The 57,671-nt window shown below is 63.5% G+C and carries 52 protein-coding genes (2 of these 52 only partly in view); 16 read left to right on the top strand and 36 right to left on the bottom strand.

Translation table 11 applies throughout. The features are described from left to right. The 14 genes from OXG30_14870 to OXG30_14935 form a co-directional block, all read right to left on the bottom strand. Window positions 1-576: the 5' portion of an LLM class flavin-dependent oxidoreductase gene (locus tag OXG30_14870; GenBank protein MCY4136171.1), read on the bottom strand. Its footprint begins 531 nt before the window's first position; only the first 576 of its 1,107 coding nucleotides appear in the window; it begins with the start codon at window positions 574-576; the stop codon falls past the left edge of the window. 52 nt (window positions 577-628) lie between these two features. Continuing rightward, entirely contained in the window at window positions 629-1,447 is an 819-nt protein-coding gene (locus tag OXG30_14875; protein ID MCY4136172.1) for a CoA-transferase subunit beta, read from the bottom strand. A gap of 52 nt (window positions 1,448-1,499) precedes the next feature. Continuing rightward, window positions 1,500-2,390, bottom strand: a complete 891-nt coding sequence (locus OXG30_14880) for a CoA transferase subunit A (protein ID MCY4136173.1) — start codon at window positions 2,388-2,390, stop codon at window positions 1,500-1,502. Then, a complete protein-coding gene (locus OXG30_14885; protein MCY4136174.1) occupies window positions 2,387-3,190 on the bottom strand; it encodes an SDR family oxidoreductase in 804 nt (267 codons plus the stop codon). The genes OXG30_14880 and OXG30_14885 overlap by 4 nt, the downstream gene beginning before the upstream one ends. Further along, on the bottom strand, window positions 3,190-4,350 hold the full coding sequence (locus tag OXG30_14890) for an acyl-CoA/acyl-ACP dehydrogenase (GenBank protein ID MCY4136175.1): 1,161 nt from the start codon (window positions 4,348-4,350) through the stop codon (window positions 3,190-3,192). Before OXG30_14890 ends, OXG30_14885 begins: the two co-directional genes overlap by 1 nt. Before the next feature lie 49 nt (window positions 4,351-4,399). Then, window positions 4,400-5,785 carry an FAD-dependent oxidoreductase gene (locus tag OXG30_14895; protein ID MCY4136176.1) on the bottom strand — a complete coding sequence of 462 codons (1,386 nt, stop codon included), beginning with the start codon at window positions 5,783-5,785 and terminating at the stop codon, window positions 4,400-4,402. 53 nt (window positions 5,786-5,838) lie between these two features. Next, entirely contained in the window at window positions 5,839-6,837 is a 999-nt protein-coding gene (locus OXG30_14900) for an LLM class flavin-dependent oxidoreductase (protein MCY4136177.1), read from the bottom strand. Window positions 6,838-6,861: 24 nt separating this feature from the next. Beyond that, window positions 6,862-7,395, bottom strand: coding sequence for a VOC family protein (locus tag OXG30_14905; protein ID MCY4136178.1), 534 nt, complete (start codon window positions 7,393-7,395; stop codon window positions 6,862-6,864). A gap of 44 nt (window positions 7,396-7,439) precedes the next feature. Next, window positions 7,440-8,594 (bottom strand): acetyl-CoA C-acetyltransferase, encoded by a 1,155-nt coding sequence (locus tag OXG30_14910; protein MCY4136179.1) that lies wholly within the window; start codon window positions 8,592-8,594, stop codon window positions 7,440-7,442. 38 nt (window positions 8,595-8,632) lie between these two features. Continuing rightward, window positions 8,633-9,490, bottom strand: a complete 858-nt coding sequence (locus OXG30_14915) for a bifunctional 5,10-methylenetetrahydrofolate dehydrogenase/5,10-methenyltetrahydrofolate cyclohydrolase (GenBank protein MCY4136180.1) — start codon at window positions 9,488-9,490, stop codon at window positions 8,633-8,635. A gap of 69 nt (window positions 9,491-9,559) precedes the next feature. Next, entirely contained in the window at window positions 9,560-10,399 is an 840-nt protein-coding gene (locus tag OXG30_14920) for a 2Fe-2S iron-sulfur cluster-binding protein (GenBank protein ID MCY4136181.1), read from the bottom strand. Further along, window positions 10,396-12,147, bottom strand: coding sequence for an NAD(P)H-dependent oxidoreductase subunit E (locus tag OXG30_14925; protein MCY4136182.1), 1,752 nt, complete (start codon window positions 12,145-12,147; stop codon window positions 10,396-10,398). Before OXG30_14925 ends, OXG30_14920 begins: the two co-directional genes overlap by 4 nt. Further along, a complete protein-coding gene (locus tag OXG30_14930; GenBank protein ID MCY4136183.1) occupies window positions 12,140-14,059 on the bottom strand; it encodes a molybdopterin-dependent oxidoreductase in 1,920 nt (639 codons plus the stop codon). Before OXG30_14930 ends, OXG30_14925 begins: the two co-directional genes overlap by 8 nt. A 2,560-nt stretch (window positions 14,060-16,619) precedes the next feature. Next, entirely contained in the window at window positions 16,620-18,317 is a 1,698-nt protein-coding gene (locus OXG30_14935; GenBank protein MCY4136184.1) for a formate--tetrahydrofolate ligase, read from the bottom strand. 136 nt (window positions 18,318-18,453) lie between these two features. Here OXG30_14935 and xylA point away from each other — a divergent pair, with 136 nt between their 5' ends. From xylA to OXG30_14955, 4 genes are all read left to right on the top strand, one after another. Then, window positions 18,454-19,791 carry a xylose isomerase gene (gene xylA, locus OXG30_14940; protein MCY4136185.1) on the top strand — a complete coding sequence of 446 codons (1,338 nt, stop codon included), beginning with the start codon at window positions 18,454-18,456 and terminating at the stop codon, window positions 19,789-19,791. A gap of 67 nt (window positions 19,792-19,858) precedes the next feature. Then, entirely contained in the window at window positions 19,859-21,337 is a 1,479-nt protein-coding gene (gene xylB / locus OXG30_14945) for a xylulokinase (GenBank protein ID MCY4136186.1), read from the top strand. Window positions 21,338-21,365: 28 nt separating this feature from the next. Then, window positions 21,366-21,821, top strand: coding sequence for a glycine/sarcosine/betaine reductase selenoprotein B family protein (locus tag OXG30_14950; GenBank protein ID MCY4136187.1), 456 nt, complete (start codon window positions 21,366-21,368; stop codon window positions 21,819-21,821). A gap of 24 nt (window positions 21,822-21,845) precedes the next feature. Further along, the gene (locus OXG30_14955) at window positions 21,846-22,523 is read left to right on the top strand and encodes a hypothetical protein (GenBank protein MCY4136188.1); all 678 of its coding nucleotides are present in this window, start codon (window positions 21,846-21,848) and stop codon (window positions 22,521-22,523) included. Between the two features lie 13 nt (window positions 22,524-22,536). On the opposite strand, the gene OXG30_14960 is transcribed toward OXG30_14955, so the two are convergent. The 5 genes from OXG30_14960 to OXG30_14980 all read right to left on the bottom strand — a co-directional run bounded on the left by OXG30_14960 (window position 22,537) and on the right by OXG30_14980 (window position 29,400). Beyond that, window positions 22,537-23,697 (bottom strand): amidohydrolase family protein, encoded by a 1,161-nt coding sequence (locus OXG30_14960; protein ID MCY4136189.1) that lies wholly within the window; start codon window positions 23,695-23,697, stop codon window positions 22,537-22,539. A gap of 35 nt (window positions 23,698-23,732) precedes the next feature. Beyond that, a complete protein-coding gene (locus tag OXG30_14965) occupies window positions 23,733-25,409 on the bottom strand; it encodes a hypothetical protein (protein MCY4136190.1) in 1,677 nt (558 codons plus the stop codon). A 171-nt stretch (window positions 25,410-25,580) separates the two neighbouring features. Beyond that, window positions 25,581-27,560 carry a hypothetical protein gene (locus OXG30_14970; protein MCY4136191.1) on the bottom strand — a complete coding sequence of 660 codons (1,980 nt, stop codon included), beginning with the start codon at window positions 27,558-27,560 and terminating at the stop codon, window positions 25,581-25,583. Beyond that, the gene (locus OXG30_14975; protein MCY4136192.1) at window positions 27,557-28,072 is read right to left on the bottom strand and encodes a SigE family RNA polymerase sigma factor; all 516 of its coding nucleotides are present in this window, start codon (window positions 28,070-28,072) and stop codon (window positions 27,557-27,559) included. Before OXG30_14975 ends, OXG30_14970 begins: the two co-directional genes overlap by 4 nt. Window positions 28,073-28,194: 122 nt before the next feature. Next, a complete protein-coding gene (locus OXG30_14980) occupies window positions 28,195-29,400 on the bottom strand; it encodes an amidohydrolase family protein (protein MCY4136193.1) in 1,206 nt (401 codons plus the stop codon). Between the two features lie 18 nt (window positions 29,401-29,418). Here OXG30_14980 and OXG30_14985 point away from each other — a divergent pair, with 18 nt between their 5' ends. Further along, window positions 29,419-29,781 (top strand): hypothetical protein, encoded by a 363-nt coding sequence (locus tag OXG30_14985; protein MCY4136194.1) that lies wholly within the window; start codon window positions 29,419-29,421, stop codon window positions 29,779-29,781. A gap of 33 nt (window positions 29,782-29,814) precedes the next feature. Here the strand turns inward: OXG30_14985 and OXG30_14990 are convergent, their stop codons facing one another. The 4 genes from OXG30_14990 to OXG30_15005 are packed head-to-tail and all read right to left on the bottom strand — an operon-like array spanning window position 29,815 to window position 32,228. Next, complete coding sequence (locus OXG30_14990) at window positions 29,815-30,078, bottom strand: type II toxin-antitoxin system RelE/ParE family toxin (GenBank protein MCY4136195.1); 264 nt, start codon at window positions 30,076-30,078, stop codon at window positions 29,815-29,817. After that, complete coding sequence (locus OXG30_14995) at window positions 30,071-30,340, bottom strand: type II toxin-antitoxin system Phd/YefM family antitoxin (protein ID MCY4136196.1); 270 nt, start codon at window positions 30,338-30,340, stop codon at window positions 30,071-30,073. Before OXG30_14995 ends, OXG30_14990 begins: the two co-directional genes overlap by 8 nt. A 26-nt stretch (window positions 30,341-30,366) precedes the next feature. Further along, complete coding sequence (locus OXG30_15000) at window positions 30,367-31,263, bottom strand: hypothetical protein (protein MCY4136197.1); 897 nt, start codon at window positions 31,261-31,263, stop codon at window positions 30,367-30,369. Continuing rightward, window positions 31,260-32,228: a PD-(D/E)XK nuclease family protein gene (locus tag OXG30_15005; GenBank protein MCY4136198.1), complete on the bottom strand. Its 969-nt coding sequence runs from the start codon at window positions 32,226-32,228 to the stop codon at window positions 31,260-31,262. Before OXG30_15005 ends, OXG30_15000 begins: the two co-directional genes overlap by 4 nt. Window positions 32,229-32,355: 127 nt before the next feature. Here OXG30_15005 and OXG30_15010 point away from each other — a divergent pair, with 127 nt between their 5' ends. Further along, a complete protein-coding gene (locus OXG30_15010) occupies window positions 32,356-33,468 on the top strand; it encodes an endonuclease NucS (protein ID MCY4136199.1) in 1,113 nt (370 codons plus the stop codon). Between the two features lie 69 nt (window positions 33,469-33,537). Here OXG30_15010 and OXG30_15015 read toward each other — a convergent pair whose 3' ends face one another. The 3 genes from OXG30_15015 to OXG30_15025 are packed head-to-tail and all read right to left on the bottom strand — an operon-like array spanning window position 33,538 to window position 36,109. Next, entirely contained in the window at window positions 33,538-34,371 is an 834-nt protein-coding gene (locus OXG30_15015; GenBank protein ID MCY4136200.1) for an ABC transporter permease, read from the bottom strand. After that, window positions 34,368-35,129: an ABC transporter permease gene (locus OXG30_15020; protein ID MCY4136201.1), complete on the bottom strand. Its 762-nt coding sequence runs from the start codon at window positions 35,127-35,129 to the stop codon at window positions 34,368-34,370. The genes OXG30_15015 and OXG30_15020 overlap by 4 nt, the downstream gene beginning before the upstream one ends. A gap of 32 nt (window positions 35,130-35,161) precedes the next feature. Beyond that, complete coding sequence (locus OXG30_15025) at window positions 35,162-36,109, bottom strand: ABC transporter ATP-binding protein (protein ID MCY4136202.1); 948 nt, start codon at window positions 36,107-36,109, stop codon at window positions 35,162-35,164. Between the two features lie 123 nt (window positions 36,110-36,232). Between OXG30_15025 and OXG30_15030 the strand changes: the two genes are divergently transcribed. Together OXG30_15030 and OXG30_15035 are read left to right on the top strand one after the other, a co-directional pair. Next, window positions 36,233-38,239 carry an FAD-dependent oxidoreductase gene (locus OXG30_15030; protein ID MCY4136203.1) on the top strand — a complete coding sequence of 669 codons (2,007 nt, stop codon included), beginning with the start codon at window positions 36,233-36,235 and terminating at the stop codon, window positions 38,237-38,239. Between the two features lie 16 nt (window positions 38,240-38,255). Beyond that, window positions 38,256-39,080: a fumarylacetoacetate hydrolase family protein gene (locus OXG30_15035; protein MCY4136204.1), complete on the top strand. Its 825-nt coding sequence runs from the start codon at window positions 38,256-38,258 to the stop codon at window positions 39,078-39,080. On the opposite strand, the gene OXG30_15040 is transcribed toward OXG30_15035, so the two are convergent. The 3 genes from OXG30_15040 to OXG30_15050 all read right to left on the bottom strand — a co-directional run bounded on the left by OXG30_15040 (window position 39,077) and on the right by OXG30_15050 (window position 43,395). Then, entirely contained in the window at window positions 39,077-39,361 is a 285-nt protein-coding gene (locus tag OXG30_15040; protein ID MCY4136205.1) for a 3-keto-5-aminohexanoate cleavage protein, read from the bottom strand. The genes OXG30_15035 and OXG30_15040 overlap by 4 nt on opposite strands. A 1,382-nt stretch (window positions 39,362-40,743) precedes the next feature. Next, window positions 40,744-41,973, bottom strand: a complete 1,230-nt coding sequence (locus OXG30_15045) for a hypothetical protein (protein ID MCY4136206.1) — start codon at window positions 41,971-41,973, stop codon at window positions 40,744-40,746. A 771-nt stretch (window positions 41,974-42,744) separates the two neighbouring features. Continuing rightward, on the bottom strand, window positions 42,745-43,395 hold the full coding sequence (locus tag OXG30_15050; GenBank protein ID MCY4136207.1) for a 3-keto-5-aminohexanoate cleavage protein: 651 nt from the start codon (window positions 43,393-43,395) through the stop codon (window positions 42,745-42,747). A gap of 46 nt (window positions 43,396-43,441) precedes the next feature. Between OXG30_15050 and OXG30_15055 the strand changes: the two genes are divergently transcribed. Genes OXG30_15055 through OXG30_15065 form a run of 3 tightly spaced genes read left to right on the top strand, consistent with a single transcriptional unit; the run spans window position 43,442 to window position 46,237 of the window. Beyond that, on the top strand, window positions 43,442-44,428 hold the full coding sequence (locus tag OXG30_15055) for an acyl dehydratase (GenBank protein ID MCY4136208.1): 987 nt from the start codon (window positions 43,442-43,444) through the stop codon (window positions 44,426-44,428). Next, window positions 44,425-45,186 (top strand): 3'(2'),5'-bisphosphate nucleotidase CysQ, encoded by a 762-nt coding sequence (locus OXG30_15060; GenBank protein ID MCY4136209.1) that lies wholly within the window; start codon window positions 44,425-44,427, stop codon window positions 45,184-45,186. Before OXG30_15055 ends, OXG30_15060 begins: the two co-directional genes overlap by 4 nt. A gap of 13 nt (window positions 45,187-45,199) precedes the next feature. Then, window positions 45,200-46,237: a Gfo/Idh/MocA family oxidoreductase gene (locus tag OXG30_15065; protein ID MCY4136210.1), complete on the top strand. Its 1,038-nt coding sequence runs from the start codon at window positions 45,200-45,202 to the stop codon at window positions 46,235-46,237. Here the strand turns inward: OXG30_15065 and OXG30_15070 are convergent. After that, window positions 46,234-47,058 (bottom strand): sugar phosphate isomerase/epimerase, encoded by an 825-nt coding sequence (locus OXG30_15070; GenBank protein MCY4136211.1) that lies wholly within the window; start codon window positions 47,056-47,058, stop codon window positions 46,234-46,236. The genes OXG30_15065 and OXG30_15070 overlap by 4 nt on opposite strands. Before the next feature lie 55 nt (window positions 47,059-47,113). Beyond that, window positions 47,114-47,989: a dienelactone hydrolase family protein gene (locus OXG30_15075; protein ID MCY4136212.1), complete on the bottom strand. Its 876-nt coding sequence runs from the start codon at window positions 47,987-47,989 to the stop codon at window positions 47,114-47,116. 337 nt (window positions 47,990-48,326) lie between these two features. Here OXG30_15075 and OXG30_15080 point away from each other — a divergent pair, with 337 nt between their 5' ends. Next, window positions 48,327-49,493, top strand: a complete 1,167-nt coding sequence (locus OXG30_15080; GenBank protein MCY4136213.1) for an amidohydrolase family protein — start codon at window positions 48,327-48,329, stop codon at window positions 49,491-49,493. 3 nt (window positions 49,494-49,496) lie between these two features. On the opposite strand, the gene OXG30_15085 is transcribed toward OXG30_15080, so the two are convergent. Genes OXG30_15085 through OXG30_15095 form a run of 3 tightly spaced genes read right to left on the bottom strand, consistent with a single transcriptional unit; the run spans window position 49,497 to window position 51,413 of the window. Next, on the bottom strand, window positions 49,497-50,621 hold the full coding sequence (locus OXG30_15085; protein MCY4136214.1) for an alcohol dehydrogenase catalytic domain-containing protein: 1,125 nt from the start codon (window positions 50,619-50,621) through the stop codon (window positions 49,497-49,499). A gap of 19 nt (window positions 50,622-50,640) precedes the next feature. Further along, the gene (locus OXG30_15090; GenBank protein MCY4136215.1) at window positions 50,641-51,060 is read right to left on the bottom strand and encodes a hypothetical protein; all 420 of its coding nucleotides are present in this window, start codon (window positions 51,058-51,060) and stop codon (window positions 50,641-50,643) included. A 47-nt stretch (window positions 51,061-51,107) separates the two neighbouring features. Then, window positions 51,108-51,413: a DUF2510 domain-containing protein gene (locus OXG30_15095; GenBank protein ID MCY4136216.1), complete on the bottom strand. Its 306-nt coding sequence runs from the start codon at window positions 51,411-51,413 to the stop codon at window positions 51,108-51,110. Window positions 51,414-51,509: 96 nt separating this feature from the next. Here OXG30_15095 and OXG30_15100 point away from each other — a divergent pair, with 96 nt between their 5' ends. The 4 genes from OXG30_15100 (at window position 51,510) to OXG30_15115 (ending at window position 54,709) form a co-directional block, all read left to right on the top strand. Further along, complete coding sequence (locus OXG30_15100; protein ID MCY4136217.1) at window positions 51,510-52,049, top strand: nuclear transport factor 2 family protein; 540 nt, start codon at window positions 51,510-51,512, stop codon at window positions 52,047-52,049. A gap of 71 nt (window positions 52,050-52,120) precedes the next feature. After that, complete coding sequence (locus OXG30_15105) at window positions 52,121-52,837, top strand: dienelactone hydrolase family protein (protein MCY4136218.1); 717 nt, start codon at window positions 52,121-52,123, stop codon at window positions 52,835-52,837. Then, a complete protein-coding gene (locus OXG30_15110; protein ID MCY4136219.1) occupies window positions 52,834-53,592 on the top strand; it encodes a 3-hydroxyacyl-CoA dehydrogenase family protein in 759 nt (252 codons plus the stop codon). The genes OXG30_15105 and OXG30_15110 overlap by 4 nt, the downstream gene beginning before the upstream one ends. 19 nt (window positions 53,593-53,611) lie before the next feature. Further along, window positions 53,612-54,709 (top strand): Zn-dependent alcohol dehydrogenase, encoded by a 1,098-nt coding sequence (locus OXG30_15115; GenBank protein ID MCY4136220.1) that lies wholly within the window; start codon window positions 53,612-53,614, stop codon window positions 54,707-54,709. 22 nt (window positions 54,710-54,731) lie between these two features. Here OXG30_15115 and OXG30_15120 read toward each other — a convergent pair whose 3' ends face one another. Next, entirely contained in the window at window positions 54,732-55,508 is a 777-nt protein-coding gene (locus tag OXG30_15120) for a DNA-processing protein DprA (GenBank protein MCY4136221.1), read from the bottom strand. 244 nt (window positions 55,509-55,752) lie between these two features. Further along, window positions 55,753-57,671, bottom strand: the 3' portion of a protein-coding gene (locus OXG30_15125) for a RecQ family ATP-dependent DNA helicase (GenBank protein MCY4136222.1). It continues 112 nt past the right edge of the window; 1,919 of the gene's 2,031 nt are visible here — the last part of the coding sequence; its start codon lies off the right edge, out of view; it ends in the stop codon at window positions 55,753-55,755.

Consider the following 57,671-nt stretch of genomic DNA (forward strand, 5'->3'; position numbering starts at 1 on the left):
CCGGGGACCGTGGGCCGCGGTCCAGATGGGTGGGGGAGTGTCCCCATAGGGCGACAGGCCCAGTACGGCGTCTTTCAGCTGATGGAACTTGCCCTCGTAGTTGATGGGACCATCGGCTCCCCACAGCGCCCGTATGATCTCGATGCCTTCCTCCAGGCGACCGACCGGGCGGTCGAAGTCCATGCCATAGGGGGTCACGTTCATTCGCTCGCCCGAGCCCAAACCCAAGATGGCCCGGCCCTGGGTCAGGTGGTCGAGGGTGAGGGCCATGTTGGCCACCATGGCCGGGTGGCGGCGGATCAGGTCGGTGACGACGGCCCCCACCTTGATGGTCTCGGTCTGGGCTCCTACTGCGCCCATCATCACCAGCGGATCGAAGTACACATGGCCACTGGGCTGTACGGCGGCCAGCGGACTCATGTCCGGGGTCCAGATCGAATCGGGGTGCCAGCCCATCAGATGGCACGGCCACCACAGAGCGTCGTATCCATCGGCCTCGGCCCGCTGGCCCAGTTCCACCGCCCGGTGGGCCGGGGGCATGATCTGGCCCGGAACGCCGATCTCGAGATCCTTCATCCGCTGTTCCTGTCGCTTGTTCGGACGGAGTGGCGCGATGCGGTGTGGTCTCTCATCCGCCGAATTCCCGGCGGCGCATGTTGTCGGGGTCGATGACATCGCGGATCAGGCGCACTTGCTCTGCGGTGGGCACCGCGGTGGTGGGTATCGGCCCCTCTGGTGCGGGCAGCTCGAAGCCAGTGGCTTCCTGTACCTGTTCGAAGGTCACTCCAGGGTGTAGCGATGCCACCTGCATGTGGCGGGTGTCGGGGTGGAAGTCCAGCACGCAGAGGTTGGTGATCACCAGCTCCGGTCCGCCCTCCAACCCAGCATCGGCCCGCTCGGAACCGCCCCCCAAGTACCCAGCACATGAGACGAAGTCCACATTCTCCACCAGCGAGCGGGGGTTGTGGTTGGGGTTCCAGTAGTAGAGCGCCTTGCCGATCGAGCCCATATCGCCCAAACCGGCGGTTCCCGGCAGGCGCACCCGAGGATTGTGGTAGTCAGCGCCGATCACCGAGTTATTGCCGTTGCCGTAGCGGTCGAGCTGAGCGGCCCCCACGCAGAACTTGGTGAGCCACCGGCCGTTGAGGGCGAAGTTCCAGAAGTCGCCGTACTGCTCCACGTACATGATGGAGTCACGCCACAATGGGGCTTCCAGGGTGGAGGCCGGGACCCGGTCGGGCCGGGGCTCAAGTCCCACCGCCCCAGCCAGCCACACCAGGTCGGGGGCATGGGTGAGTCGGGCCAGCCAGAAGGCGCTGACCGGCACGAACGAGGCCATGCCATTGCAGGCCTGGTCGCCGTCGGCGAAGCAGTCAGCCAGTCGAGCAATCATCAACTCGTCGATGGTCCAGTCCTCGGCCGGGGGGCTGTTGCGCCAGTCGCTCATCGTGTTCCTTCCGATGTCTTCCACCCGGACAATCTCCCGCCAACGAACACCCTCACGTCTGCTCCCAGTTCCCTAGGGCGGCTTGCCTCTCAGTTCCACCCACCGCCTCTAGGTAGGCAGCGTGATCGGCGGGACCGGTCACGTATTTCTCCATGAATCCGGCCACTGCCTCATCGTCGCGGGCTGCGCCGATCCATTCCAGGTGCATGGCGGTGTCGTAGCCATAGCGGGGAGAGAACGATGTGGGGTGGGCGCCGAAGGGCGCCTCGACCACCGCGTCCACCATGAAGCCTGGCAGCACGGTGCGGTCGGGATTGGCCCGCAGCACTTCGGAGTCCACGATCTCCTCGGCGGTGACGATCACCGTGGTGGCAGCCTTGGGCATGATCCCCAGATCGGGCCACAGCGCGGTGGGCTCGTAGCCGATGTTGCCGAATCGGTCGGCCTTGTGGGCATGCACCAGGGCCACATCGGGCACCAGCGCCTTGCAGGCCACCACCGATGGCCCGCCAAACGGGTCATCCAGCATCAGCAGGTTGTCGTTCAGGTCAATCAGGTCGGTGCCGATCAGTCCCCGGGTGGGCAAGAACGGCAGGTTGCGAGCCCCTGCCCCCAACCGGGCATTGAGCGCCGTTTCCGACAGCTCCTCCACTCGGATTGCGCCTGCCTCCACTGCTTTGCGGTAGCGCTGACACAGACCGAACTGCTCCATTGACACGGCCGCGCCGATGAGGCGGTTCATGGCTCCGGCGGCGGCCAGCCAGTCCACCGAGATGCCGCCCACCAAGCAGACCACCCCGAGATCCCGTCGGCCCTGGCGGATCAACTCTCGCACTAGTGCCATCGGCGCGGCCTGGGTGGCCATGTTCTGAATGGCCACGGTGTCTCCGTCGCGAACGAGGGCAGCCGCGTCCTCAAGAGTGGACAGCTTCTCGGCGCTCATAACAGCTCAACCATCTCTCGTCCTCCGTGGAGTTCGATCACCTGCCCAGTTGCATAGTCGGAGTCCGGTGATGCCAGCCAAGCGCAGGCCCCGGCCACGTCTTCGGGGGTGCCAGCGCGCCCGATGGGGATCTGGGCCTCGATGCGCTCGATGATCGCCTCGGGGATGCCCAGGCCGGTGTCATCGTCGCGAGCTCCGGTGAGCCGGGTGCCGGCTATGTAGCCGGGGGCTACCGCGTTGACGTTGATCCGGTGACGGGCCCACTCCCGAGCCAGAGACTTGGTGAGCGCGATCACCCCGCCCTTGGCTGCGGAGTAGTTGACGTTGCCGGCGATTCCGTAGATGCCGTTGATGGACGCCATGTTCACCACCTTGCGGTGATGGCCTGGCGGGTTGTCGCGACTGCCCCGCAGCAGGGGGAAGGCCGCTCGGCACAGGTTGAACGTGCCCGTAAGGGCCACGTCGCAGACGAGGTTCCACTGCTCGTCGGTCATGTTGTGGGCCATGGCATCGGCGGTGATGCCGGCGTTATTGACCAGGATGTCCAACCGGCCGAATGAGTCTTGGGCGGTGTTCAACATCGCCTCGATGTCGTCATGGTCGACCACCGAGCCGGGTGCCGCAATGGCCTTTCCACCCGCGCCGGCAATAGCGGCTGCTGCCTCCTGGGCCACGTCGCCGTCTAGATCGTTCACCACGACGGCGGCGCCATCCCGGGCCAAACGGGCCGCTACCGCCAACCCGATGCCGCGTCCAGCGCCGGTAATAAGCGCCACCCGGTTGTCCAATGGCCTGGCCACTAGAAGCTGCGTGGGAGCCCGAAGGTCTCGGCGATGCTGTTCCTGGCCATTTCGTTGGTGATGGGCCCAATGCGATACAGGCGGCTGTCTCGCCAGTAGCGCTGAGGGTGAGTCTCCAGGGCGTAGCCCATGCCCCCCAGCACCTGGATGGCAATGTCAGAGCACTTGCCGGCGTACTCCGAGGCCACCACCTTGGCCATGTTGGCCTCACGGCCGCAGTCCTCGCCCGACTCCGACTTCCAGGCTGCGTAGTAGGTCATCAGCTCGGCCTGCTTCTGCATCATGGCCATGTCGGCCAGGTTCTGGTGCCACACCTGGAACGAGCCGATCTTCTTGCCGAAGGCCTCCCGCTCCATCAAGTAGCTCATGGCCTCCTCGATGCAGCCGTCGATGATTCCGGTGCACAACGCGGCCACCATGATCCGCTCGTTGTTGAGAGTGGACAGCATTTGGTAGAAACCCTGGCCCGGCTGGCCCACCACGTACTCGTCGGGCACGAACACGTCGTCGAGGAACACCTCGCACGATCCCACCGACTTCATGCCCACCTTGGGGATTTGGCGGCACTCCAAGCCCTCCGAAGGCTGTTTCACCAAGAACAGGGTGACCCCCCGGGCCGGCTTGTCGACGATGTCCTCGGTGCGGGCCATCAAGAACAGGTAGTCGGACACGTGGGCCGCGGTCGACCAGATCTTCTGGCCGGTGATGCTCCACCCGCCGTCCACCTTGGTGGCCCGGGTGCGCATGGCCCCCATGAGGTCGGTGCCCCCCGACGGCTCGGTGACGGCGATGGCCACCCGCAGCTTGCCTTCGGCCAACTGGGGGATCAGCTCCTCGCGGGCCACGTCAGAGGCGAACTTGTTGATCGACTTGGCGCAAAACGAGGAGATGCCGAAGATCCAGGTCAGCCCGGCCAGCGAGCGGGCCAGTTCTCGGGTGAGGATCATCTGGGTGACCACATCGCCGCCCTGTCCACCCAGTTCGGGGGGCAGACCGATGGCGTGGAACCCGGCCTCGGACATCTTGTCCCACAGCTCGAACGGGTACTCGAACTCCTGGGCCTCGTAGTCGCGGGCCGCATCCTTGGGGCATTCCTTCTCGACCCAGTTGCGGACCATCTCTTGGAACATCGTCTGCTCGTCGGTGAGGGTGAACTCCATCTGCTATTCGCTCCTTGCTCTGCTCAATCAGTCTGTCAGTTGGCCGTGCTCAATAGCGCCAGCCGTCGCCGAAGGTGGGGATGCGGCGGCCCAAGATGTCCTCAACGCAGGTGAGGGCGGCCCGGGCCGACCGGTCGGTGCCGATGCCTCGGCTGCGGAAGGTCTCGCTGGCGAAGTACAGGCCGTCGACGGTGGGGGCTCGCCAATGAGGTCGGAACTTGCCCACCAGCATGGGCTTCTGCGCCACGCCGAAAGCGGGGTCGAACACGTACAAGCGCCTCTTCCACACGTGCTCGGCCAGGCCGGGATACATCACGTACAGACCCTGCTCGAGGCGGTTGTACATGTCCTCGATGTAGCGCCGGTCCCGCCCGCGGGAGCCGGGAACGATGCCCCCGGTGCAGTACAGGTGGAGCCCATCGGGAATGCCGTTGGGGTCCATGGCCGCTTGGTCGTACATGTAGCCCGGCGTCGGGCTGTGGGGGGTGGCTAGCCAAGTAGCCAGCTCCCGGGGGTCGAACATGGTCACCGGTTCCTCGGTGGCGAAGTAGAGGTTGAGCATGGTCACCCGATACTGGTCTTGGGCCAGATAGCGAATCTGGCTGGTGTACCACTCAGGCAGCTCCCACTCGGGCACCACGTTGAACACGTTCCACACCGGCAGCGTGGAGATCACCGCGTCGCACTCGATTACCTCGCCGACGTCGTAGTCGACGGGCACTTTGGGCTCATGGGGGATGGACACGCCCACCACGGCTCCGTTCTCGATCAGCACGCGGCCGGCCGGGGTCTGCATCCGCAGCTCGCCGCCGTGTTCGGTGAAGCCGTCGGCCAGGTCCTGCCACATGCCGTCCCAGCCCTGGCCCGGCCAGCAGGAGTAGGCGGCCATGTGCCGCTCCTCGTAGTGCATCTTGCGCACCCACAGGTTGTCGCTGGCCGAATGGTCGTACCATTCGTCGGTCATGCACTCCAGCACGGCGATGAACTCGTAGAGGTCGTATACCCCCTGGTCAGAGGTGTGCTGGGCCAGCCATTCCCGCATGGGGCGGTCGTCCCATTCCTCCAGCTCGTCCCATGTGCTCTCGGTGATGGCCTTGATGACCTTCTTCACCTCGGTCTTGTCGGGGTAGCGGTCGCGGATCGACCCCCACGTTTGGGTGTCGTTGTCCCAGATCGGCATGTCGTGGGACACCTCGCCGTGGATCAGCTCTTTACCCACGTGCTCGAACACCTTGGTCAGGCCCGACCCGGGGTCTTCGATGAGGTGTCCGCCCAAGTTCACCTTGAAGCCATCGTCGTCAGCTGCCAGGGCACGGCCACCCAGGAATGGCGAGCGTTCCAGAAGGGTGACCGATTTGCCTTCAGCGGCCAGAAGGGCTCCAGCGCTCAGCCCGGCCGCACCAGCGCCGATGACGACAACGTCGCATTTGGTCATGGGGGGATACTAAGAGCGTGGGTCGATGGTCGGCACTTTATGAAGGCGGCCCCTCAGGGGTTGGCAATCTCCCTCAGGGCGTCCACCGTGGCCTGTGGGCCGACGTCGTCGCCGACGTGGGCGCCGGTGAGCAGCACAATGGGGAGGTCGACCCCGGCCGCCCTATAGGCGTCAATTCGCTCAGCCAGCATGTCGGGCCCGAGGGCGCATTGGGCCAGCACGGCCTCGTCGGGAACCAGCGAAAGGGCTGCGGCCCGGTCGCCCTTCTGCCAGGCCTCGGCGACTTCGGGCAAGTTCTCGAACGTGCCGACGAAAGCAGGCTGGTGGGTGGGAACCATGGAGTAGGCCAGCACCTGACGCCGCATCCGCTCCAGGGCTTGCTCAGGGTCGGGGCCGGCATAAGCCCAAAACGACAGCACGGTGGTGACGTCTTGCCGCTCGCGTCCAGCTTCATCAGCCGCGGCATCGACGATTTCGCGTTTGGGAGTTACTTCCGACGGCGGACACCAGGTCATGAACGCCGCTTCGGCGATCTCACCCGCCAATGCCAGCATCCGGGGGTTGATGGCTCCTAGCCAGACGGGCACGTCCACCGCGGGCAAATCGAGCCGGAAACCCTTGGACCGGAACCGGGGGCCATCGTGATTCAGCTTCTCGCCAGCTAGGGCGGCTCGCAGCAGCGCGATGAACTCCCTCACGGTGGCCAGAGGCTGCTCGAAGTCTCTGCCGTGCCAGCGTCCCACCACGATGGGGCTGCTGGCCCCGATGCCGGCGACCACCCGTCCTGGGGCCAGCGAGGCCAGGGTGGCGAACCCCATGGCGGTGAGGGCGGGGGAGCGGGTATAGGCGGCCACGATGCCCGAGCCCAATCTGATGCGCTCGGTGCGGGCGGCCATGGCCCCCAGGGTGGCAAACACCTCGGGACCGGCTACCTCGCCCACTAGGGCAGTGTCGATCCCAGCCTGTTCGGCATGAACGACGAGATCAGTCAGCCATCCGATCGACAGGCCGTCCTCCACCGGCATGGTGATGGCCACCGGAAAGTCGGTCATCTCTTGATTGCGCTGGGCGTTCTGCTAGCCGGCGAAACGGTCGTGGAGCTCGTCGGCTAAAGGCTGGTTCTCGGCGTTGTCGGGGTGGGGGAGCCACTCGTCGCCCACCGACAGGTAGCGGGTGGCCAGTTCGATCAGCGGGCCGTGGGCCTTGTCGGGCGGGATGAAGTTCCACTTGAGCCACGGCTGGCTGTCGGGATTGCTGGGCTCGTCCATTACCAGTGGGATGTCGGCTTCCCGCACGCCGTCGATCATGGTGTCGAAGTCGTCGGAGCAGAAGGCGATGTGGTGGACGTACTCGCCTCGCTTGGCCAGCACCTTGTCGGGCCAATGTCCGGCCTCAGCCGGCGACCAGAGCTGGATAGACACGCCGGTGGGATCTGGGTTCTGGAACGTAACCCACTCCATGGGGGTGCCATCCATGTCGTCGGCCCCTGCCCCTCGGGTGACCTTCATGGTGTGGCCGGGGGCCAGCACTTCGAGGATCTGGCGCCAGTCCTCTTCAGCCTGAACCAGGTCTTTCACCAGCAATGAGATGTGGTCGATGTGGATGCCCATTGTCTTAGCTGTCTCCTCGGGGATCTCTCTGTGAGCTTTCTTGGCTACGCGGCCAGGTTCTCGATGATGGTGGCGTTGGCCAAGCCGCCGCCCTCGCACATGGTTTGGAGTCCGTAACGGCCACCAGAGCGCTCTAGCTCATTGAGCAGGGTGGTCATGATGCGGGCGCCGCTGGCCCCCAGCGGATGGCCTAGGGCGATCGCCCCGCCGTTCACGTTCACCTTGTCCATGTCCACGCCGGTCTCCTTGGCCCAGGCCAGCACCACCGAGGCAAAAGCCTCGTTGCACTCGAACAGGTCGATGTCGTCGAGCCCCATGCCAGCTCGCTCCAGCACCTTGGTGGTGGCCGGAATGGGGCCGGTGAGAATGAGCACCGGATCGCTGCCCACCACCGCCATGGTGTGGACTCGAGCCCGGGGAGTGAGGCCGTGCTCAGCCACCGCCTTCTCGGAGGCGATGAGCAGCGCAGCCGATCCGTCGGTGATCTGACTGGAGTTGGCCGCGGTCAGCGGGCCGTGCTCGGAGAAGGGGCGCAGCTTGGCCATCTTCTCCATCGAGGTGTCGGGTCGGATGCCCTCGTCGCGGCTGCATTCGCCGACTGTTTGCACCTCACGCTCGAACCGGCCCTCTTCCCAGGCCCGGGCCGCATTCTGGTGGCTGCGCAGGGCGAGGCTGTTCATGTCCTCCAGAGTGACATCCCACCGCTCGGCAATCAGGTTGCCGCCCCGGAACTGGTGGACCTCCTCGTCGCCGAAGCGCTCGGCCCAGCCGTCGCCGTCGAACGGGTAGCGCATGCCCAGATCAGGTCCCACGTCGCCCTGGCTGTTGAGGGTGATGAGACTCATTACCTCCACACCGCCGGCCACCACCAGATCTTGGGTGCCCGACATGACGCCTTGGGCGGCGAAATGGACGGCCTGCTGTGACGAACCGCATTGGCGATCGATGCTCACCGCCGGGACGTGCTCGGGAAGCCCGGCCGACAGCCAGGCGTTGCGGGCCACGTTGAACGCCTGGGCGCCGATCTGCCCTACACAGCCCATGATGCAGTCGTCCACCGCACCTGGGTCCACGCCGGTGCGGTCGATCAAACCGCTCAGGATGTTGGCGCCGAGGTCGGCCGGGTGCAGGTGGCTCAGTCCTCCGCCAAATCGGCCCATAGGGGAGCGAACTGCGTCGATGATGTAGGCGTCGGCCATGTCGGTGCTTTCTGGTTGTTGATGTTGGTCGTGGGTCTTCAGCCCACGGCCCGCTCGGCGGCGGCCACGGTGTTGGCCATAAGCATGGTACGGGTCATCGGTCCCACCCCACCGATTCGAGGCGAAAGCCAGCCCGCCACCTCGGTTACATCGTCGTCCACGTCCGAAACCAGCTTGCCGTCGGCAAAGCTCACCCCGGCGGCCACCACCGCTGCGCCGGGCTTGACCATGTCGGCCTTCACCATGCGGGGCGCCCCGGCCGCGGCGATGAGGATGTCGGCGGTCTTGGTATAACGAGCAATGTCGCCCGCCCCGGTATGAACCACGGTGACCGCTGCGTTGGCGTTGGGCCGCTTCAGCGACAACAAGTTGGCCAACGGCCGGCCGATGGTGAGGCCCCGCCCGATGATGACCACGTGCTGGCCGGCGATTGGGATCTCGTAGCGCTCCAGCATGAGCTGAATGCCCCGCGGCGTGCAGGCCAACGGGGCATCCACCCCCTGGACCAGCCGCCCCAGATTCACCGGGTGGAGGCCGTCAGCATCCTTTTCGGGCATTACCCGCAACAGGGCCGTCTCGTAGTCGAGGTGGTCGGGGAAGGGGTACTGCATGATGTAGGCGTCAACTGCCGGATCGGCGTTGAAGTCGTCCACCACGGCGTCGACCTCTTCCTGGGATGCATCAGCAGGGAGGTGGACCTCCCGAGAACCCATTCCCAGCTCCTCGCTGTCGCGGTGCTTCATGGCCACATAGTTGGCCGACGGCCCGTCGTCGCCCACCAACAGCGTCCCCAATCCCGGGGTCACGCCCTTCTCGGCCAGCGCGGCGATCCGCTCGCGCAGGCCTTCTTTGATTTCAGCTGACAGCATTTCGCCGTCGAGTTTGATAGCAGTCATCGCCCCCAACTTAGTTGTGATGATTGGTAATTGAAGGACGTTCGCAATGTGATTCGGAAGGGGGGAATCTCACACGTAGTTCCAGCCGAAGCGGCCTTTGATGCAGAGGTTGCCTCGGGTGACGTCGTGATCGTCGGGGGAAGTGCATTTGACGATCTGATTGTCCTGCACATGCAGTTCGAGGTTGCAGCCCACGCCGCAGTAGGAGCACACGGTTTGGGTCACGGTTTGGTCCTCGGGGCGCCAGTCATCGGCCTCACGCAGGTTGAACTCGGTCTTGAACTGGAGGGCGTTGGTGGGGCACACGGCCACGCAGTTTCCGCAGTACACGCAGGCTGAGTCGGGAAGGGTCACGTCGAACTCGGTGGAGATGCGGGCGCCGAAGCCCCGGCCGGCCACCGAGATGGCGTAGGTGTGCTGGGCGTCGTCGCCGCAGGCCTCCACGCAGCGGTAGCACAGCACGCACTTGTCGTAGTCGCGGATGTAGAGGTTGTCCTGCACCCGCACCGGCTCGTTCATGGTCTCGCCGCCGGGGACGTAGCGGTGAGGGTCGGCCCCGTAGTGCTCGGCCCACTGGCCCAGCTCGTCGGCCTGGGATACATCGACCCCGGTGGCCAGAAACTCGATCACCATCTTGCGGCTGTGGCGCACCCGTTCGCTGTCGGTATGCACCACCATGCCTTCCTCAGCCGGACGAGAGCAGGAGGGAACCAGGGCTCGGCTGCCGTCCAGCTCCACGACACACACCCGGCACACGTTTACCGGGGTGAGGGTGGGGCCGTAGCAGATGGTGGGAGTATCGATGCCCGCGGCGTCGCAGGCATCCAGGATGGTGGCTCCTTCGGGCACAGCCACCTCTTGGCCGTCCACCCGGATGGTGACTGCGGTCTCGGTGACAGCAGGGCTCACGATCTATTTCCTATCAGGCCTAGATCGATCGCGGAGCGCACGGCGGAGGCCGCGGTGTGGCCCAGCCCGCAGATGGAAGCGTCCACCATGGCCAGGGCCATGTCGTCGATCAGCTCGGCTCGCTGGGGCGCCAACGCCCGCCCGGAGGCTTGCAGCTCTACCAGCACCTCGTGCTGGCGCTGGGTGCCGACCCGACAGGGGACGCACTGGCCGCACGACTCGTCCCGGAAGAATTCGGCAATGCGAACTACCACCGCCTCCATGTCCACGGTGCTGTCGAACACGGTGACCACGCCTGACCCCAAGGTGGCCCCTGCCTCCCGGGCATCCTCCAAGGTGAGAGGCATATCCAAAGCGTCAGGGCCGACGAACACCCCAGCCGCGCCTCCCAGCAACACCGCGGCCAGCGAACCCACCGCCCCTCCGGCCAACTCGAGCAGTTCCCCAAGCGTGGTCCCGAACGGCACCTCATAGAGTCCGGGTACTCCCACTCGGCCCGACAGGCAGAACAGCCGGGTGCCAGGGGAGCGCTCGGTGCCCACCGAGCGGTAGGCGTCGGGGCCGTCGACCACGATGTCGAGCACGTTGACAAGGGTCTCGGGGTTGTTGATGGCGGTGGGCTGGTTGAACAGACCATGTGTGGTGGGGAAGGGAGGCTTGTTGCGGGGCTCGCCCCGGAAGCCCTCGATGGAGTTGAACAGCGCGGTTTCCTCACCGCAGATGTAGGCCCCTGCCCCCCGGCGAAGCTCGATGTCGAATCGCTGACCACTGTCGACTACGTCATCCCCCAACAAGCCCGCGGCCCGGGCTTGGGCAATGGCTTCCTCTAGTCGGGCGGTAGCTCGGGGATATTCGCCTCGGATGTAGATCCACCCGTGGGGAGACCCAGTAGCCAGCCCGGCAATGGTCATCGACTCGATGATCGCGAAAGGGTCGTGCTCGCAGATGATGCGGTCTTTGAAGGTGCCGGGCTCTGATTCGTCGCAGTTGGCCACCACGTGCTTGTCCGGACCGGGCTCGTCGGCCACGGCCCGCCATTTGATGCCAGTGGGAAACGCGGCCCCGCCTCGCCCCGACAGGCCGGAGTCGGAGATGGCCGAGATCACCGCATCAGGCCCTACTTCGATGGCAGAGGCCAATGCCTGATAGCCGCCGTGTTCCTGATAGGAATCCAAGGAGGTGGGATCCACCACACCCACTCGGCTGAGTACCCGCAGTCCTGGGTCGCCTGCTTGGGGCAAACGGAAGTCCTCGTCATCGTCAGCCGGCACCCGGTCGGGTCGCCCTACTCCCTGGACAAACAGCGCAGGGGCGCGTTCGCACTGACCGAGGCACGGGCTGTCGTGGACCTTGGCCCCGCTGGCCTCCAGCGACCCCCGCAGCTCTTCGTTGCCGGCCAGAGCACACGACGGGTCGACGCACACGTGGACCACGTCGTCACGGTGTCCGGGGTCGGTTGTGCGCAGCAGCTCATAGAACGTGGCCACGCCATAAGCCTCGGCGGGCGGCACTCCCAGCCGTTTGGCCGCACCGTTCAATCCGCCAGGGCTGATCCAGCCGATTTCATGCTGAAGCGAGTGCAACACCGGCAGGAGCAGATGGCGCAGTCCCTGGCGCCGGCTGCGACCTCCGCGCACCACCCGTTCAGTCTCGGTGACGGTGGCCGCGTCTGCCTCGGGGACGATGGCGTCGATGGCGGCCAACTCGGCATCGGTGGGCTGGTCGTCGCCGAAGTGGAGGTCAGCCAACGGTGGCCCCCGCGGTCTCCGGGGCATCGACCAGCTCTACCCGCACCGCCGCCGCCTTGAACTCGGCGGTGCCGGATTTCGGGTCCCAGTCAGGGTTGGTGAGCACGTTTACGTCGATCAACTCAGGGTGGTGCAATGTGGTGAAGGCCAACCCTGTCGGCAGGCTCGACACCAGCCGGACATTCATCTCCACTGATCCCCGAGGGGAGGACACTCGCACCCGGTCGCCGTCGGCGATGCCCAATTCAGCGGCATCGGTCGGATTCAAGTCCAACCCGGCAAACCGCAGCGGCGAGTCGTAGTTCCCGCTTTGCACCCCAGTGTTGTAAGAGTCCAGCGCCCGTCCGGTGGTGAGCCGCAGGGGAAATTCGTCGCTCAACTCCTCGGTGGGACCCTCGTGCTCCAGCACTGAGAACGGTGCCGGGTCGCGGCCCTCCAGATCATCGGCCCAGAGCCAGCCGTGGAGGAAGGCACTGCCGGGGTGATCCTCGTTGGGGCAGGGCCATTGCAGGCCGCCAACGGCTTCCAGTCGCTCCCAACTCATGCCCTCGTGCATGTCCGACAGAGAGCGCAGCTCCTTCCAGGCGGCCTCGGGGTCGCGAGGGCCGAGTTCGGCACCCATGGCTTCGGCCATATCGCACAGGATGTCGATGTCGTGGCGGGCCAGACCGGGGGGCGAAACCGCGGGCCGCACCCGCTGAACCCGACGCTCGCTGGAAGTGACGGTGCCTTCACTCTCTGCCCAAGCCACAGAGGCGGGCAGCACCACATCGGCCATCTCGGCGGTGCGGGTCATCAGAATGTCTTGCACCACCAAGATATCCAGGCCTTCCATTTGGGCCCGGGCGTGAGCCACATCGGCCTCGGAATCAGCAGGGTTCTCGCCGATCACGTACAGCGCTCGCAGGTCGCCCCGTTCCATAGCCTCGAACATCAGCGTGAGGTGCCAACCGGGCACCGGGTTGAGCTCCCGGCCGTAGGCGGCCTCGAACCGGGCCCGATGGTCGGGGTCGTCCACGCCGGCGAAACCGGGGAACTTGTTGGGGATAGCGCCCATGTCACCGCCGCCCTGCACATTGTTCTGACCCCGCAACGGCACCAGCCCTGAGCCCCACCGACCCACATGGCCGGTAAGCAGAGCCAGATTGCACAGCGACAGCACGTTGTCCACCGCGTTGTGGTGCTCGGTGATGCCCAGGGTCCACAAGATTTGAGCGGTATCAGCGGTGGCGTAGGCGTGGGCCATCTCCACCACCACCTCGGCGGGGATGCCGCAGATGGCGGCTACCGCGTCGGGGGTGAACGGCTCCACCGAGGCTGCGTAGGCCTCAAATCCTTGGGTGGAGTGGTCGATGAAGTCCTGGTTGGCCAAACCGGCGTGGATGATTTCCCGGCCGATGCCATTGGCCAAGGCGATGTCGGTACCCACGTCGATGCCCACCCACACGTCGGAGAATTGGGCCGAGGAGGTGTAGCGGGGGTCGACACAGTACATGCGGGCACCGTTGTCGATGCCCTTGAGCAGGTGATGGAAGAAGATGGGATGGGCCTCGCGGGCGTTGGACCCCCACAGGAGGATCAGGTCGGCCTCCTCGATCTCCTGATAGGAGCTCGTGCCCCCTCCCGCTCCGAACACTGTCGCCAGACCGACGACTGAAGGAGCGTGTCAAGTTCGGTTGCAGGAGTCGATGTTGTTGGAGCCCACCACCGTGCGGATGAACTTCTGGGCGATGTAGTTCATCTCGTTGGTGGCCTTGGAGCAGCTGAACATCCCGAACGCCTGGGGTCCATGCTGTTCGAGCACCTGGTTGAACCCAGTCGCGGCCCGTGAAAGAGCCTCGTCCCACGTCGCTTCCCGCAAGCTCCCGTTGTCCCGCACCATCGGCACGGTCAAACGTTCCCGCCTCGCCATAAACACCCCTTTCCCCCAGAGGCACCCTGAGGTCGATTAAGACTATCTTCCTTATGACCAAGTGTCCTCCACCCAGGTCTGGCAGTGCTGAGTCTGGGGCAGGAGTTCAGAGTCAGCTCAGGCCGACGATCTCTCCGTTCTCGTCGAGGTCGATGCCCATGGCGGCGGGTTGATCTACTCAACGCGAAGAACTGACTGGATTCCCCAGCATTCGACCGTTTGGTCAGTCCGCATGCCGCAAGTGTGAAACGAGCCAGCAGCAAGTGACGTGAAGCGACCTGCGGGTGGGCTTGATTGTCCGTAGGTGTTGTCCCCCCAGCACTCGGCGGTCCCATCCGCCAGCAGACCACAACCATGGCTGGATCCGGCTGAGATCACCATATAAGTGTCGTCATTGGGAGGTGCTAGGCCATCGTCTAATGGCGACTCGCTGTCTGATCCCCAGCACTTTTTGCTTCCGTCGAATTTCAACGCGCAAATCTGAGCCTCGCTGCCGACAATCCGCATAAACGAACTCTCAGACTGGTTGGGCATGTCTTCGAATCCTCGGCCCCAGCACGCCACTGACCAATCAAGTCGCTGAGCGCAGGAGAATTCGCCCTTGGCGACTACTTCTGCGTATCGGCCGGTAGGGGAAGTGGTCTGACCATGACTGTTCCCGCCCCAACAATCCACCGTCTGGTCAGGCCTCAGGCCGCAATAGTGCTGGGCCCCTGCCGAAAGCGTGTCGAATTCTCCTGATGGGAGATCGGGTAGATCGTGATTCCAGCAGACAACGCGTTTGTCTTCTCGTAAGGCGCAAATCCCATCAACCACCCCACGGGAGACATCAATATCAGGGAATCGAACGTAAATGCCCGAGGGTGCCTCTCCATATATCGGCATCGGTTCAAGACACTCGCGATCGGAACAGCCGTGTTCTCCCCAACAAACCACGTCACCATCCGCTTGCAATGCGCAGGCATAGTGCGATCCCATGAATAAGTCTACGTACTGACCTGAAGGGGGGTAGAGAATCTCGGCTGGTGGGCCTGCAAGGTCTCCGAAACAGGAGATTCTGCCGCTTGAAGACAGGTGGCAGGTCGCCCTCGAACCGCTGGCAGATTTGGCCCGTATTCCTCCGTCAGGAGTATCAGTGGGAGCGAAGAACTGGGGACTCCAACAGGCAATCGTCGTGTCATTTCGCAAACCACACGACATGGTGTCGTTTGTCGCCACTTCAACAAAGGGACCCGTTGGAGTTGTCTCGGGGGTGCTCCCAGAGCCCCAGCAGACTGCACTTGCATCTGCACCAACTGCACAGGTGCTTGATCCTGCTGATGCGATGTCGATGAAATGGCCAGTGGGGGCCTCTGTCTGTCCTGTGTATGCGCTGCTCCAGCAGTCGATTGCACCGTCTGACCGCAAGCCGCAGAAATGCGCGCCACCCACGGATACTGCGTCGTATTGGCCAGAGATGTCCGCAACCCCTCTGGGCGCATCGTTATCGAAGCAGACAATGCTCTGATCGCTTCGCACGGCACAGATGAAGTCTTCGCCGCTAGAGATGTCCATATACTCCCCGTCGGGAACGGTGGCCCTCCCCGAATAGTTGCTTCCCCAGCAGACGATGCTCTTGTTGGTCAGTAGTCCGCAATGGCGCCAGAAACCGAGAGAAGCAAATTCGAACTTCTCGTTGATGGGCACTTCCCATTTGCGGGAAGGTGTCCACCCCCAGCACCACAAGTTGGAGCTCGCATCTAAGCCGCACGTTTGTTCCACTCCTACGTGGATTGACTCGAACTGCGCATTCCTCAGAGCAGGCCGTCGAGACATTTCCAACTCCAAATATCCGTCATCGATCCAACATGTGGCTGACTTGTCTGGTCGTACCCCGCATGCGCGCCACCAACGCACCGAGATACTCAGAAACTCACCTTCAGGCTCGCGTATCCGTTCCTCGGGGTCCTCGTAGTCGAAGGCTCCTCCCCAGCATTTCACCGTACTGTTGGCGAGCAGTCCGCAGGTATGTCCATAGCCCGCGAAGATTGACTGGAATAGCTCGTTGGGAATATCGAGTTGGCCATGGAAATTGTCTCCCCAGCAATAGGCGGTTCCGTTGGCTCGCAGGCCACAAACATGGTCTCGCCCTGCGGATACGGCTTGAAATGGGGAGTCCTCTGAAGTGTCCCCTTGGCTGCCGTTGACGGGATTTGGGCTCGGTGCGGGAGATGGGGCCGGAGTGGTTGTTGGAGCGGGATCTGGACTCGAGGATTGAGCAGGCGCGGGAGTAGCTGTTGGGGGGATTGTCGGGGTCGAAGTAGGGGAGGAAATGGGTGTAGGGAGCGTTGTCGGGGGTGCGTCGGGCTGAATGGTGGATTCTGATGTGGGCGAGGCCGTGGCAATAGTGTCGGGCTGGCGGACGGCGTTCTGGGAGCTTTCAGCGCCGCAGCCCGCCAACCCGACGGAGAGAATCACCAATGTGCCGGCCAAGACCAAGAGTGTTCCGGCGCGCTCGGTCATACTCATATACCTAAGACGCATGGCTGGCGGAATTGGTTCCGCCTGATAGGCATACTCGTCAGCTCAGGCCGACGATCTCTCCGTTCTCGTCGAGGTCGATGCCCATGGCGGCGGGTTGGCGGCCGAGGCCGGGCATGGTGCGCATGTCGCCGCAGATGGGGTAGACGAAGCCGGCGCCCACCGAGGCCCGCACTTCTCGTACCGGCAATGTCCAGCCGGTGGGGGCGCCCTTGAGGGAGGGGTCAGACGAGATGGACAGGTGGGTCTTGGCGATGCACACCGGAAGGTGGCCGAAACCGGCATTCTCGTAGGTGTCGAGCTGGCGGTTGGCCGTGGCCGAGTACTCCACGTCGTCGGCGCCGTACACCGTGGTGGCCACAGCGGCGATCTTGTCCTTGAGCGACAGATCGTCCTCGTACAGAACCTTGAAGGAGCTGGGCTCCTCGCAGGCCTCGGCCACCGCCTCGGCCAACTGGGCCGCTCCCGCGCCGCCGTCGGAGAAGTGGGTGGTGATCGCACAGCGAGCGCCGTACTCGTCGGCGATCTCACCGATGGCAGCCAGGTCGGCGTCGTGGTCGCCGGGGAAGGCGTTGATGGCCACCACCGGGGTCACCCCGTGGGCTTTCATATTGGAGAGCTGCTTGCGAAGATTGTCGCCTCCGGCGTGCACCTCGTCGGGGTTCTCAGCCAGCAGCGCCTCGGGCAGGGGGCGCCCGGCGACGATGCGGTGGTTGCCGGAGTGGGCCTTGAGCCCCCGCACAGTGGCCACCATCACCGCAGCGTCGGGCGCCAAGCCCGAATAGCGGCACTTGATGTTGAAGAAGCGCTCAGCCCCCATGTCGGCGCCGAATCCGGCCTCGGTTACCAAGAAGTCGCCGGTGTGGATGGCGATTCGGTCGGCCACGATGGAGGAGTTGCCGGTGGCGATGTTGCCGAACGGCCCGGTGTGAACCAGGGCGGGACCGCCCTCCAGGGTTTGCATGAGGTTGGGCTTGAGGGCGTCCTTCAAAAGCACGGCCATGGCCCCGGCGGCCTTCAGGTCCTCCGCGGTCACCGGATCGCCAGCTTTGGTGTAGCCAACCACGGTGCGTCCCAAACGGGCCCGCAAGTCGGATAGAGATGTAGCCAGCGCCAGGGTGGCCATCACCTCCGATGCCGCGGTGATGTCGAATCCGCTCTCCCGAGGGATACCGTCGAGCCGTCCACCCAGACCGAGCACAATGTTTCGCAGCGCCCGGTCGTTGATATCCACCACCCGGCGCCAGGTGATGTTGTGCAGATCCAGGCCTGACTCGTTGCCGTGGTAGATGTGGGCATCGAGCATGGCCGAGCACATGTTGTGGGCCGCGGTCACCGCGTGCATGTCACCGGTTAGGTGGAGGTTGAACAGTTCCATGGGCACCACCTGGCTGTAGCCGCCGCCGGCGGCGCCCCCCTTGATACCGAAAGTCGGCCCCAGTGATGGCTGGCGAATGGCGATGGTCGCCTTCTTGTTGATGTGGCCGAACCCTTGGCCCAGCCCCACGGTGGTGGTGGTCTTGCCTTCGCCCAATGGCGTTGGGGTGATGGCCGTCACCACCACATAGCGGGCTCGGGGCCGATCAGACAGAGCCTCGATGGCATCCAAGCTGATCTTGGCTGCCCCTGCCCCGTAGGGCTCCAGCATCTCGACCGGGATGCCGGCTTCTTCGGCGATTTCGGATAGTGGTCGGAGGTTCGCCCCGCGGGCGATCTCGAGGTCAGAAGGAAAAGACATGGACCCGCCTCTCATGCTCGATGCTTGATGTCAACCCCGTCAGCGTACACGGACAATCAGCCGGTGATCGGGCGGCTGAGTCGGCCAATCCTTAGACTCGGCGATGGCAGCGACGGCGCCATGACGGAGGCTCGCCATGACTGACTTCTTCGACACCGTTCCCGAGCCGGTGAGCTTCGCCGGCCGCCGAGCGGGTCTTGGCCAGCTGGCCTACCGGGTGTACGACCCCGACCGCCAGGTCATGGGCCGGCGCATGGAAGACCACCTGCGGATTGCGGTGTGCTATTGGCACAGCTTCAATTGGCCGGGTAGCGACATCTTTGGCCACGGCACGTTCGACCGCCCCTGGCTAGAGCCGGGACAGGACCCGATGGCCGCCGCCCGGGCCAAGCAGGATGCAGCCTTTGAGTTCTTCGAGAAGCTGGGCACGCCGTTCTTCTGCTTCCACGATGTAGACATGGCCCCGGAAGGCGCAGATCTAAGCGAGAGCCGAGTCAATCTCGACACCATGGTGGAGCGGGCTGCGGAGAAGATGGAGGCCACCGGTGTGCGGCTGCTGTGGGGCACGGCCAACCTGTTCTCCCATCCCCGCTACGCCGCCGGGGCGGCCACCAATCCCAATCCCGATGTGTTCACCCACGCCGCGGCCCAGGTTCGCCACATGCTGGAGGCCACCCACCGTCTCGACGGGGCCAACTACGTGCTGTGGGGAGGACGGGAGGGCTACGAGACGCTGCTCAACACCCGCCTGCGCCAAGAGGCCGACCAGCTCGCCCGCTTTCTGACCCTGGTGGCTGAGCACAAGCGCAAGATCGGCTTCACCGGCACCCTGCTCATCGAGCCCAAGCCCCAGGAGCCCACCAAGCACCAGTACGACTACGACTGCACCTCGGTTCACGGCTTCTTGGATCGCTACGACCTCGTCGACGAGTTCAAGGTGAACATCGAGGTGAACCACGCCACCTTGTCGGGCCACTCCTTCCATCACGAGGTGGCCTATGCGATGGACAACGGAATCTTCGGCAGCGTGGACGCCAACCGGGGTGACCCCCAGAACGGTTGGGACACCGACCAGTTCCCCAACTCGGTGGACGAGCTCTCGCTGGCTCTCTATGAGATCTTGCGAGGCGGGGGATTCACCACCGGTGGATTCAACTTCGACACCAAGCTCCGCCGCCAGAGCATGGCCAGAGATGACCTGTTCTGGGGCCACATCGGCGGCATCGACACACTGGCCCGCTCTCTGCTGGTGGCGGAGGCCATGCTGGCCGACGGGGCCATCGAGCAGGCCAGGGCCGCCCGCTATGCCGGTTGGGACTCGGGACTGGGCGCCGAGATCATGAAGGGTGATGTGGACCTTGCCGTGCTAGCCGATCAGGCGGTGGCTGACGGGCTCGACCCCCAGCCGGTGTCGGGTCGCCAGGAACGATTGGAGAACGAGGTCAACCGCATCATCTGGTCCACGCCGAACTGATGGGGAGCCAAGTAACCGAGTGTTAGGTTGACAGGTTGATGTCGGGCATTGCTGCGATTGGCCGCTGATGGTTGGCCGTGCATTGGTGGCCGGGGTGGACTCTTCCACCCAATCCACAAAGGTCGAACTGCGAGAACTCGACTCCGGCCTTCTGGTTGACCGGACTAGTGCCCCGCACACCCACTCGCGCTGGGAGCCGCCGGTGAGCGAGCAAGACCCGGCAATTTGGTGGGAGGCACTGTCGGCCTGCTTTGCCCAATTGACTGATGCCGACCGGGCCAATGTGGTGGCAGTGAGCGTGGCCGGCCAGCAGCACGGCCTGGTGCTGGTAGACGAAGACGGCGAAGCTCTGCGCCCGGCCAAGCTGTGGAACGACACCACTTCCGCGCCCCAGGCCCGTGACCTGGTAGCCCGCCATGGTCGCGAGCAGTGGGCCCGGCGCTGCGGTTCGGTGCCGTTGGCATCGTTCACCATTGCCAAGCTGGCTTGGGTGCTCAAGCATGAGCCCGAACTGGCTGACCGGGTCGCTCAAATCATGCTGCCCCACGACTGGCTCACTTGGCGGCTGACCGGCGCTCATGTCACCGACCGAGGTGACGCCTCGGGCACCGGTTGGTTCGATCCCGCCGCCAATGAGATGGCCCCAGATCTGCTGGGTTTGGCCGTGGGCGATCCAAACGGCTGGCTGCCTCGGTTGCCCCGGGTGCTCGAGCCTGATCAGGCGGCTGGGCCAATCACACCGCAAGCGGCGGCCACCCTGGGAGTGAGTGCCTCAGTGCTCGTCGGCCCCGGCACTGGCGACAACATGGGCGCGGCTCTCGGACTCGGGTTGAAGCCCGGTGACACAGTGATCTCGCTGGGTACCTCTGGCACGGCCTATTCCGTCTCCACCACGCCAACCAGCGACCCGACAGGCGCGGTGGCCGGGTTCGCCGACGCCGCTGGTGGCTATCTGCCATTGGTGTGCACGCTCAACGCCACACGGGTGAGCGACACGGTGGCCCGCTGGCTGGGGGTCGAACCTTCGGAGCTAGCCGCCCTGGCCCTGGCCGCGACGGAGAATTCGAGCGCACCGGTACTTGTGCCCTATTTCGACGGGGAGCGCACTCCCAACCTGCCCGATGCCACCGGTTTATTGACAGCTCTACGAAACGACACCACCCGCGAGGAACTAGCCCTGGCCGCCCACGACGGTGTGCTCTGCGGGCTGCTTGACGGTCTCGATGCCTTGCGGAGGGCCGGGGTTGACGCCAGCGGTCGGCTACACCTGATTGGCGGCGGAGCCCGCTCGGCCGCTTACCGGGTGCGGGCTGCGGCGTTGCACGGCGCGGCTATCACTGTGCCCGACGACGACGAGATAGTTGCCCTGGGGGCCGCGGTGCAGGCTGCGGCGGTGGCGGCGGGCAGCCATCCAGTCGAGGTGGCTGCCCAATGGCCGCTCGGTCAGGGAACGCTTGTCGATCCCCCGCCTGGGATCGATGGGGGAGAAATCCGTACCCGCTACGCCGAACAGCAACGGAGAGCCTTTCCCTCCAGCAGCGGGTAGCGACCTTGCCCTGTGGGAGAGTGTGAGCATGTCGAGTGACCAGACGATGCGCGACCTCATGGCCAACCTGCCGGTACCGGAGTTTGAGTCCACACCATGGGCTTCTCCACCCCCCTTGTCGGAGGCCACTGTGGCTATCGTAACCAGTGCGGGGCTGCACCGGGCCGACCAGGACCGTTTTGAAGGCCGGGGTGACACCAGCTACCGCATGCTCAACCGAGAAGACCGCGAGCTGATATTGGGCCACTGGAGTTCCAACTTCGACCGGGCTGCGTATGTGTCCGACCACAACGTGGTGTACCCCATCGACCGGCTGGAGGAGTTGGCCACCGATGGCACCATCGGGGCCGTGGCCCCTCGGCATGTGGCGTTCGCAGGCAATCAGCCCGACACTGTTTCGGAGGTGCGCCTCGATACCGGCCCCGCCGCCGCGGCCCAATTGCGGGCCGACGGAGTAGACGTGGCCATCTTGACGCCGGTTTGACCGCTGTGCACGCGCACCGTGTGTGTGCTGGCCCACGTGCTGGAAGACGCTGGGATTGCCACGGTGGTGCTGGCGTCGATGAGGCCAGTAGCTGAGCGGATGAGTGTTCCCAGGGTGCTGTACTGCGAGTTCCCCCTGGGTCGCCCGTTGGGCATGCCCGATAACGCCCAATTCCAACATGGTGTTCTTGCCGCAGCATTCGAACTGCTCAACGCCCCCTCCGGCCCAGTGCTGGTGGACTATCCGGAAGTGGTGGAGGCAGTAGAGACACCGCTGGCCTGTGCGCTGCCGCCCCGTTTCGACCCCGATATCGCCGCGTCGGTGGACGAGGCCCAGGGACTGCGAGCCGCCTATGACCGGGCGGTTGCCCGCCGGGGGGCCACCGAAGTAGGCCGTTCCATCGACCCTGACGGTGTCCCCGGCGCCCTAGCTGATTTGGAGCGACTGATCGCCGGAGAACACTGGAAAGAGGTCTATGGCCCTCGGTTGGACACCATCGCCATCGCCCACGACATCCGGGCCTATTACCAAGAGGCCGCTCTCGAGCTAGCCGGTGGCCCGCCTCCAGGGGCACGGCAGGCGGAGGCCTGGTTCTACGAGGAGACCGAGGCGGGGAAGACGCTGGCCGCAGCACGGGATGCCCTCACCGAGCAAGAGGCCCCCAGCGGCATCACCTTCTACATGCAGCCAGTGGGACGCTGACTTCTAGGAAGCGTCAGCCCACCGCTGGCAAGGGATCGCCGATTCGAACGAAACACTCGGCGGCGGTCTCGCCCATAAACGCGGTCTTTACTTCGTCGTCGAGATCGTCAAGGGCCGGTCGGTAGATCTCGATCGGATCGGCGTTTCCCTCCTGATGCGGGTAGTCGGAGGAGAACACCACCATGTCGGGCAGTTCGGCCAATACGTCCAGGGCGTCGGTATCGCCAAATCCGGGCAGGGGAGTGAGCCGCAGATTGCGGTGCAGCATGTCCTCGCCACTGACCGGCCATGGCCAGTCGCCCAATGACGGCGACGATTGACACTGGCGGGACAAGGTGGCCACATACCAGGGGAGCCACCCGGCCCGCATCTCCTCGACCAGCACGGTGAGGGTGGGGAACCGGTGGAACACCCCGCCGAACAGCATGCTGGCAATGAGGTTCTGGGCGGCATGCAGTCGCTGGGTGTTGGCCAGCCGGATCAGCCCGCCTATGCCAGCCCCGTCGGGCAGGTCCCAGCCGATATCGGCCCACTTCGAGAAGTCCGACTCGGTGTTGCCCACATGGATCACGGCCACCATGCCCAGGGAGGTGGCCACAGTCCACACCTCGTCCCAGTCGGGGTGGCCGGGCGGGCCGCCAGCGGGTGCACCCCGGCGGGTGTAGAGAAAGAACGCCCGGGCTCCTCGCTCCCGGCACCGCCCCAATTCGGCCACCGCGTGGTCCAGATCGGAGAAGTCGACGGTGGCCACCGTGTGGAGTCGGTTACGCTGGTCCCAAAGCTGCTCGGTGAGGAAGTCGTTGCACCGCTGGGCGGCGACCACCCGATCCTCAGGCCGCAGATAGTCGAGCTTCTGCCAGTAGCCGCCGGGGTTCACCAGGCAATGGTCGATTCCCACCGAGTCCATCCACGCCACCCGCTCAGCGGCGGTTGAGTCGTGGCGGGGATGCAGGATCACCGGCCCGCCTGATTCTTCGGCCCTATCAAACAGCTTGGGCAGCAGTTCTGCCGGGCTTGGCAAACGATCCGCGGGAAGCACCTGGAGCAGGTCGCCAGCGATGGCGTTGGCCAGGTGTGTCCGGTTGTCGGGTATCTGGTCAGCCCACGGCTTCAAGGGATCAACCCCAGCCGAGTCCCCCGTGATCTCCCAGTGGGTGTCCACATCCACGATCATGGGCCGAGTCTAAGTGGCGGCCCGCACGCCTGCCGTCAGTCGACTTGGGCGATGTACCAGCGGTGAGGTGGGGTGGTGATGAGGGGGGAAGGCTGTGCATCGCCAACCCCAACATTGGAATCCTCTCCGAAGTCAGCTCCTGGGAACTCGGAGGGCTGCACCTGGGCGAGCACGAAGTCCTGGCCAACGGCCACCTGGACTTCGGTGAAGGAGTTGTCGTCTTCACTGCGTTCGGGAAGGCCGAACGCCTCTTGAAGGGTCTGCCGTTGCCAGTTGGTGCCGTCCGCTGACCAGCCGATTATGTACTTGTGGGGGGCGTATTCGCTGTAGGCGGCTGACTCCCATTCCATGGTCGCGGCCGCCAACTCTTCAGGGGAAAAGGTTACGAGTTCGGCCCCGGTTTCGGGATCATCGAACACCACCATCACATAGCCCTGTTCGTCCTCTACTTCCCGTACCCCCTTTGGCGGCGCCTCGTTCAGGCTTTGGACGGTCTCAGTATCGAAGACATACACCGCGGAGTCATTTTCCACATCCCAGAGTGTGATGCCGCCTTCGGGTTGGTTGTACCGGAGTTCGTACCCGTCCCTTTCCATGACAATGTCAGGCATAGTGAAGTCCCCGTAGGATCCTTCAAAGGGCAATGCTGGGCCTCCGACCATGGCGATTCCCGCAGGTCCGACGGCGAGACCAGGAACCCAGCCGATGCCTTCGGGCAGGGTCAACACCTGTCCAGACCCGTAGACGCCCTCGAAGCGCTCGATCCGGTATTCCGTGTAGCCCTCATCAGAAGTCCAGATTTCGTTCAGAGCGCCAGCGGTGACTTCAACGTCAACGATGGTTCTGGTCCAGATACGGCCATCGGGTGAATAGAGCAGGTAGTCCTCGCCTGCGTCGTCTGACGCAATCAAGTGAAATCCGTCAGACGCTCCGTAACCGCCGGCGAACCACCCTGGGAAACTCTCCACCAACTCAGCGGGTCCGCCATCGCTCAAGAAGATGTGGAGATGGCTCAGACTTGGGTTCCAGACCACGTCGTCCCCAAGAGATGCCTCAACATCGGGCGGTCCTCCGTCGCTGAGAGCTACGACCGTGATGAGCTCTCTGACCACAATGGCGTCGGTTATCCACGCCGTGCCGTCGAGAGAGGCCAGATCGACAACAATCTCAGTCCAGTTCACTCCGTGGTCATCAGAAAACCGAATCTGAGTGGACGGAGCCTCGATGGTTGATTCCCAACCCTGGATCAGCCAGCGGTCACCAGCGATGTCGACGCTCCACGGCAGGAAACCCGCGGGAACGGAAATCGGGGTCCATTCCCTGCCGTTCTCGGTGACCAAAATCGAATTCATGCCGCGGTCGCCAAAGCTCATAGCCAGGATCCGTCCGTCGCCTACCGACTGGAGTCGGATGGTGGAGGTTTCGTCAGCTCCCAATGCGTCGGTGAGATCAACTCCAGTCCAAACCAGCCCGGTGGCATCAGGGGCTTCAGTTGGTGTGACTGTGGGCATGGCGACGGGCTCTGGAGTTGTAGCAGCCCCTTCTGGCGTAGAGCCCTGCGGTGTCGGCGACTGGGCGGGATCGGGAAGCTCACCAGACACGACCACCTCGGTGTCGGCTGACGAGGAACAGGCAGCGACGCTGCCAGCCGCCAGCGCGATAGCCAAGACAAAGAGAACTGCGGAGCGCAGGGATTCTCGGGGCGACCTCATGACAATGACACGCTATACATGAAGCCTCGGCTTGTGGCATCACCGCGAGTGGCAGCAAATACAGTTCCGCAGACAGCACTGCGGGCGGTTGGTGCGGAGGGGGACGCACCAACCGCCCGCAGTCGTCCTACCGTCCAGCCAGAGCCGCTGTTAACAGCCCTAACGCTCTCTTCATTCTACGGTGGCGATGAACCATCGCGGTGGTAGATATGTGACGGAGTAGGCACCGTCGCCGTTCTCGCTGGGCGTCTCTGAGGGATCGGCAACGCCAACCTGTACTCGGGCGATCAGATAGTCAGTGCCAACGGCTAGATCAACGTTGGTGAGCTCTTTCTCGACATCGGTGAGATCGGCGAGTCCGAAAGCTTCGGAGAGGGTCTGCCACACCCAGCTGGCGCCGTCGGCCGACCAGCCCACCCACGCCTCAGGCTGCCTGGGCCTAATGTCGGGCGCGGCCAACAAGCTCTCATCGTTGGCCCAAGGCTCCAGTTCTTCCCTGGTAAAGGACACCAGATGTTCGCCGGTTTCGGGATCCTCAAAGATCAGCAATTCGGTATCGCCGTCGTCCCCTGCCAAGATCCGAATGCCCTCGGGGAGCATGTTGGCCTGCTCGTTCTCGGCGTCGAAAACGTAGACATCTGTGTCGTCAGTCAAGTCCCATAGAGAAAAGCCCCCCTTGGGTTCGTCGTAGCGCAGTTCGTAGCCGTCTTTGGTGACCCGCAAGTCCAGGCCAGGGTCGGGGAAGCTTCCTGGCACGGCCACTATGGCGATGCCCGCGGGGCCGACCGAGAAACGACTTACATGGGCAATGCCTTCGGGGAGTTCAGCGGCCAGGGGGGCGGTGTACACGCCGTCGAGGCGCTCGACTCGGTAGTTGCTCGCCGCTCCCCCCGACGTCCAGATCGTCTGGTTGGTAGACCCGTAGTAGTTGGAGAGTTGATCGACGGGAACGCCGTCGCCGGTGGACAAAGGAGTTTGGCTCCATTGGCGGCCACCAGGGGAGGCGAGTTTGAGCGCCCTCTCATTGGCCAGCATCAAGAGGTGGAACCCGTCGGTCGTGCCGTAACCGGTAACCTGCGAGCCCGCGTATTCAGCGACTGGCTCAGCCGGGCCACCGGTGCTGTGGTAGATGCGGACAAAGCTCCGGTCGCCTCCGTAGAGGGCTTCCTCCTCCTCGGCGGTCAGCTCGAACGACTCGGGAGCTGAGGACTCGTCTCGGGTGAAGCTCACTGTGTCGCCCTCGAGGCTCATCCAGCCTCGGATCGACTCTTTGTCGGGCACCAGCCCCCGGGCCACGATTACCGAGGCGATATCAGTGTGGACACGGTTCTCGGTGGCAATCACCATGTTGTTCCCGGACACCACTGCGGCCGCCACCGAGGTTGCTTCACCTTGGCTGCCGATGTCGAGGGCCAAATCAGTCCAAGTAGCGCCCTGATCGTCAGAGAAGAGGGCTCTGTGGTCATCGAAAGCCCCAGAACTGCCTATGCCAGTCCCGGACACCAGCCAGCGGGCACTGGCGATGTCGAATCGCTCGGGAGCCAAATCAGGCGGCATGGGGATGGCAGTCCAGTCGCGTCCGTTCTCGGTGACCATTACTTGGTCGCCGGCGGAGCCGTAGACCTGCGCCAGCACCCGGCCGTCTCCTACCGACACCATGTGGTCCACAAAAGAGATCTCGGCACCGAATGCCTGGGTCGGCTCGTGCTCTGTCCATGCCACCACCGGAATAGTGGACAGGCTCTCCGGCGTTTGGGGTTCGGAGCCAGCTTCAGGGTCCGTCTGAGGAGGGTCTTCTGGCTCGCCCGGAGCTTCTGAGGTAGGCGCAGGGGCCGGTTCGGCGCTCGGTTGAGGCGCAGGGGAGGCAGTGGGATCGTCGACCACGATCACTTCACTGGGTTGGTCGCTATCCAGAGCGTTCCAAGCTGAGATTCCGCCCACCACCAGGACAGCCGACGCGGCGATGCCCACAACCGCCCGGCGAGTGTTGCGAGCTTTGGCCCGAGCGGCGGCCCGCTCGGCGATTGAGGACACCGGCGGGCGAACGGCCGGGGTATCGACTCGATCTCGGATGGCGGAGCCCAGGGCTTTGCCGAGGGCCTGATCGTCGGATCCGGTCTGGTTCTCAGGGGTGCGGCGCTCGTCGCTCACTGCTCGACTACCTTTCGCAACTCGGCCAATCCTCGGGAGGTGGCGCTTTTGACTGTGCCCGGCCTTACCCCAATGGCCTGGGCGATCTCTTTCTCGGTCATATCGGCGTAGAACTTCAGGACAAGGACGGTCTTCTGGCGGGGAGAGAGCTGATCGAGGGCATCGAGCAGGTAGTCCCGATCCTCGGGTTGAGGGGGAATGAATGGCCGAATGCCGATGCGCCGTCTCACTTCGCGCTTCCTCAGCTCACTACGAGCGCCGTTCACCACCGCGGTGCGCAGGTAGCCACCGGAACTCTCGAGCCGATTCCAGCGCTCATACACCTTGGCGAAGGCGTCCTGGACGATCTCTTCCGCGATCTCCTGCGTATCCACTAGCCCTCGGGCAAGGCGCACCATCGGCCCGTATTCGTCTCGGTACAGGTCGTCGAAACTGGCCAGTTGGTGAACTTCGCCAGCCGTCGCGGGTCCATGCCAAGTCGGCTGGTCGCCTTCTGAAACTCCCGAGGCCATCCAAGGGATAGTCTTCATCACTTGGCAACGACGCCCGGTGATGCCTTTTGGTTCCCTTTGCGCTGGCGAAAGGCGCGGGCGACTCAGGCCAATCCGGCTAGTTCTCTTGACTAACGGACCTGTCAGGCGGCAATGACGTTCTTGAGCAGTGCTTCGTTGGGCTCGGCGGGCAGCTGATCGAGGGGCACGGCGATCTCATCGTGAGTGGGCCCGTGCTGGGCGGCCAGCGGGGCCAGGGCATCGAAGTCGAATCCGTACAGGTCGGCGGCGTTGCCGGCCAGGATCTGCTGGAGCTCCACCGGGTCGGTGTCGCAGAACACCTGGCGTAGGTGCTCGCGGGTGTAGGGGCCGGTGCCCTCGTTGTGGGGATAGTCGGAGCCCCACATCACCTTGTGCGACCCCAGCACCTCCCGGGCGGCGGCGTCTTCGTGGCCGGGCTGGCTGATACCCACCCAGCAGTTCTGCTGGAAGTATTCGGTGGCGCTCTTGGGAAGGATGTGGCTCTCGTCGTAGCGCATCTCGCCCATGCGACCGGTGTCGCGGATCTTGGCCAGGGTTTCGTCCATGTGGGCCAAAGCGTCCACCAGCCAGGCACAGCCCTGCTCGGTCATCACGAACTTGAGCTTGGGGAACCGCTCGAACACCCCTGACAGCAATAGCTGGTAGAAGGGCCGATGAGAATAGAAGCTCACTTCGGTGATGAACAGCAGGTCGGCCACCGAGTATTTGCCGTAGTTGGGGGCGCCGGTACCGCCATGGCTGTTGACGATGACGCCGAGGTCCTCGCAGGCGGCCCAGAACGGGTCGTACGCCGGGTCGTACAGAGGGGAGAGGTCCTTGCAGTCGGGTGGGATGGCCGAGATGAGCACACCGCCGCGCAGGTTGTTGGCCGCGATGAACTCCACGTCTTTGATGGCCTCGTCGACGTCATTCAAGAAGGTCTGGCCGATGCCGGCTCGCTGATTGGGATACTCCGCGCACCATTCGGCCAGCCAGCGGTTGTGGGCCCGGATTCCTGCCAGTCGGTGTTCGAGTTGGTCGGCCCGGGGCGGGCGGGCGAACAGGATGAAGCTGGGAAAGAACGGAGGCACGGTGTTGGGGAATACCACCTCGCCCACCTGGCCGTCGGTGTACAGGTCTCCCAAGCGGCGCTCGTTGTCCCAATTGCGCACCCGGCCCCCGTCTTGGAGGTCGCGGAATGGGTTGCGGTACTTCTCCCGCCAAGCGTCAAAATCGTCGAGGTACTTCGATTCCAGGTAGCCGCGGTACGTCTCGTGATTGGCGCCGGCATGGCAGTCGGCCGAGATGATGGTGTAGCGGTCGCTCATTCCACTAGTTTGCCAACTGTGAGCAACTCGCCGGGCATCGTGGAAGGGGAGTGGGACGACCAACCCCGCAACTGGCGGACGTTCTTCAAACGGTGGCGCCGAAGCAAGGAGTTGTTCCGGCTTGAGGTGATCCGAACCGAGGCCATGTCAGCCGGTGAATTCTTCGTGATCGGCCGAGCCACTGCGGGACGGGTCCAAGAGGGCGACGATTTGGTAGTCGACGTCGGCAATCAGGCGGTAGCTACCAAAGTTGTCTCCATCGACCACACCGTCCAGGGCGACGGCGGGGACGAGTTCCACATGCTCATGGCCCTCAAGCTCGACGGAATTGGTCCCGACTCCGGTATCCAACCCGGCACCATCATCCGCCAGCCTGCCTAGGCGGGGCTGCTCTGGCCTGATCCTGATTGGGTGTCAGCGTGGGCGATAAGCGCTGCGACGATGGTCGACGCGATGAATGACGACGGTGTTCTCGGAGTCGAAAATCTCGTAGATGATTCGGAAGTCACCCCGCCGGGCTGAGTAGAGGCCTTCGAAGTCCCAGAGCAGAGGCTTTCCCGCCTGATGCGGGTTGTGGGCTATCGGCCCGAAAATGGCCTCCGAGACAGCCCCATGCACCTTGTCTGGTAATCGATTGAAGTCTCTGCGGCCCTCCGGGGTGATGTCGATTTCATACACCGCTGTCCCTGAGGTGATCGCGCAACCGCATCCGTTGGCCTGCCTCGGCTTCGGCTCGCGACCTGCTGAGCGAGGCCACCAACTCAGGATCGCTCATGATTTCGAGCGTTTCTTCGATGGACTCCATGTAGTCGCAGTTGACCAGCATGAACGACGGCCGACCATTGCGGGTAACCATGATCAGGTCACGCTGCTTTTCGACGCGGTCAGCTAGCTCCGACAAGTGACTCTTAACTTGGGAGAAGGGCAGTATTGATTCCATTGGTCATTATTCTGACCTAGTTCAAGTCAAGTGGCAAGCAGTTTCCTGGATGTCCACTGAATTCGCATGCCGCCTCGGACGGTCACCGGCTGATTCAGCAAATCTTTCCCTTCGCCGCACTGATCCAGTCCAGGGCAATCCCGACAAATGAAGCACGAGGGAGTCTTGGTAAGTCCCGCCAGTTCTCTTGATGATGCCGTGATGACTGCCCGAGCAGCCGATTCGGCGGTTCGCAATCCGGTACTGAGGAGTTCCGAAATTTCAAATGTCCGTGCTGTCCGGCGAGAAGGGTCGACAAGAAGGACAACCTCGGGCACACGCCTTCTTGAGGCGACGAAGATGACCGCGGAGTAGGCGGCCTTGGCATCGGCTTCATCCGTGGCCGGTCCCACAATCACCAAGTCTCCTTGATCAGTTACGGCGTCGATAGTGGCTTCGAGGCGCAGCCCGCGCTCTGGATACTGCCATTGGACACGTTCACCGCCCTTCCAGTGCGACATATCCGGATGCCCAAGCGCCGAAGAGAGCCGAGCGAACCAGCTAATGGACATGGAGGCAAGGCGAGCTCGCTGCGGCTCATCGATCTCGTGCCAGATATATCGGTATAGCCAGTCAAGCCCTCTTGGGCGTTCAGCATCCCGTCGGAGGGCCATGAGGGAAGCCACGACGGCGTCCCTAGGCGACCCATCGCGGTGAATTGAATCTCGTGCCAGCGTTTTGAACGACTTGAAAACGTCTGGGCTAAAGCCATCGTTGTTGAACACATGGGCTGCGCATGATGCCTCGCAAGCGGATGCATTTGTCGCGTCAAAGTCTTTGACGATGTGCCAGTCTTCGTATCTCCTTGGTCGTTCCTGACACTGGAGCGCCACTGCCTCCAGCCCTTCAATGAGAGCAAGCTCAACATCCTGAGCAGCGATCACGCTTCCTCCTCGTTGTTGTAGAAGTCGTCGTCGAGTTCATGGTTATTCATCAAGAGCGCTTCTTCGAGGAGTTCGTCTGGAATGTCGGGACATCGCTCAGCGTGGTCGCAGATCAGGCAATGACGTCCAGAAGAAGTCAGTGGCCATCGGTTCTTGGCAACCGATTCGTCGACTGTTCGGCATCGTCGTACAGCCTGCATGACTCGGTCAGCGGTTCCTTGAAGAAGGTCCAAATTGACAGTTTGCGGAGTAACCGCGGTTGATGGCAGCAGGGACACTCCTACGATGACAGAAGGAGCCGCACCTTGGCTCAGGGCGTCGACCAATGCATAGAAGGCGAGTTCGTCGTCGATGCCGAATCCCTTGCCCGATTTGATCTCAACGATGACGCGCGCAGGTCCCAGCACGACAAGATCTGGCCTACCCGACAAAACAACATCCGCCGCTAGGTCGATGATCGTTCGACTTTGAGAGATCACCGTGAACTCGGTCAGATTACCGATCGCCCTCTTCAACTCCTCGCACCGAGCTTCGACGGTCTCGTCGTGATCCCTCTTGCCTTCTGCAGATAGGGCCTCGTACCACTCCCTGAGGTCTAGGTCTTCGGTGCGGAGCGGCTCTGCAATGGCGTGACGCCAAGTCCCCGGAACTTGCTGTCCGTTCTCGATCCGTTCGTGAGGCGCCGCTGGAGCGAGAGCAAGCACTGAGGCAGCAACATCAACGACGCGGCCGATGGCAAGGTGCTCGTTCAATGCAGCAGGACCGCCACCCATGAGCTGGGCGGTGCAGGTCATGCTTCGCCGAAGCCGATCCTTAGTGATCCTAAGAGGGCCTTCAGGTCGGTCCCAGCCTGTGAGTGCTTCCTCCAGTTTGCCATTGAGATCATCACGGAGGTTCGAGATCCGTTGCTCGCTGATCGCTGTTGGAACGGCTGCTACAACGAGTTCCTGGAGACTATTCGCCATACCACTGGTATACCCCGGAGCAGTGACAACTTGTCTGTCTTGTGGAGAGGTGTCATCGCGGAAGCAACAGACTTGTGTCGTCTATCACAGCCGAGTGGCATCATGTGCGCAACCCGAGGGAGGTCATATGGCGGTAGAAATGGCGATCTGGCGAATGACAGACGCAGGGCCGCAGCAGTTGGTGTCGTCGCCGCTTAACTCCGAGCGCCGTCTCGAGGACATGCTCGCTCAGGATCCCAGCATGATCGGGACCAGCCTTCTGATATTGGGAAGGCAGGTGCCGACAAGCTATGGGGGGTTAGTGGATCTTCTGGCCCTTGATGCGAATGGTTGCGTTCACGTGCTCGAACTCAAGCGTGATCGGACCCCTAGAGACGTTGTCGCCCAAACGCTCGACTATGGATCTTGGGTGACGGGTCTAAGCCTTGAAGAACTTCAGCAGATCTACCTCGCCCATCACGATGGTGACATGCATCTTGATGAGGCCTTCGCCCAGCAATTCGATAGTCCTTTGCCGGACGTTGTCAATGAGGAGCAACAGTTCACGGTCGTTGCTTCCGAACTTGACCCAACTTCTGATCGCATTGTCGAGTTTCTCGCAGAGTCCTATGGCGTTCCCATCAACGCCCTCTTCTTCCGCCACTTCAGCGATGACGGTCGCGAGTACCTGGCTCGGACTTGGTTACTGGATCCACAGCAGGCAGAGGTGAAGGCTGCTCGATCTTCGCGCAGTAAGCAGCGACCTTGGAATGGTCGGGATTTCTACGTCGTGCTCGGTCAAGCGGATGAGGAGGAACTCAGCCGTTGGTCGGTAGCAAGAAAATACGGACTGCTCAATGCAGGCCATGGCTCGTGGTATTGGAAGCCCCTGCGAAACCTGAATCCAGGAAACCGTGTGTTCGCATATGTGGCGGGAGCTGGCTATGTGGGTATAGGCCGAGTAACCGGGGAGATGATTCCAGCACGAGATGCCAAGATCGAGATCAATGGCCAACTCGAACCCTTTCTTCTCTTGCCTGAACTAACAGGATGGCATCCGGGAGCAGCTTCGGAAGATCCAGAAGTGGCTGAGATGGTTGTGCCAGTCGAGTGGTTTGGCACAAGGTCGCTCGACGAAGGTGTGTGGGAGAAGGGACTTTTTGCCTCGCAGGTAACGGTCTGCAAATTGCGCGACGAGCGTACGATCGAAACTGTCGAGGCGGCATTTGGTATCGACGAAGCGACTGTGTGTTCCGATTAGTCGAAAACCCTTGCCAGATCGGTCATCCGCTGTGGGAGATGGCCCCGTAGACTCCGATGCTCCAGGAGTTCACGGGGTGAGCAGTTGGCCTAGGCGGCGGCTGGCAATGGCGGCGCCAAGGGCGGCAAGGGCCAGGAGGTAGGCGATGTGGGCGATGAGGTTGAGGCTGATGTCGCCGGCGATGAAGGCTCGCTCCATGGCCACGCCGTGGTAGAGCGGGGTGGCCTGCACCAGGTACTGCACTGCTCGGGGGTAGGTGTCGAGCGGGAAGAAGGTGGCGGAGAACAGGAACTGCACGATGAGCGGCACGGTCACCAGGTCGAGATCGTTCCAGTTCCGCATGTAGCTGGTGGCGGCCATCCCCAAGGCCGCGAAGGTGAATCCGATCAGCGTTGCCCCTGGCAGTGCGGCGATGGCCCAGAATGAGTCCACCAGCCCTAACCCGGCCATGATTCCCAAGAAGCCGCCGGAGTACAGGGTGGCCCGCAGCACCGACCAGCCCATCTCGCCCAAGGCCAGATCCACCACGCCCACTGGAGTTGCCAGCACCGCGTCGTAGATCTTGGCCCAGGTGAGCTTGTAGTACATGTTCATGGTGCTGTCGTAGAAGGTGCCGTTCATGGCCGAGGTGGCCAACAGCCCCGGGGCTACAAACGTGCGGTAGTCGACGGTGCGCCCGCCGACGGTCACGTCGCCCACCAGCTCGCCGATGCCGATGCCGATGGACAGCAGGTAGAACACCGGTTCGAAGAACCCCGACAGCAGCGTGACCCAGGTGCGCCGGTACACGGTGATGTTGCGCTCGACGACGCGGGCGAACCGATGCGACGGCAACAAGCCCGCCGTCGAGGCCAATCTCAGCCTCGACGGACGTCGTCCCTGCTTCACATTGGCCGGGCTCATTCGTACAGCCTTCGGGTAAAGGTCCTGGCCGACAGCAGCGTGCCGACCAGGATCAGGGCCAACAGGTAGGCAAGATGCCCGGCCAGCTCCCAGCTCACTCCGCTGCCGGTGCTCAGTGCCCGGCACAGCCGCACCCCGTGCCACACCGGGGTGAGCCAGGCGATCTGCTCGAGGACGATAGGCAGCTGGGAAACCGGGTAGAAGATGCCCGAGAACAAGAACATGGGCATGATCACGAACCGGGTGTAGGTGCTGAAGTTGTCGGCGTTGATCCGAGTGGCGACAAAGGCCGCAGTGGGGGTGGCGAAGGCCATGCCACACAGGGCAGCGCAAATTGGGGCCAGCACCGCCAGCGGCGACGAGACCGCTCCGAAGGCGGCCATCACCCCAAGGAACACAAAACTGGCCAAGGTCACCCGAAAAGCCATGTAGGTGAAATGGCCCAGCAGAATGTCGCGGCCCCGAAGCGGGGAAGCGGCCATGGCCATGTAGGTGCGGTACCACTTGAATCCGCCCAGCACCGGGTAGGTGGACTCGTTGACCGCCAGCATCATGGCATTTCCGGCCAACAGCCCGGGGGCCAGAAAGTCCAAGTAGTCGAGCCCGCCCAGATCCCGGCCCGAACCGACCTCGGCGTCGACTAGCGAGCCCAAGCCCAACCCCATGGCGGCCAGGAACAGAATCGGACTTAGGAAACTGGTGAGCAGCGAGCCCTTCCAGTTGCGCCGATAGGTCAACAGCCAGTACTCAACCGCCAACTTTGTACGGGGAATGACCGCGGCGGGTGGCATCAGTCCACCAGCGAGCGGCCAGTCAAGTGCAAGAACACGTCTTCAAGGGTGCTGCGTCGCACCAGCACGCTCTCATGCTCAACCTCGCCGAGAAGGGCCACTAGCCGCTCACCTTGGTCGGTATAAAGCAGCACCCGATCCGGCAACTCCTCTACCCGCTCGTAGAGCTCGTCTCTTGTTTGGGCCTCCGGGCTCTCCCCCAAGCGGCGCAAGGCATCGGCCATCACGGTCACTTGGCCGTGGGTGCGCACCTCCACCACTTCTCGGGTGGAGTAGCGCTCGATGAGCTGGCGGGGTGAACCCTCAGCCACGATCTTTCCCCGGTCCATTACCACGAGGCGATCGCAGAGCTGCTCGGCCTCATCCATGTAGTGGGTGGTGAGCACCTGAGTCACTCCCCGGCGCTTGAGAGTCCACAGCCGCTCCCACACCACATGGCGGGCTTGGGGATCGAGTCCGGTGGTGGGCTCATCCAACAACAGCACTTCAGGCTCGCTGATCAGGGCCCGGGCGATGGTGAGGCGCCGTTTCATGCCTCCCGACAGCGGCTCCACGTGGTCGTTGGCCCGCTCGGTGAGCTGCACAAAGTCAAGCAGTTCGGCGATGCGGGAGCGCAGCAACGACCGAGGCAGATCGAAATACCGCCCGTACACATACAGGTTCTCGGCCACCGAGAGCTCCTCGTCGAGGTTGTCCTGCTGGGGGACCACCCCGAGACGAGTCCGGATCTTGGTGCCCTCACGAGATGGGTCCATCCCCAAGATGCGGAGGGCACCCCCGGTGGGGTCGGAAACACAGCCGATCATCCGCATAGTGGACGACTTGCCGGCACCGTTGGGTCCCAGAAAGCCGAATACCTCGCCCCGCTCGACCTCGAAGTCGATACCGTCGACCGCGGTGAAGTCGCCGAACTGCTTGATCAGCCCCCACGCTGCGATCAAAGACACTTGGTGAGAATACGGGCATCAGGCGGCTCGGTTGCAGTCATATGCCGACCCGCGGCTTTCGCTTCACTTTGGCATGGCTACTCAGTTCTGACCGGCAACCTACTGATGGGCCATGATGGGGCCATGAGCTACGAGCATCTGCTGTCGCCGGGTCGCATTGGCACTCTAGAGCTACGCAATCGGCTGATCATGGCCCCGATGGGGGAAGAACTGGGCGACGAGAACGGGGAGGTGTCCGACGACCAGGCCGCCTACTTGGAGGCCCGGGCCAAGGGCGGCATGGCCGTGGTGATGCTGGGATCGGTGGGAGTGGCCCATCCGGTGGGCTGCTCCAACAAGCGTCAAACGGCAATCTCAGACGACAAGTTCATCCCGTCGTGGAGGCGGGCGGCCGACCGGATCCACGCCCACGGCGGCAAGATCGCCATGCAGCTCACCCATGCCGGCAAGATCGCTCTGCAAGACACCATGGCGGGACGGCCACTATGGGTACCTTCGGAGCCGAGACCGGCCACCATCGACCCGCTATACGGGATGGTGACCGCAGATGAGGGGGCCATGATGGCGGAACCGCTCATCGCTCCGACCTCCAAGATCCACTACCGGGTGATGGGCCACGACGACATCGCCACCGTGGTCGACCAGTTCGCCGCGGCCACTGTGCGGGCCCGGGAGGCCGGGGTGGACGCAGTGGAACTGCACGGCGGACACGGCTATCTCATCGACGCCTTCTTGTCGCCCACCATCAACAGCCGCGACGATGAGTACGGGGGTTCGATGGAGAATCGGGCCCGATTCTTGGAGGAGATCCTCTCCGAGATACGCCGTCGGGTGGGAGGCGACTACCCGGTGTGGGTGCGGCTCAACAGCACCGAGGTGGGCATCGACGGCATCGTTCTCGATGACGCCCTCCACAACGCCCGAGTGGCCACCGCAGCGGGTGCCGATGCCGTCCACGTGTCGGCCTACCACGACCCCGGGATCGCCACCGGACCCACCGACTCCTACGGCCCCCATGTGCCTGAGCTGTTGGTGCCCAATGCGGCCGCGGTCAAAGCCGAGGTGGACGTGCCGGTCATCGCCGTGGGCCGGATCAGCCCTGAAGCCGCCGATCGGCACATCGCCGAGGGCAAGTACGACTTCGTGGCCATGGGCCGCAAGATCCTGGCCGACCCCGATCTGCCCAACAAGCTGGCCACGGGTAATTCCGAAGACGTGCGACCCTGCGTGTACCACTACCGCTGCATCGGCAACATCTTCTTGCGGGTGGGCACCCGATGTGCGGGTAACGGCTTTCTGGGCCGGGAAGATCAGCTCACTGCCGAATCGGCGCCGTCGGCCAAGCGGGTGCTGGTGGTGGGTGGAGGACCCTCGGGCATGGAGACCGCCCGGGTGGCCGCCTTGCGGGGACATGAGGTGATCCTGGCCGAGGCCTCCGACCGACTGGGCGGCCGATGGGTGCTGGCGTCGGCCACCAGCGATGTGAACGCCGAGCTGATGGAGTGGTTCGAACGCCAACTCGACCAGCTCAGAGTGGATGTGCGGCTCAATACCCGCCTCGACGCAGCCGCGGCCAGCGCTCTGTCACCGGATTCAGTGGTCGTTGCGGTAGGCGGACGGTGGGGTCGCCCGGAGGTGGACGGCATCGACGTGCCCAACGTGTGGGGGGTGGATGACCTGGCCCCGTGGCTGCTGGACGGCAACCCGCTGGATGCTGCCCGGATCGCGGTGTTAGGCGGCGATTTACCAGGCCTCGGGGTCACCGAAGCGGCCCACCATCAAGGGGCCGAAGTCACGCTGATCGAGTCCGGCCCAGCGTTCGGCTTCTCGCTCGGTTTGCCCGGGCGCTGGCGGGTGGTTCACGACCTTGGACAAGCCGGGGTGAATCTGGTCACCGGAGCCCAGGTCACAGCCATCACCGAAGACGGCGTGGTATGGCGCACCAACGGCACCGAGCAGACCACGCCTGCCGACCTGGTAGTGGTCACCTCCGAGTTGACCGCCGACACCTCGCTGGCCGACGAGCTTCGGGCTGCTGGTGCCGAAGTCCACGCAGTGGGCGATTGCGCCCAGCCGGGATTCTTGGAGGGGGCCATGCGCTCCGCGGTAGAGTTCGCGGCCACCCTGTAGCGGAAAGAGGATCGCAGTGAGTTTTCGACTGGCCAACCGCGCCGGGCAGGCGGTGTTGCTCGATGGGCAGGATTATTGGTCTTTGGGCGCCGACCCGATGGACGCCCTCACCCGCCCTCAGGAATTGCACGACCGCTGGGCTGGCCGAGGCGCGCCCGACGGGCAGGTGACGCTGGCCGAGCTGGGACCGCCGATGCCTACGCCCATGCAGGTGTTCGGCTACGGCCTCAACTACATGGACCACATCGAAGAACTCGACCGAGAAGACCCATTGGGCAGCGCGGCCAGCGAGGCGCCGGTGGTGTTCACCAAGTTCCCCACCTGTCTGGCCGGCCCGGCTGCGCCGGTGCAGCTAGTAGGCGACCACTGCGACTACGAGTGCGAGCTAGTGGCAGTGATCGGTATCGAGACCCGCAACGTGGACGAATCAGAGGCTTGGGACCGGGTGGCCGGGATAATGATCGGCCAGGACATCTCCGATCGGGAGTTGCAATCGGCGGCCACCCCCCCCCAATTCAATCTGGGCAAGTCCAGAGCGTCGTTCGGCCCCACGGGCCCGGCGCTGGTCAGCCCCGATCTAGTTGAAGACCCCGACGATCTGGCCATCTCGTGCTGCGTCAACGGCGAGCTGCGCCAGAACAGCCGAACCAGTTTCCTCATGCGCCCAGTGGCCGAGATCGTCTCGTACCTGTCGTCGATTCTCACCTTGCATCCAGGTGACATCATCTTCACCGGCACCCCCGGTGGTGTCGGCCACGCCCAAGGGCTGTATCTCAAGCCGGGTGACGTGATCCGCTCCGAGATCGAGGGCCTGGGCGCGTTGGAGAACGTCTGCGTCTAGGGCAATTCCAGCATCTCGGCCGTCTCGGCGCAGGTGGCGATGGGGCGGCCAACCTCGTTGCACAGCGCTACTGCTTCGGCCAAGAGCTCCTGGTTGGTTGGGGAGCGGTCGGGGTCGTAGAACTCCTCGATGCCCACATGGAGGTGGCCGCCGAGTTCGAGGGCCAGCCGGGCCACCGGGGAATCGAGCGGGTGGGGGGAAGTGTAGCAGCGCTTTCCCACGTCGCCCGCAGCCAAATCCGAAAGGGGCCATGACTGAACCCGCACTCCAGCCCAATCCATTCGGAGGGGAAAAGGCAGAAGATGGGGCAACACCCGACCCACTAATACATTTGACCGCGGGGCAAGAGCTCTCGGGCCTCTATAAGTGGCCCAAAACCTAGCCCACCCGCAAAACGTCAGGCAACAGCTACTGGTTCACCCAGAGATACCGTAACGGTGTCGCCGCCATAGCTCAACAACACCAAAACAAACAGCGGCCGCCACACCTCCTGCCAGAGGCTGAAACCAGGCCGATGCTCCTAACAGGCTGACAATCGCCATACCACCTGCACAGCAAGGCCAGCAGACCAGAAAGAACGCTACTTTTCCCCGCCTGGTCAGCCGCTGATCTGACCGGTTGGATATGCGGGAATGGCCGACCTCCGAAACCTGTGTAGAAGTCATACGGCCAGCATAGTCGGGTTACCAAAGAAATCCTCAACATCGGCGTGGCGGCGGCCATTAGCTTCCACACAGACAGCCGCCGCCACGCTCAGCACAAGCCTATGGGTGTGGGATCGGGCGTCGGCGCTGGCCCGCATCCTGTTCCGCTGGAGTTGACCGGCAGTCCCGCTGCTGCACAAATTTGTACCTGGGTCATGCCGCAGAACAGCCCGGTGCATGGCTTGGGGGTGGGCTTGGGCGTCGGATACACCAGGAAAATGCTGTGGCAACCGCCCCAGCCAGCGTGCTTGTGGCTGCCCGGCGGATACTCCGGCTTCGGGGTGGGTCTCGGCGTGGGGGTGGGATGGCCGGAATGCAGGCATACACACGCGTAGACACCGGGCGGCCCGAACGGCCGCCCAAGCCCCGCCACTACGAGCAGTTGGACCGCAGAATCTCCGGTTCGGGCAACTTCGCCTGCGTGCTGGGGGGCCACAGCGGGCAGGGTGCGGAAGCCCACCTTGTCGATATCGGCGGGTGGTGGCTCTACAAGGCGTTCTGCGGGACCCACAGCAGCGAGGCGCTCAACTTCGTGCAATTGACGGCCCGGCGCAAGGGGCTGGCAAATACGGAGGCCCTGGAATATGCGGCCCGGATCACCGTGGTTCCGCTCACCGCTGAGGGCGGGCAGCGGTTTGGCTCAACGGGGGCGGGCACCGCAGGCTCAAACGGGGCTGATGGCGAGCCGGAAAGCGGGCCAAAAGGCGGGCCAGGGGGCGAGCCGGAAACCCACCCCGCCGAACTGTTGGAACCGCTGTGGGAGCACCCCCGCCTTGCGGTCATCCGCGACATAGCCCGGGCAAGCCGGATCAGCCCGGCGGTGGGGCTGGCCCGTGTGCTTTGGTATCTGGGCGCGCACCATCCCGAGGGGCGGTGTTTGCCCGGCGCGGCGGCTTCGCCGCCGTCGCCACTGGCGATGTACTGCGCGGTGGCCGGGCCTTCGGGGCGGGTTCTGGCGGCTACCTCCGGTCCCACCAGCCGCGAACGCATATGTACATCATCCGGCCATACCTTGTCCCAACAGCGGTGCATTCGCTGCTGTCCGCAGCTTCCGCCCTCGGTGTTGGGCCGCACCGCTTGTCGTAGCTCGGCCACCCATCAAGCGGCCCGCTCCCAGTAACAACCCCGCAAACAGGATGCGGGGCAGGCGAAGGCGTCGGATCGGGCGTGGCCGTCGGTGCGGGAGTGGCGGTGGGAGTCGGTGCAGGCGTCGGGGTAGTGGTGCCAGAATCGGAACCGGAATCGTCGTCGGTGGAGTCGCCGGAACCATCGGAGTCGGAGTCGATGTAGTTCTCCTGGATGTACTTCGCTACGTCGGCAACCGCGCAAACCCCCAAGTACACCCCCAACGGGCTGAGCGTCGCGACCACCTTGGTCGCCTCGGCGATGCCTTTGAGCCACTTGACAACCGCCGCCGACGTTCCCAACGCCCCAGCAAGTGTTCCGAGGACATTTGCTGGGGCGCATGGATCGCCAACGCCGTAGGGATTGAACGACAGGGCGTAGCAGCCGGTGTCGCCCACCTGCACCCACTCGGCACCGACGGTGTGGTGTCCCTCTAACCTCACCCTTACTTCGTTCTCGGGGGTGACCAGCCTCCACTTCTTGCTGATTTGGCCGTACCAAACCGTCGGCTTGTCGTCCTGCTCCACCGCCGCAGACGGGTATGTTCCCGACGCGCATAGCGTGGGCGGGGTGCCACCGCCGTTGTTGGTTGTAGGTGCAGGTGTCGTTGTCGGCGTGGGATCGGGTGTGGGCGTCGGGTGTAGGCACCTGTCGCCGCTGAGGGTGTGGCCTGTCGGACATGCGTAGCGATAGCGGGTTTCTTTGGCCTTGTAGGTCTCGGTGCGGGTGCCGACCTGGATCTTTATGGTCGTCCTCTTGTAGTTGAAAACCTCCCGCCATCTCGTCTCAGACGGCGGGCAATAGGTTCCGGCTTGGCCGCCGATTATGACGGTTATACACGGCGGCTTGTAGGTATAGCTCTCCCGATACGGCGCCACCCGCTTCCGCCCCGTCAAATAGCTGTACACCGGGACCTGCCGGGTCTTTTGAACATCAAACTGCCTGGGAACGAAGTTGTACACATCCTCGGCCACCCAGGTGTACACATCAACCTCGCGTGTCTTGTTCACCGCAACCCGCTTGGGAACAAAGCTGTACACATCAACCTCACGGGTCTTGTCCACCTCCACCTCATAGGACTCTCTGGTGGGCGCGAGATCATGACAGCCTTCTAGCGCTGGCAGGGAAGCTAGCCGAGTCGTCGGGAGCGCACAAGTCCCGCCAGTTTCAATTGGGAAACTTTGCCCGGGTGTCAGTTGTCGGATGCAGTGGGCGTTACTGCCGCCGAAGCTGCCGCCGCGCCCGCTCGCCGTTGGCGACAAAGAGAACCGCTCCCAGCAACCCGATAATAGGCCCGATCAGCCCTGAAAACAGCGCTAATGAATAGGCCAAGACAAAGCTGGACCCGATCAGCAGGGAAACGTTCCAAGCGTGGGCGCGAGCCTTCGGAGCGGCCATTAGTTGGCGCTTGTCTCTAGGACAATCACGCGCGGCCACGCCATCGGGTTCACCTGCCGGGCTGGAAGCAGTATCCTCTAGGGTGTGTGGTGGGGGGTTTTGGTGATATATGCCCCCCACCATACATCTTCTAAGCGCTCAGCACACAATGCCGGGCAGCCCGCCGAGCCGGGCGCTGAGACCTAGAGGTAATCGAGGCCACCACAGCAAGGTCACCCCTGGGACTAAGGGGCCAAGCGGATAGGTGCTGACCTGCGAAAACGTTTGAACCGCTGACTGCGGCTGCGGTCGCCTGACCTGGAACTTTGCTAGCTCTGATAGAGGTCGGAACGGAATTTGCTGAGATCTGTGTCACCTATCCGCGCGGCCCCTAAATCAGGCGCTGCGTCGGCGGTGCGGGAGTCTCAATAGCATCATTCCGGCGACTACTGAGCCTGTTAGGCAAACGTGGGAATCAATACGGCTGTGACGAACAACGCTAACACACCCAAGAATGCGACCGTCTTTTGTGTTCTGGCTCCAAAGTAGAGCTTGGCCATCGACCCCGCGGGCAGCTGCCCGACCCGGTGGTAGGTGAGCACGCACTGCAAGAAGCCGGGCTCGTAGATGGCCATCGCGGAGGCCCAGCCGTTGTCGCGGCACAAGTCGAAGCTGGCCCGTATTTCGGCGTAGTCGTTCTTGTAGGTGCCGCCCACCGGCAGGCCGTCGGGGCCGGCGCCGCCGATGTTGGTTGAACCGGGGTCTACAACCACCATTCGCAAGGACATCTCGGCGGCGATCATGGCCATGTGGGCGTATTTGGCCTGGTGGTCTCCAGAGGTGAGCGTGGGATACCAAAGCGCGTCGGGGCGGGCGGCCAGCACGGGAGCCATGGCCTCGATGTAGGGGTGGGCCGCGGCCTCCCCGGTGAGGCTGATGTCGTGGTTGTGGGTGTGGATGATGGCCGCGCCCCCCTCCAAGCAGGCCAGCGCATCGGCTCCAATGGCTTCGGGGCTCAGCGGGACATTGGGATTGATATTGGGGCTGGTGATGCCGTTGATGGCCACCTCGATGATGGCCGGGACTTCCTCGTTTGCAACTGCTGCCATGGCCCGACCCTACTGCTGGCATTGCTGGCGTGGTTTACTGCGGGTTGTGGTTGCACCGGCAGGAGACGGCCCCTGGTTTGAGGATTTCACGGCGGGCGAGCAGCTCGACCCTGCTCCGGCCATCACCATCGGCCCAGGTGAAGCCGCGGTCTATCAGGCCATTTGCGGCGATCCCTTGGCCATCAGCTTGAGCCGTCCGCTAGCGGAGGCCGTGACCGGCCAGCCCGGCGCAATCGTCAACCCCGCACTGGTATTGCAGGTGGCCATAGGCCAGTCCACCGTGGCCACCCGCAAGGTGGTGGCCAACCTGTTCTACCGGGGCGTCCGCCAACTGCGCACTGTGCGGGTGGGCGACACGCTTGCCACCACGGTCACCGTGCGGGGGCTGCGAGTGGCATCATCTCGGCCCGACCGGCCACCCCGAGGTCTGGTGCTTCTGGGCATGCAAACTCATGATGACCAGGGCAGGTTGGTGTTGGACTTCGAGCGATGCGCTCTGGTTCGCCGACGCTCCGATGCCCCTACCGGCCATCACGATGATCTGGGGGGTACCCCGGTTGAACTGGACATGACCCCGTTCATCGAAGCCGCGCCCACCGATTGGGATTTGGCCCCCCTGGGAGCGCCCCAAGACTGGTCGCCTGGCGAGACCCGGCGCGATCCGTTGCGCGACACAGTGACCGACGCCCCCGCGCTGGCGCGGCTCACCCAGAATCTTGCCCCGCCGCACCGGGATGCCTCCCTGGGCCAGGAAGGCAAGAGACTCGTTTATGGCGGCCACACCGTGGGTCTGGCCCAGGCCGGGCTCGTGCGGCTGCTTCCCACCGCGGCCACCGTGGTGGGGTGGCACCTCTGCGATCACACCGGCCCGGTGTTCGAAGACGACGTGGTGGATGTGTCTGCCACCCTCGACGCGACGATTTCGGTGGCCAATGGCCGACTCCTGGCCTTCACCGTGATCGTGCAGGCCGAGCGAGGCGGCACCGAACCGGTTCAGGTGCTGGACTGGCGCCCGATCGTGCTGGCTCCGTGACCGAAACCCCGGAACCGAGTGACCATGAGCTGGCCCACTGGCTGGCCCAGCAAGCCGGGGATCAGCTTCTGGCATTGCGAGAGGAAATGGAGGAGTCCCGGACAGGCTATCTCCATCGGGAGTTGGCTGGTGATCAGCTAAGCCACCGCTATCTCACCAGCGCGCTGGCCCAACTGCGTCCCGACGACGTCGTGCTGTCGGAGGAGGGCCGGGACGACGGTGCCCGCCTAGAGGCCGAGCGGGTATGGATAGTCGACCCGCTGGACGGCTCGTCGGACTTCGCCGATCAGTGGAGTGATACCTGGGCGGTGCATGTCGGCCTGTCGGTAGATGGAGAGCCAACTGCGGGGGCAGTGGCCGTGCCACCCTGGGATCGGACGTTCAGCACCGCCAGCATGGAGGAACCGCTATCCGACACCGGGCGCCGTCGGCCGCTGGTAGTGATGTCCCGCTCCCGAGTGCGATGGGACGGGCATCGCCTGGCTCGCCACCTGGACGCCGATGTGTATGGCGTGGGCTCCGCAGGGGTGAAGGCCATGGCGGTGGTGACTGGCGAGGCTGACGCCTGGGTTCATGCCGGCGGCCTCTATGAGTGGGACACCTGCGCCCCGGTCGCCGTTGCTTTGGCCGCAGGCCTGCACGCCTCCCACCTCGACGGCTCACCTTTGCGCTACAACCGCCGTGATCTGGCCCAATGGGGCATCCTCATCTGCCGGCCTGAGTTTGCCTCTGACCTCAAAGCCGCTTTTGCCGCGTAGCTATCCTGCCCCCATGAGAATCGGCATGTTGGGGGCGGCGTGGATCGGGCCGATGGGTTTGATCGAACCGGCCAAGGAGATCGACGGGGTTGAGGTGGCCGCGGTGGCGGCCCGTGATCCCCAGCGGGCCAGGGACTACGCCGACGAGCACGGCATCCCGCTGGTGTTCGAGACCTATGACGATCTCTTGGGCTCCGATGAGATCGATGCGGCCTACAACCCGCTGCCCAACTCCCACCACGCCCGCTGGACCATTGCCGCGTTGGAAGCGGGCAAGCCGGTACTGCTGGAGAAGCCGTACACCGCCAACGCCGACGAAGCCCGCCAAGTGGCCGATGCCGCTGAGCGAACCGGGCTAGTGGTTATGGAGGCCTACCACTGGCGCTTCCACCCCCAAGCCGACCGGGCCATCGAGCTAGTGAGCTCCGGAGCAGTGGGCGAGGTGACCCATGTGGAAGCGGCCATGGTATTTCCGTCGATGCACGGCCCCGACGACATCCGCTTCCGCTACGACCTGGCCGGTGGCGCCCTCATGGACACCGGCTCCTACGCCCTCAGCAACCTCCGGGCATTCGGTGAGCTCGACGTGGTGAGGGCCGAGTCCGAGGAGATGGCCCCAGACGTCGACCGGCGAACAACCGCAGAACTGCGCTATCGCGACGGTGGGGCCACTGCGTCCATGCTCTCGGAGTTCACCGGCACCGACCAGAAGGCCGAGCTCGGCGATCCCGAAGACATTGACCCAGACGCATTCGATTTCGAGTTCCGGGCCGAGGTAGTGGTGAACGGCACTGAAGGGCAATTGCACATCGACAACCCACTGGCCCCGATGTGGGGGAGGGGCCTGACGATCACTGATCCCAATGGGGAGACCGTTCTTCAGGAAACGGCCGAGCCGGTGGCAACCTATACCTGCCAGCTTCGAGCCTTTCGGGCCTGCGTTGAAGACGGCGGCCCAAACCTGTATCCGCCTTCAGAGTCGATCAAGACAATGGAGCTCGTCGACGCGGTCTACCAGGCTGCGGGCCTGCCGGTGCGAGTGGGCGTCTAGCTATCGAGTTCGGCCAGCAGTCGGCGGGTGGCGTCGCCTAGTAGGCGGGCGAACCCCACCGGCCCCAGCGCCTCCAGCCGGCCAGAGTCGAACACCTCCAGGGTTATGGGGGCTTGGCACCCGGCACCGCGGATAGTCCGCAGCGCCCCCGACAGGTCCATAGCCCCTTCGCCGGGAACGCAGCGGAGGTAGCGGGTGGCCCAGCCCAAGTCTTCAGGGGGTTCGGAGGGGGCGTCGTTGAGCTGGATGGCCCCGATCAGGTAACCGGGAATGGCCGCGAAATCGGCGAAATCTCCGGGACCGTAGAACACGTGCCAGAAGTCCACGGTGAGCCCGCAATTGGCTCGTCCCGTGGCCGCCACCACTTCGGCGCTGGTAGCAGGATCGGGGATGGGCCGGTTGCGGCTGAACTCCATGTACACGTCCGCCCCGATGTCGGCAGCCTGGTCGGCCAGGCTGGCCATGGCCTCCGCTGCTTGCTCTTTGGTCGCTGATCCTGGGCAGACCAGCAGCGAGTTCACTCCAGAAGCACCGAGTGCGGCGGCCGCCTCGAAAACTGCCTCCCGGGGCGCCTCCTCGTAGTACGGGCCCCCGGGATCGTCGGGACCTACCCAAACGATGACCGCATCCATGTCCACCACGGTCAAATCAGCGTCTCGGATGCGCTCTCCAATGGCCGGGTCGGCGGGATAGACGGCAGGCCACAGAGTCAGGCCCGCGAAACCTCCAAGCACCGCCGCCTCTACCAGTACCTCAATCGGGGGATTGTCCAAAGAGCCGGAGCTGAGCACCAGATCGTCAGGGCCGAGGGTCACTCCCATAGCATGGCATCTCATTCTCAGCACCGGTTCCGACATTGAGGCTGGCAGTGCTCATTCAGCGGCCCTCGCGGTAGTCGGCCAATTCGACACCTTCGATGAGGTCGGCGAATTCAGGGGTGACAGCAGCATCGATGCGGTCGGTCAGGTTTGACAAGAAGAATGACGTTGCCAGGTGTTTGAGGGCCGCCTGCATGGCCAGAGGATCGGCATATTGGGGCATGCAGCCGTCTTCGGCCCGCGCCACTTGTTCAGCCCCAAGAAGAGGCTCGAGCACTCCCAGCCCACCTCCGGCCAGAATGACTGGGCAGCTATCGGTGAAGCTGTTGTGGCCTGCCTGAGCCAGATTCACAAAGATTCGAGGTCCAGGGGCTGAGTTATAGCTGGCCAGGCTGTTCTCGGTGGGCACGGTGAGATCCAATTCTGCCACTATCACCAGGATCGGTTTGTCGGCGGCCTCTGGTGGGGCAGTACCGCCTCCAGCCAGGGGAATAGCGGCCAATACTGCCTCGTTGGCCAATGCGTTCAGAGCGGTTCTGGCGCCGGCGGAGTGGCCGATGATCCCCACCCTTGAGGTGTCGGCGCTGTCGCCGAACACGGCGTCAAGGGCTGTCAGCGTGTTGGTCACATCAGCCTGATCTTTCTCAGGACTGGACTCTGCGGTACCAAAGGCCTGGGCGGGCAGATTCCTGTGGATGTGCTCAGGGGATGCGACCACGATGCCGTGCGATGCCATATGAGTGGTCAAGAAGATGGCAACATCCCGGTGGCCGCCAAACCCGTGGCTATAGATCACCACCGGATAGGTGGTCCCATCGGCCAGCGGTGCGTCGCGATAGGAATTGGTCTCAACCGCTCCCTGCATGCTGTCGGGGATCAGAGATCGGAATGCTTCTGGGATGACCTGGGAAGAGTCGTAGATCTCGGCTTCCATCCCGGCCACCGCCTCTGAATCGGCGGGATACTAGACTGAGAGGGGCTGCTGGCCGGGTTCCTCGCCTAGCTCCAAGGTCATTACCCCAACCGGAAACTCACCAAATTTGGTGAGCGCGACCAGCGGCGCGGGTGTAGGCGCTGGGGTGGGCTCCGGTTCGGGTGCCGGAGCCTCGGTAGGGGCCGCGGCCGGAGGGCTCTCGTCATCATCTGAGGAGCATCCGGCTGCCATCAGCGTCAAAGCCATCAGAAGGGCAAGCGCTGCTGAGGCGCCCCGAGCCCCTCGGGGTTTCTTCCCCACTTTTATCGACTCCGTCCGGTCCGAATAAGCTCCGTCCATGGGCCGAAAGTACAAGGTAATTAGCGCTGATGGGCATGTGGAGACGCCGCCTGACGTATTCGTGAAGTACGTCCCTGAAAGGTGGAAAGACAGAGCTCCCCGCCTCATCCACCTTCCCGAGGGGGGAGAGGGATGGCTTATCGAGGGTCAGCCCCTGCTTCGCAACGGTCAGAACATTGCCGGGCGGGACAAGGTGAAGTTCTCTGGCGGCACCTATTTCAACGCCGACGGCAGCCCGGCCGAAGGGGCTGGCCCCGCTGAGCAGCGCCTTCGGGAGCAAGACCTCGACGGCATCGATGCCGAGGTGCTGTTCCCTCCGGTCTTCGCCAGCCGCTTCCTCGAGGGCATCAAAGATCCCGACGTGTACCGCTCGATGATCCGGGCCTACAACACATTCTTGGCCCACGACTACTGCTCGGTGGCGCCCGACCGGCTCATCGGCAACGCGGTGACGCCCATCACCGGCATCGACCACGCGGTAGAGGAACTGGAGTTCGTCGCCGAGGCCGGCCTGCCTTCGGTGGCGTTCTACAACTTCCCCAACGGGAGCCCCTATGCCGACCCGGTGGACGACCGGTTCTGGGAGAAGAGCCTGGAGTTGGGACTCAAGCTGGCCCCGCATTTCGGCTTTGGTGCAGGTCAGGCGCCGCCGCAATCAGCGGCCAAGGGCACGTCCGACAGCCCGTGGGCCAGCGCCCTAGTGCAGCGGGCCGGCAACCACTCCCCGGTGTACTGCATGGCCCAGCTCATCGCCGCCGGTGTGCTGGAGCGGTTCCCCGACATCAAGTTCTACTTTGCCGAGACCAACGCCAGTTGGCTGCCGGGCACGCTCTACTTCATGGACGACAACTACGAGCTGTTCGGCGACTGGTTCAAGGTGAAGTACGAGCGCAAGCCCAGCGAGCAGGTGCTCGACCACTTCCACTTCAGCGTGATCCGCGATCCGGTGGTGTTCGACATGGTCGACATCATCCCGTGGGACAACATCATGTGGGGGACTGACTTCCCCCACTCAGTGGGGTCGTTTCCCGACTCCCAGGAGTTCATCGAGGAGAACTTCACCAAGGTGGACGAGACGATCTCTCACAAAGTGCTGCTGGAGAATCCGGCAAAATACTTTGATTTAGATCTGGAAGCCGACATCACCGAGACGCCGGCGGCCTGACACTCAGCCCAAATCGAGCACCCCTCGGGCCAGCTTCCCGGCCTCGAGATCGTCGAAGGCCTTGTCGAGTTCGGCAAGGTCGTAGGTGGCCGACACCAACTCGTCCAGCAACAGTCGGCCATCGAGATACAGGTCCACCAAAGCGGGAATATCGAAGGCGGGCCGGGACGATCCGTAGCGGCACCCCATGATCGACTTGTTCTGGTAGAGCTTGAATGGGGCTAGCTCCATCACCGCATCCATTCCAGCCACGCCCAAGATCACCATGTTGCCGCCGGGGCCCAGCATCTCCACCGCGTCGACCATCAGCGAGGTGTTCCCCACGCATTCCACTGAGCAGTTAACCCCGCCCCCGGAGATTTCCCGCACGGTATCGATAGTCGGGTCATTTCCCGAGTCCACGAAGTGGGTGGCGCCGAATTGACGGGCAAAGCCCTCCTTGGCTGGGTTGTTGTCGACCGCGATGATCTTTGTGGCCCCGGCGATACGGGCGGCTTGGATCACATTGAGGCCGATACCGCCCACGCCTATCACCGCCACCGAATCGCCCCGGTACACCTGAGCCCGGTTGAATATGGCGCCGGTGCCAGTGAGCACGCCACAGCCGATGAGGCAGGCGCTGGTGAACGGCACCCGCTTGTCGATGGCCACCACCTGGCCTTGTCCCACCACCACTTCTTCAGCGAACACGCCGGTGTTGGCGAACCCCATGATCTCCTGACCCTGGTAGGTGAAATAGGCGGGAAGGTCGCCGGGGCCGGGCTCCTCGCCGGTCTCGTTGCGCTTGGCGATGGCCGCTCCCAACTTGGAGGTCTGGCACAGGGTGGGATGGCCAGTGGCGCACACCGAACAGCGTCCGCAATTGTCGATGGTGGCAATCACCACATGGTCTCCGACCTCGACGGTGGTCACGTCGCTGCCCACGGCCTCCACCTGGCCGGCACCCTCGTGGCCCATCACAAATGGAGGAGAGAACATCTGTCCGAACGTGCCGTTGATTACCGACACGTCGGAGTGGCATACCCCCGCGGCGCCGATGCGCACTCGAACCTGGTCGGGCTCAAGGTCCGTCGTCCCCAGCCCGTCGACTACCAGTGCTGCCTCGCCGTCGAAAAGGATGCCCCGCATAGTTGATGCTCCTGTCTTGCTATGAGCGATTGATGTAGGTGTCGTCTTCGTATGCCTCAGGCCCGGTGAGCGTGCCCCGCACCTCTCCGGCGAACACCGACGCCACTGGGGGCGATTCGGGCACCGAACCCAGAACCCGGTCATATCCTCTCGTGCGGAGCTTGAAGGCATCTTCCCACCACTCGTCGAGCAGGTCGTTGGATTTCCGCTTGAGGTTGAGCCGGTCCACCCGCTCAAGCCAGCCGTCCCAGCCCCCTGAGTCCCACAGATTCACAACCTGGGGCCAGCGGGCGGTTATCCCCATGGCGTACCAGGTGCCGAGCAATTCGAAACCGGCTCGGGGGTCGCGATTCTGGATCTTGATGTGCTCCATATACGGCCATGCCGACTGGCCGGTGATGTCTACGTATTCGTGCAGGATGATCTCTCGCTTCGCCACGGGCAGGACACTATCGGCAGTTACTGATTAGAAAGTTGTTGGGGCCGCTAGATCAAGACGGCCACGACCACGATCACCAGCGCAATTACTGCGACGAGGGCTACTGAGGCCAGCAACATGGCACCCGGCAGCCGACGGCCGAACAGTCGGATCATGCGCCGCCCGGGAATGGGGGAGGCCGGTTCGTTGAGGGGCACACCTTGGGGGGCAACGGCAATACCGGGTGGGTCGATGCCGGTCTGCTCTCCGTCACGGACTTTCTCGGTCCATTTTGAGCCGTTCCACCAACGGGCCTCATGCCGCCCGAATGGGTCGGTGTGCCATGCGGCATCGGGCTCGGGGTTCGCAGCCACCTCGCGCTGAGTCTAACCAGACAGATGCGAGGCGGGGATGGTCTCCCTGAAAGCCGCAGACCAGATCGGTCACGATGCAAAATGACAGGCGTGGATATGTCAGACAGCCAGGACGAGGTGGCCGATCTCCTGGCCAAGCAGGAGATCACCGAACTGCTCTACCGGTATTGCCGAGGCGTAGACCGCCTCGACATGGAGCTAGTCCGCTCGTGCTACCACCCCGACGCCACCGATTCCCACGGGACCTTCGAGGGCACCGTGGACGAGTATCTGGTGTGGAGCGAGCGGCTGCTGCGCCGTTACACCGGCTCGGTCCACACCGTGCTGAATGTGCTGGTAGAAATCGAATCAGAGCCGGAGGTCTCGGCCGACGGTGACATCGTGCATTGGGCTCGCTCCGAAGCCCATGGCATCGCCCGCCACTGGACCGAGGGTGGCCCGCCCGAGCTAAACCTCTCGGTGGGATTCCGCTTTATCGACGACGTGTCTAGGCGCAACGGCGGTCCTTGGCGCATCTCGCGGCGGTTAGCAACCACAGAGTGGGTGCGAGAAGAGCAATTTCGGCCTTTTGATGAGCGGTTCCTGCGAGGCAGCCGTGATCGAACTGATCCGCTTTATGCCCCTCGTCCTGACTGAGGGCAAAGACCCCGGATTCTCCCTTCTGCCACTGGGTCAGCCAGCCGAGGTGACGACTACCATCGGCTGGCATGCAAACTGAGAACGTAGAACTCTCCACCGCCGACGGCCCGATGAGGCTGTACGTGGCCCGGCCCGATGGCGAGCCGCAAGCTGCGGTCATCGTCATCATGGAGGCCTTCGGGCTGAATGGCCATATCGAGGACGTGACCCGGCGGATGGCAGCCGAGGGCTATATGGCGGTGGCCCCCGACTTGTATCACCGCTATGAGAACAACCTGGCCGGCTACGACGAAATGGACAAGATTTTCGAGATGATGGGCAACCTCCTCGACTCCCAATCGCTCATGGATGTGGACGCCTCCCTCGACTACCTGGCCGGAGAGGGAATCTCCTCAAACAAGGTGGGCATCACTGGGTTCTGCATGGGCGGCCGGGTGACGTTTCTTACCGCCATCAGCCGCCCGGTGGGCGCGGCGGTCACCTACTACGGCGGGGCCATCGTCACCGATGGCTTTACCCCCGGCATGCCCAAGCTGGCGGACCGCCACGGAGACCTCCAGTGCCCCTGGTTGGGCCTGTTCGGCGATCTCGACGGCATGATCCCTGTCGAGGGTGTGGAGCAGCTTCGGTCCGACCTCGAGGGCAATGCCAAGCCCACTGAGATCGTGCGCTATGCCGAGGCAGACCACGGGTTCTTGTGCGATGAGCGTCCGTCGTACAACGCCGATGCCGCGGCCGACGGCTGGTCCCGCATGGCAGCCTGGTTCAACGCTCACCTGTCGTGACCGAAGGACAAGAGAAAATCGGGGTCATCGGCTCGGGGGTGATGGGTTCGGGCATCGCCCAGGTGATGGCCATCGCCGGCCATCCTGTAGTGGCCTTCGACATTGATCCCGACGTGGTGGCCGCGGCACCTGGTCTGGTGGCCGAGGGCCGATTCGGTATCCAGGGGGCAGTCGCCCGGGGCAAGATGACCGAGGCCGAGGCTGAGGCAGTGCTAACCCGTATCGACTTCACCACCGACCCGGATGCGGCTGCGGCCGTGGATGTGATCATTGAGGCGGTCCCCGAGCGATTAGACCTCAAGATCGAGCTGTTCCGAGACCTCGACAAGAAATGCCCCGATCACACCATCCTTGCATCCAACTCCAGCGGGTATCCGGTGCAAGCTCTGGCGGTGGCCACCGACCGGGCCGATCGGGTAATCGGATGGCACTGGGCGTCGCCGCCGCCAGTCATGAAGCTGGCCGAGATCGTTCGGGCCCCTCAGACCTCCGATGAGACCACCGAGACCATTTGCCGCCTGGCCGCCGCCGCGGGCAAGAACCCGGTGGTGATCAAAGACTCGGCTATGAGCTGGGGATACGTCACCAATCGGGTGTACGGGGCCATGATCCGGGAGGCCAATGCGGTGGTGGCCGAGGGTGTGGCCAGCCGGGAGGAGATAGACCAGCTCATGGTGGACTGCTTCCGGTGGCCGTCAGGTCCCTACGGCATGGTCACCGGTGCCACCACCGGCTGGAAAGCCGGCAAGAAATAGACCCAGAAGAGAGGTTCCTATGAGGGCTGCACTGCTGGCATCACCGGCATCGCCATTGGTGATGGCTGATGTGTACTGCGTCGACCCCGGACCGGGGCAGGTGCGGGTGCAGGTCACCCACTGCGGCCTGTGCCATTCCGATCTGACCATGATCGACGCTCCCGAGATGATGACCCCGATCATCCTGGGCCACGAGGCGGCCGGGATCGTCGACGCGGTGGGCCCCGGCGTGAAATCGCTGGCTCCGGGCGACCATGTCATGCTGTCGCCGTTCGGGCCGTGCGGCGTGTGCTACTGGTGCGTGCGGGGCGAGACCACACTGTGCGCGGTGGCATCCTCCATGTTCATGGGCACCATGCCCGATGGTTCGATTCCGTTCTCCATGGACGGCCAGCCGGTGTATCGAGGCCTCGGAGTGGCCGGTTTTGGCGAGCTGACCATGGTGGCCGAATCAGCCGCGGTGAAGATCGACCCCGACGTGCCCTTAGAGGTGGCCGCGGTGATCGGCTGCGCCATCCAGACCGGAGTGGGCGCGGTGCTCAACACCGCCAAGGTGGAGGAAGGCGCCACTGTACTGGTGATGGGTTTGGGCGGCGTGGGCATGTCGGTGGTGCAGGGAGCTCGGCTGGCCGGCGCGTCTCGCATTTTCGCCTCTGATCCGGTGGCCGAGCGCCGCAACGCCGCGGTGGCGTTCGGGGCCACTGATCTGCTCGATCCGAACGAGACCGACGTGGTGGCCCACGTGCAGGAGGCGACCCGCGGCATCGGGGTGGACTACGCCTTCGACGCGGCCGGAGCCGGCCCGCTGGTGGAGGCCGGGCTGGCCGCCACCCGCAACGGTGGCACCACGGTGATGGTGGGCGCGCCCGCTCTGGAGCACACGGTGACCATCAACCCGGCAGTGATGTACCTCACCGCCGAGAAGAAGCTGCTCGGCTGTCTGTTCGGCGGTTGCAACTCCCAGCGAGAGGTTCCCCGCCTTTTGGCCCTGTGGCAGAACGGCCGCCTCGACCTCGAGCCCATGATCACCGCCCGCCGCCCCATCGACGAGATCAACGCCGGCCTCGACGACCTCCGAGCCAGCATCGGCATCCGCACGGTCTTCAACCTGAGCTGACTGTCGGAGTATCCAGCCTGATCTAAGCGTCGAAGCCCAGTTCCAAAGGGAGTGGTACCTGAGGGCTTTCTTCGATTTGTACTCGATTTTCTGCTGAGGTCGGCTTGGCTTGAGCGCTTATCAGCAGGGCTTCAAGGTCGTCTAGCGAACCAACAGGCGTCGCTCCCAACTGCTCTAGGGATTGATTTCCTGGTCCCTCACCTGGGCCTCTCCAAACTGCAACGGCACCGAATCCGTGCTTGAGCGCTTCGACCGCTCCAGCCCATGTGCCACCAGACTTCTTGTCGCTGGCTACGACCAGCGTGATCACGGACCCGGCGTAGATGAGTTTGTTTCTACCCATGGCCCGGCCCGCGGTGAAGTGAGCGTCTGGCTCATAGGGGGTACACAGCAGGATGCGCTTGTCGAGGATGGCCCGTCTGGTGTCGGGTTGCTTGAGCTGCCGCTCCAAGGAGTCGGCCAAGAATCCGATCACAGTGCCCTCCGCGCCGTGCTCGTCGAAAGCCGCGTTCATCGCTAGGCGATCCACCCCCCGAGCACCACCGGAAACCACCGGCAAACCCAGCCGAGTGGCCAACCGGGCTGCCTCCTTGGCGACTTCGGCGCCTTCTTGGCCGATATCTCGGCTTCCAACGACTCCGAGACCTGAGTGGTCGAAGAGATCAAGGGATCCAGCGGCGTGCAGCACCACCGGAGCCTTCTTTTTCAGCCGATACCTGAACAGGCATGGATAGTGCTCGTCGAACGGGGCGAGAGTGTGAATGCCCGATTGCTTCAAGCGGTCGACCTCGAAGGCCATCGCGACAGCTCGATTGAAGAGGGCGGTAATCCTAGAAGCCATTTCCTCGGCAAGACCGTGCATAGCGCACAGTGTTTCGGGCGATGTTTCAAGGAGTGCGCTTGGTCGGCTGGCGAGTTCAGATCGCTGCCAGTACTCCGCAGAAGTCAGTGGCTTGACCCCTTCTGAGGCCAGTCTGCTGGTTAGCAATATCGCGGCCAATGAGTCCTGGTTGGCTGTGCTCCCACCCCCGATTGGTCTGAAATCAGTCACGGGCAGACCTTCCTGCCGTATCTGCCAAGGCGAACGGGTAAACCGGTCCGGCACCGGCGCTTCGTAGCAGAGACCCGGTCTCGGTGAAGGTCCATCGGGAGTCAACTATGTCGTCAACCAAGAGTACGGGCTCAGAAGGAATTTCTGGGATGGCCTGGAATGCATCCTTGATGTTTGCGTACTGATTGGCACTGTTCTGCATGAACTTCTGCGGCTGGGTGTCGTGGACCTTGACAATCGCATCATGGCACGGAAGGGCCAGCTCCTGGGCGATGCGTTGGGCGAAATCTCTGACGAGTGCGGGATGTTTCAGGGAGGGGATATAGGTCACCCAGGTTGGTGCTGGGTCAGGTCGCCAGCGTTTGCGGATCAGGTCCACTGAGGCCTCAACCAGTTTGTCGTCGAAGTGGCCTTCACCTTTGCCGGTCTGAACGAGTGTTGCCCAGCCACCGTCACCCCACAGGACAAGCACTCGCCCTGGTTCACAACGGTGTTCTTCGGGGATTCTGCCCTGGCCAGGGAACTGCTTTCGGGGCTCTATCGTGAGTTCCGTCCCTCGGAGGAAGTCCACAGCGGCTTGAACCAAATGAGGACTCGCTGTGAGTTCCCTGCGGTCTGACAGGCAGTTGTCGCAGATGCCACAAAGTTGAGTCTGCGAGTCATCCAAGAATGACCTCAGTAGTTCCATTCGGCACTGGTCAGTGCTGGCATAGTCGGCCATCTGAGATTGCTCTTCCCAGCGCAGTGCTGTGACTGCTTCTATTCGGTCACGGTCATAGCTCCAAGGTTGAAGCGTTCGCTGCCACCCAGCGGCAATACGTTCGACGGCACCATCGACTTCCAGGATCTTAAGGAGCTGTTCAAGCCGCGAGCGCCGGATGTTCACCACCCGCTCGATTTCGGTGGGCTTCATGGGCGCCGCTGTTCGCTCGAGAAGCCCCACGATCTGAAGAGCTTGATCAGCGGTGGGAAAGGCAGATTCGATAAAGAAGTTCTGGATTTCAGCGTCTTCGTAGCCTTGGAGCAGGATGCCCAACGACTCGTCTAGCGTCCGCCCGGCTCTCCCCACTTGCTGGTAGTAGGCAATGGGCGAGCCCGGTGCCTGATAGTGGATGACGAACGAAAGGTCAGGTTTGTCGAATCCCATCCCCAGTGCGGAAGTCGCCGAAACTATTTTCACATGGTTGCTCAGGAGTTGTCGTTCGACTTCCAAGCGGTGGTCATTGGCTGAACTGCCCGAATATGCGACGGCATTGAGCCCTCGAGAGTTAAGCCAGGCGGCGATCCTCTCTGCATCGCGGATGGTGAGGCAGTAGACGATGCCGGTTCCCGGCAGCAAGGGGATCGTCTCTGCCAGCCATGCCAATCGCTTTTGTTGGGGCGCAGGGGCAAAGCCGCTAAGCCGCAAGCCCTCCCGACCCAGAGGTCCTCGAATTGGCACCAATTCGGCTCCAAGCTGTTCGGCAACGTCATCGACCACCCGGTTGTTGGCTGTCGCGGTACAGCCCAAGACAGGAATCCCAGGGGGCAGTAGGTCCAAGACGCCCTTGATGCGCCGATAATCGGGCCGAAAGTCGTGTCCCCAATCGGAAATGCAATGGACCTCGTCGACCACCAATAGGCCGCCGCGTCGGGCCAGCGTCGGTAGGTGCTCAGTTCGGAAATCACGATTGGCCAGCCTCTCAGGCGAGATCAGTAATACATCAATCTGGTTAGCGGCGATGTCGGCGTAGACCGCCTCCCATTCATCCTGATTTGAACTGTTGATGGTTGCTGCCCGCACCCCCATTCGCTGAGCGGCCTCAATTTGGTTCCGCATCAATGCTAAAAGGGGAGACACGAGCAGGGTGGGCCCTAGTCCTCGGTCGCGCAAGAGACGAGTAGCGATGAAATAGACAGCGCTCTTGCCCC

This window comes from bacterium, assembly GCA_026708015.1.
Taxonomy (GTDB): Bacteria; Actinomycetota; Acidimicrobiia; order Acidimicrobiales; family Bin134; genus Poriferisocius.

Bases quoted from the DNA above. Each gene is read 5' to 3' on its own strand.
- OXG30_14875 (MCY4136172.1), bottom strand. From the start codon at position 1,447: ATGAGCGACTGGCGCAACAGCCCCCCGGCCGAGGACTGGACCATCGAC.
- OXG30_14880 (MCY4136173.1), bottom strand. From the start codon at position 2,390: ATGAGCGCCGAGAAGCTGTCCACTCTTGAGGACGCGGCTGCCCTCGTT.
- OXG30_14890 (MCY4136175.1), bottom strand. From the start codon at position 4,350: ATGGAGTTCACCCTCACCGACGAGCAGACGATGTTCCAAGAGATGGTC.
- OXG30_14895 (MCY4136176.1), bottom strand. From the start codon at position 5,785: ATGACCAAATGCGACGTTGTCGTCATCGGCGCTGGTGCGGCCGGGCTG.
- OXG30_14900 (MCY4136177.1), bottom strand. From the start codon at position 6,837: ATGACCGACTTTCCGGTGGCCATCACCATGCCGGTGGAGGACGGCCTG.
- OXG30_14905 (MCY4136178.1), bottom strand. From the start codon at position 7,395: ATGGGCATCCACATCGACCACATCTCATTGCTGGTGAAAGACCTGGTT.
- OXG30_14910 (MCY4136179.1), bottom strand. From the start codon at position 8,594: ATGGCCGACGCCTACATCATCGACGCAGTTCGCTCCCCTATGGGCCGA.
- OXG30_14915 (MCY4136180.1), bottom strand. From the start codon at position 9,490: ATGACTGCTATCAAACTCGACGGCGAAATGCTGTCAGCTGAAATCAAA.
- OXG30_14935 (MCY4136184.1), bottom strand. From the start codon at position 18,317: ATGTCTTTTCCTTCTGACCTCGAGATCGCCCGCGGGGCGAACCTCCGA.
- xylA (MCY4136185.1), top strand. From the start codon at position 18,454: ATGACTGACTTCTTCGACACCGTTCCCGAGCCGGTGAGCTTCGCCGGC.
- xylB (MCY4136186.1), top strand. From the start codon at position 19,859: ATGGTTGGCCGTGCATTGGTGGCCGGGGTGGACTCTTCCACCCAATCC.
- OXG30_14950 (MCY4136187.1), top strand. From the start codon at position 21,366: ATGTCGAGTGACCAGACGATGCGCGACCTCATGGCCAACCTGCCGGTA.
- OXG30_14960 (MCY4136189.1), bottom strand. From the start codon at position 23,697: ATGATCGTGGATGTGGACACCCACTGGGAGATCACGGGGGACTCGGCT.
- OXG30_14965 (MCY4136190.1), bottom strand. From the start codon at position 25,409: ATGAGGTCGCCCCGAGAATCCCTGCGCTCCGCAGTTCTCTTTGTCTTG.
- OXG30_14975 (MCY4136192.1), bottom strand. From the start codon at position 28,072: ATGGCCTCGGGAGTTTCAGAAGGCGACCAGCCGACTTGGCATGGACCC.
- OXG30_14980 (MCY4136193.1), bottom strand. From the start codon at position 29,400: ATGAGCGACCGCTACACCATCATCTCGGCCGACTGCCATGCCGGCGCC.
- OXG30_14995 (MCY4136196.1), bottom strand. From the start codon at position 30,340: ATGGAATCAATACTGCCCTTCTCCCAAGTTAAGAGTCACTTGTCGGAG.
- OXG30_15005 (MCY4136198.1), bottom strand. From the start codon at position 32,228: ATGGCGAATAGTCTCCAGGAACTCGTTGTAGCAGCCGTTCCAACAGCG.
- OXG30_15010 (MCY4136199.1), top strand. From the start codon at position 32,356: ATGGCGGTAGAAATGGCGATCTGGCGAATGACAGACGCAGGGCCGCAG.
- OXG30_15015 (MCY4136200.1), bottom strand. From the start codon at position 34,371: ATGAGCCCGGCCAATGTGAAGCAGGGACGACGTCCGTCGAGGCTGAGA.
- OXG30_15030 (MCY4136203.1), top strand. From the start codon at position 36,233: ATGAGCTACGAGCATCTGCTGTCGCCGGGTCGCATTGGCACTCTAGAG.
- OXG30_15040 (MCY4136205.1), bottom strand. From the start codon at position 39,361: ATGGATTGGGCTGGAGTGCGGGTTCAGTCATGGCCCCTTTCGGATTTG.
- OXG30_15050 (MCY4136207.1), bottom strand. From the start codon at position 43,395: ATGGCAGCAGTTGCAAACGAGGAAGTCCCGGCCATCATCGAGGTGGCC.
- OXG30_15065 (MCY4136210.1), top strand. From the start codon at position 45,200: ATGAGAATCGGCATGTTGGGGGCGGCGTGGATCGGGCCGATGGGTTTG.
- OXG30_15070 (MCY4136211.1), bottom strand. From the start codon at position 47,058: ATGGGAGTGACCCTCGGCCCTGACGATCTGGTGCTCAGCTCCGGCTCT.
- OXG30_15075 (MCY4136212.1), bottom strand. From the start codon at position 47,989: ATGGAAGCCGAGATCTACGACTCTTCCCAGGTCATCCCAGAAGCATTC.
- OXG30_15080 (MCY4136213.1), top strand. From the start codon at position 48,327: ATGGGCCGAAAGTACAAGGTAATTAGCGCTGATGGGCATGTGGAGACG.
- OXG30_15085 (MCY4136214.1), bottom strand. From the start codon at position 50,621: ATGCGGGGCATCCTTTTCGACGGCGAGGCAGCACTGGTAGTCGACGGG.
- OXG30_15100 (MCY4136217.1), top strand. From the start codon at position 51,510: ATGTCAGACAGCCAGGACGAGGTGGCCGATCTCCTGGCCAAGCAGGAG.
- OXG30_15105 (MCY4136218.1), top strand. From the start codon at position 52,121: ATGCAAACTGAGAACGTAGAACTCTCCACCGCCGACGGCCCGATGAGG.
- OXG30_15115 (MCY4136220.1), top strand. From the start codon at position 53,612: ATGAGGGCTGCACTGCTGGCATCACCGGCATCGCCATTGGTGATGGCT.
- OXG30_15120 (MCY4136221.1), bottom strand. From the start codon at position 55,508: ATGGCCTTCGAGGTCGACCGCTTGAAGCAATCGGGCATTCACACTCTC.